Annotated in this window: 63 protein-coding genes (2 of these 63 only partly in view); 19 read left to right on the top strand and 44 right to left on the bottom strand. The window is 64.3% G+C overall.

Features of this window, described 5'->3' with window-relative positions; genetic code table 11:
- Positions 1-399, top strand: partial view of an MFS transporter gene (locus tag AC0NIH_RS05155; protein WP_473460902.1) — the final stretch only. The gene continues 840 nt to the left of window position 1, outside the view; only the last 399 of its 1,239 coding nucleotides appear in the window; the start codon falls outside the window, past its left edge; the stop codon is at positions 397-399.
- A gap of 48 nt (positions 400-447) precedes the next feature.
- Positions 448-756, top strand: a complete 309-nt coding sequence (locus AC0NIH_RS05150) for an NIPSNAP family protein (RefSeq protein WP_023765949.1) — start codon at positions 448-450, stop codon at positions 754-756.
- Between the two features lie 64 nt (positions 757-820).
- On the opposite strand, the gene AC0NIH_RS05145 is transcribed toward AC0NIH_RS05150, so the two are convergent.
- The 6 genes from AC0NIH_RS05145 to hemC form a co-directional block, all read right to left on the bottom strand.
- Positions 821-1,537, bottom strand: a complete 717-nt coding sequence (locus AC0NIH_RS05145) for a glutamine amidotransferase (RefSeq protein WP_023765948.1) — start codon at positions 1,535-1,537, stop codon at positions 821-823.
- An 18-nt stretch (positions 1,538-1,555) separates the two neighbouring features.
- Positions 1,556-2,035, bottom strand: a complete 480-nt coding sequence (locus tag AC0NIH_RS05140) for a tellurite resistance TerB family protein (RefSeq protein ID WP_023765947.1) — start codon at positions 2,033-2,035, stop codon at positions 1,556-1,558.
- 30 nt (positions 2,036-2,065) lie between these two features.
- On the bottom strand, positions 2,066-3,664 hold the full coding sequence (locus AC0NIH_RS05135; RefSeq protein ID WP_224689338.1) for a heme biosynthesis protein HemY: 1,599 nt from the start codon (positions 3,662-3,664) through the stop codon (positions 2,066-2,068).
- A gap of 10 nt (positions 3,665-3,674) precedes the next feature.
- Entirely contained in the window at positions 3,675-5,195 is a 1,521-nt protein-coding gene (locus AC0NIH_RS05130) for a COG4223 family protein (protein ID WP_473460899.1), read from the bottom strand.
- 109 nt (positions 5,196-5,304) lie between these two features.
- Positions 5,305-6,009, bottom strand: a complete 705-nt coding sequence (locus tag AC0NIH_RS05125) for a uroporphyrinogen-III synthase (RefSeq protein ID WP_473460897.1) — start codon at positions 6,007-6,009, stop codon at positions 5,305-5,307.
- 2 nt (positions 6,010-6,011) lie between these two features.
- The gene (gene hemC, locus AC0NIH_RS05120) at positions 6,012-6,938 is read right to left on the bottom strand and encodes a hydroxymethylbilane synthase (protein ID WP_473460895.1); all 927 of its coding nucleotides are present in this window, start codon (positions 6,936-6,938) and stop codon (positions 6,012-6,014) included.
- Between the two features lie 155 nt (positions 6,939-7,093).
- Between hemC and tsaD the strand changes: the two genes are divergently transcribed.
- From tsaD to AC0NIH_RS05085, 7 genes are all read left to right on the top strand, one after another.
- Entirely contained in the window at positions 7,094-8,179 is a 1,086-nt protein-coding gene (gene tsaD / locus AC0NIH_RS05115) for a tRNA (adenosine(37)-N6)-threonylcarbamoyltransferase complex transferase subunit TsaD (RefSeq protein ID WP_473461168.1), read from the top strand.
- An 11-nt stretch (positions 8,180-8,190) separates the two neighbouring features.
- The gene (locus tag AC0NIH_RS05110) at positions 8,191-9,228 is read left to right on the top strand and encodes an NAD(P)H-dependent glycerol-3-phosphate dehydrogenase (protein WP_352714366.1); all 1,038 of its coding nucleotides are present in this window, start codon (positions 8,191-8,193) and stop codon (positions 9,226-9,228) included.
- A gap of 22 nt (positions 9,229-9,250) precedes the next feature.
- Positions 9,251-9,547, top strand: coding sequence for a YciI-like protein (locus tag AC0NIH_RS05105; RefSeq protein WP_473460893.1), 297 nt, complete (start codon positions 9,251-9,253; stop codon positions 9,545-9,547).
- 38 nt (positions 9,548-9,585) lie between these two features.
- Positions 9,586-10,011, top strand: coding sequence for an EVE domain-containing protein (locus AC0NIH_RS05100; protein WP_023765939.1), 426 nt, complete (start codon positions 9,586-9,588; stop codon positions 10,009-10,011).
- Entirely contained in the window at positions 9,966-10,664 is a 699-nt protein-coding gene (locus tag AC0NIH_RS05095; protein ID WP_473460891.1) for a class I SAM-dependent methyltransferase, read from the top strand. The genes AC0NIH_RS05100 and AC0NIH_RS05095 overlap by 46 nt, the downstream gene beginning before the upstream one ends.
- Positions 10,665-10,817: 153 nt before the next feature.
- Positions 10,818-11,234, top strand: coding sequence for a DUF1761 domain-containing protein (locus AC0NIH_RS05090; protein ID WP_023765937.1), 417 nt, complete (start codon positions 10,818-10,820; stop codon positions 11,232-11,234).
- Between the two features lie 15 nt (positions 11,235-11,249).
- On the top strand, positions 11,250-11,993 hold the full coding sequence (locus AC0NIH_RS05085; RefSeq protein WP_023778858.1) for a glycosyltransferase family 25 protein: 744 nt from the start codon (positions 11,250-11,252) through the stop codon (positions 11,991-11,993).
- A 14-nt stretch (positions 11,994-12,007) separates the two neighbouring features.
- Here AC0NIH_RS05085 and gcvA read toward each other — a convergent pair whose 3' ends face one another.
- Complete coding sequence (gene gcvA, locus AC0NIH_RS05080) at positions 12,008-12,940, bottom strand: transcriptional regulator GcvA (RefSeq protein ID WP_473460888.1); 933 nt, start codon at positions 12,938-12,940, stop codon at positions 12,008-12,010.
- Positions 12,941-13,105: 165 nt separating this feature from the next.
- Between gcvA and AC0NIH_RS05075 the strand changes: the two genes are divergently transcribed.
- Complete coding sequence (locus AC0NIH_RS05075; protein WP_473460886.1) at positions 13,106-13,351, top strand: hypothetical protein; 246 nt, start codon at positions 13,106-13,108, stop codon at positions 13,349-13,351.
- A gap of 133 nt (positions 13,352-13,484) precedes the next feature.
- Here AC0NIH_RS05075 and AC0NIH_RS05070 read toward each other — a convergent pair whose 3' ends face one another.
- Positions 13,485-14,021, bottom strand: coding sequence for a L,D-transpeptidase family protein (locus AC0NIH_RS05070; RefSeq protein ID WP_198028439.1), 537 nt, complete (start codon positions 14,019-14,021; stop codon positions 13,485-13,487).
- Positions 14,022-14,165: 144 nt separating this feature from the next.
- Here AC0NIH_RS05070 and AC0NIH_RS05065 point away from each other — a divergent pair, with 144 nt between their 5' ends.
- Both AC0NIH_RS05065 and AC0NIH_RS05060 read left to right on the top strand, forming a co-directional pair.
- Positions 14,166-14,849 carry a response regulator transcription factor gene (locus AC0NIH_RS05065; RefSeq protein WP_023765932.1) on the top strand — a complete coding sequence of 228 codons (684 nt, stop codon included), beginning with the start codon at positions 14,166-14,168 and terminating at the stop codon, positions 14,847-14,849.
- A gap of 122 nt (positions 14,850-14,971) precedes the next feature.
- The gene (locus AC0NIH_RS05060) at positions 14,972-15,427 is read left to right on the top strand and encodes a Crp/Fnr family transcriptional regulator (RefSeq protein ID WP_023765931.1); all 456 of its coding nucleotides are present in this window, start codon (positions 14,972-14,974) and stop codon (positions 15,425-15,427) included.
- 1 nt (position 15,428) lies between these two features.
- Here the strand turns inward: AC0NIH_RS05060 and AC0NIH_RS05055 are convergent, their stop codons facing one another.
- From AC0NIH_RS05055 to tesB, 7 genes are all read right to left on the bottom strand, one after another.
- The gene (locus AC0NIH_RS05055) at positions 15,429-16,235 is read right to left on the bottom strand and encodes an exodeoxyribonuclease III (protein ID WP_352712154.1); all 807 of its coding nucleotides are present in this window, start codon (positions 16,233-16,235) and stop codon (positions 15,429-15,431) included.
- Positions 16,236-16,580: 345 nt separating this feature from the next.
- On the bottom strand, positions 16,581-17,261 hold the full coding sequence (locus tag AC0NIH_RS05050) for an outer-membrane lipoprotein carrier protein LolA (RefSeq protein WP_013892296.1): 681 nt from the start codon (positions 17,259-17,261) through the stop codon (positions 16,581-16,583).
- Positions 17,262-17,395: 134 nt separating this feature from the next.
- Positions 17,396-20,053 (bottom strand): DNA translocase FtsK, encoded by a 2,658-nt coding sequence (locus tag AC0NIH_RS05045; RefSeq protein WP_473460883.1) that lies wholly within the window; start codon positions 20,051-20,053, stop codon positions 17,396-17,398.
- A 211-nt stretch (positions 20,054-20,264) separates the two neighbouring features.
- Complete coding sequence (locus AC0NIH_RS05040; protein ID WP_473460881.1) at positions 20,265-20,543, bottom strand: hypothetical protein; 279 nt, start codon at positions 20,541-20,543, stop codon at positions 20,265-20,267.
- A gap of 328 nt (positions 20,544-20,871) precedes the next feature.
- Complete coding sequence (locus tag AC0NIH_RS05035) at positions 20,872-22,188, bottom strand: ammonium transporter (protein WP_473461165.1); 1,317 nt, start codon at positions 22,186-22,188, stop codon at positions 20,872-20,874.
- 49 nt (positions 22,189-22,237) lie between these two features.
- A complete protein-coding gene (locus AC0NIH_RS05030) occupies positions 22,238-22,576 on the bottom strand; it encodes a P-II family nitrogen regulator (protein WP_023765926.1) in 339 nt (112 codons plus the stop codon).
- A 321-nt stretch (positions 22,577-22,897) separates the two neighbouring features.
- The gene (tesB, locus tag AC0NIH_RS05025) at positions 22,898-23,758 is read right to left on the bottom strand and encodes an acyl-CoA thioesterase II (RefSeq protein ID WP_473460879.1); all 861 of its coding nucleotides are present in this window, start codon (positions 23,756-23,758) and stop codon (positions 22,898-22,900) included.
- A gap of 99 nt (positions 23,759-23,857) precedes the next feature.
- Between tesB and AC0NIH_RS05020 the strand changes: the two genes are divergently transcribed.
- Positions 23,858-25,117: a ubiquinone biosynthesis hydroxylase gene (locus AC0NIH_RS05020; protein WP_287272082.1), complete on the top strand. Its 1,260-nt coding sequence runs from the start codon at positions 23,858-23,860 to the stop codon at positions 25,115-25,117.
- A 39-nt stretch (positions 25,118-25,156) separates the two neighbouring features.
- Here the strand turns inward: AC0NIH_RS05020 and AC0NIH_RS05015 are convergent, their stop codons facing one another.
- The 3 genes from AC0NIH_RS05015 to AC0NIH_RS05005 all read right to left on the bottom strand — a co-directional run bounded on the left by AC0NIH_RS05015 (position 25,157) and on the right by AC0NIH_RS05005 (position 26,385).
- A complete protein-coding gene (locus tag AC0NIH_RS05015) occupies positions 25,157-25,684 on the bottom strand; it encodes a hypothetical protein (protein ID WP_023765923.1) in 528 nt (175 codons plus the stop codon).
- Between the two features lie 120 nt (positions 25,685-25,804).
- On the bottom strand, positions 25,805-26,161 hold the full coding sequence (locus tag AC0NIH_RS05010) for a YciI family protein (RefSeq protein WP_023778868.1): 357 nt from the start codon (positions 26,159-26,161) through the stop codon (positions 25,805-25,807).
- A complete protein-coding gene (locus AC0NIH_RS05005) occupies positions 26,158-26,385 on the bottom strand; it encodes a hypothetical protein (protein ID WP_287272078.1) in 228 nt (75 codons plus the stop codon). Before AC0NIH_RS05005 ends, AC0NIH_RS05010 begins: the two co-directional genes overlap by 4 nt.
- Before the next feature lie 237 nt (positions 26,386-26,622).
- On the opposite strand from AC0NIH_RS05005, the gene AC0NIH_RS05000 reads away from it, so the two are divergent.
- Positions 26,623-27,048, top strand: coding sequence for an OsmC family protein (locus AC0NIH_RS05000; RefSeq protein WP_013892286.1), 426 nt, complete (start codon positions 26,623-26,625; stop codon positions 27,046-27,048).
- A gap of 81 nt (positions 27,049-27,129) precedes the next feature.
- Here AC0NIH_RS05000 and AC0NIH_RS04995 read toward each other — a convergent pair whose 3' ends face one another.
- The 7 genes from AC0NIH_RS04995 to AC0NIH_RS04965 form a co-directional block, all read right to left on the bottom strand.
- Positions 27,130-27,759: a YceH family protein gene (locus tag AC0NIH_RS04995; RefSeq protein WP_023778870.1), complete on the bottom strand. Its 630-nt coding sequence runs from the start codon at positions 27,757-27,759 to the stop codon at positions 27,130-27,132.
- A gap of 238 nt (positions 27,760-27,997) precedes the next feature.
- Complete coding sequence (locus AC0NIH_RS04990) at positions 27,998-28,777, bottom strand: succinate dehydrogenase iron-sulfur subunit (protein WP_023765919.1); 780 nt, start codon at positions 28,775-28,777, stop codon at positions 27,998-28,000.
- Entirely contained in the window at positions 28,778-29,215 is a 438-nt protein-coding gene (locus tag AC0NIH_RS04985; RefSeq protein ID WP_473460875.1) for a DUF3052 family protein, read from the bottom strand.
- Positions 29,216-29,217: 2 nt separating this feature from the next.
- Positions 29,218-31,053: a succinate dehydrogenase flavoprotein subunit gene (gene sdhA, locus AC0NIH_RS04980; RefSeq protein WP_473460873.1), complete on the bottom strand. Its 1,836-nt coding sequence runs from the start codon at positions 31,051-31,053 to the stop codon at positions 29,218-29,220.
- A gap of 1 nt (position 31,054) precedes the next feature.
- Positions 31,055-31,450, bottom strand: a complete 396-nt coding sequence (gene sdhD / locus AC0NIH_RS04975; RefSeq protein WP_473460871.1) for a succinate dehydrogenase, hydrophobic membrane anchor protein — start codon at positions 31,448-31,450, stop codon at positions 31,055-31,057.
- Positions 31,451-31,452: 2 nt separating this feature from the next.
- The gene (gene sdhC / locus AC0NIH_RS04970) at positions 31,453-31,872 is read right to left on the bottom strand and encodes a succinate dehydrogenase, cytochrome b556 subunit (protein WP_352712134.1); all 420 of its coding nucleotides are present in this window, start codon (positions 31,870-31,872) and stop codon (positions 31,453-31,455) included.
- 243 nt (positions 31,873-32,115) lie between these two features.
- Positions 32,116-32,541: a hypothetical protein gene (locus AC0NIH_RS04965; RefSeq protein WP_224689611.1), complete on the bottom strand. Its 426-nt coding sequence runs from the start codon at positions 32,539-32,541 to the stop codon at positions 32,116-32,118.
- A 345-nt stretch (positions 32,542-32,886) separates the two neighbouring features.
- Here AC0NIH_RS04965 and AC0NIH_RS04960 point away from each other — a divergent pair, with 345 nt between their 5' ends.
- Entirely contained in the window at positions 32,887-33,249 is a 363-nt protein-coding gene (locus AC0NIH_RS04960; RefSeq protein ID WP_473460868.1) for a hypothetical protein, read from the top strand.
- Positions 33,250-33,337: 88 nt separating this feature from the next.
- Here AC0NIH_RS04960 and AC0NIH_RS04955 read toward each other — a convergent pair whose 3' ends face one another.
- Complete coding sequence (locus AC0NIH_RS04955; protein WP_473460866.1) at positions 33,338-34,549, bottom strand: GGDEF domain-containing protein; 1,212 nt, start codon at positions 34,547-34,549, stop codon at positions 33,338-33,340.
- Positions 34,550-34,623: 74 nt separating this feature from the next.
- Positions 34,624-35,820 (bottom strand): GGDEF domain-containing protein, encoded by a 1,197-nt coding sequence (locus AC0NIH_RS04950; RefSeq protein WP_473460864.1) that lies wholly within the window; start codon positions 35,818-35,820, stop codon positions 34,624-34,626.
- A gap of 145 nt (positions 35,821-35,965) precedes the next feature.
- On the opposite strand from AC0NIH_RS04950, the gene AC0NIH_RS04945 reads away from it, so the two are divergent.
- Entirely contained in the window at positions 35,966-36,283 is a 318-nt protein-coding gene (locus tag AC0NIH_RS04945) for a hypothetical protein (protein ID WP_023765910.1), read from the top strand.
- A 39-nt stretch (positions 36,284-36,322) separates the two neighbouring features.
- On the opposite strand, the gene leuC is transcribed toward AC0NIH_RS04945, so the two are convergent.
- The 8 genes from leuC to rplS form a co-directional block, all read right to left on the bottom strand.
- A complete protein-coding gene (leuC, locus tag AC0NIH_RS04940; protein ID WP_023778877.1) occupies positions 36,323-37,732 on the bottom strand; it encodes a 3-isopropylmalate dehydratase large subunit in 1,410 nt (469 codons plus the stop codon).
- A gap of 82 nt (positions 37,733-37,814) precedes the next feature.
- Positions 37,815-38,111, bottom strand: a complete 297-nt coding sequence (locus tag AC0NIH_RS04935) for a hypothetical protein (protein WP_473461180.1) — start codon at positions 38,109-38,111, stop codon at positions 37,815-37,817.
- Between the two features lie 75 nt (positions 38,112-38,186).
- Positions 38,187-38,822: a class I SAM-dependent DNA methyltransferase gene (locus AC0NIH_RS04930; protein WP_473460862.1), complete on the bottom strand. Its 636-nt coding sequence runs from the start codon at positions 38,820-38,822 to the stop codon at positions 38,187-38,189.
- 55 nt (positions 38,823-38,877) lie between these two features.
- Complete coding sequence (locus tag AC0NIH_RS04925; protein ID WP_473460860.1) at positions 38,878-39,687, bottom strand: amino acid ABC transporter permease; 810 nt, start codon at positions 39,685-39,687, stop codon at positions 38,878-38,880.
- Positions 39,688-39,972: 285 nt separating this feature from the next.
- The gene (locus AC0NIH_RS04920; protein WP_287272067.1) at positions 39,973-40,770 is read right to left on the bottom strand and encodes a transporter substrate-binding domain-containing protein; all 798 of its coding nucleotides are present in this window, start codon (positions 40,768-40,770) and stop codon (positions 39,973-39,975) included.
- A 178-nt stretch (positions 40,771-40,948) separates the two neighbouring features.
- The gene (locus AC0NIH_RS04915) at positions 40,949-41,503 is read right to left on the bottom strand and encodes a MarR family winged helix-turn-helix transcriptional regulator (RefSeq protein WP_473460858.1); all 555 of its coding nucleotides are present in this window, start codon (positions 41,501-41,503) and stop codon (positions 40,949-40,951) included.
- Entirely contained in the window at positions 41,500-41,913 is a 414-nt protein-coding gene (locus AC0NIH_RS04910; protein WP_023765903.1) for an organic hydroperoxide resistance protein, read from the bottom strand. Before AC0NIH_RS04910 ends, AC0NIH_RS04915 begins: the two co-directional genes overlap by 4 nt.
- Positions 41,914-42,070: 157 nt before the next feature.
- Entirely contained in the window at positions 42,071-42,622 is a 552-nt protein-coding gene (gene rplS, locus AC0NIH_RS04905; protein ID WP_013892267.1) for a 50S ribosomal protein L19, read from the bottom strand.
- 328 nt (positions 42,623-42,950) lie between these two features.
- Between rplS and AC0NIH_RS04900 the strand changes: the two genes are divergently transcribed.
- Positions 42,951-43,703: a sulfite exporter TauE/SafE family protein gene (locus AC0NIH_RS04900; protein WP_473460855.1), complete on the top strand. Its 753-nt coding sequence runs from the start codon at positions 42,951-42,953 to the stop codon at positions 43,701-43,703.
- Here AC0NIH_RS04900 and trmD read toward each other — a convergent pair.
- Positions 43,685-44,383, bottom strand: coding sequence for a tRNA (guanosine(37)-N1)-methyltransferase TrmD (gene trmD, locus AC0NIH_RS04895; protein ID WP_473460854.1), 699 nt, complete (start codon positions 44,381-44,383; stop codon positions 43,685-43,687). The genes AC0NIH_RS04900 and trmD overlap by 19 nt on opposite strands.
- Complete coding sequence (gene rimM, locus AC0NIH_RS04890; RefSeq protein ID WP_473460852.1) at positions 44,380-44,979, bottom strand: ribosome maturation factor RimM; 600 nt, start codon at positions 44,977-44,979, stop codon at positions 44,380-44,382. The genes trmD and rimM overlap by 4 nt, the downstream gene beginning before the upstream one ends.
- 236 nt (positions 44,980-45,215) lie before the next feature.
- Between rimM and AC0NIH_RS04885 the strand changes: the two genes are divergently transcribed.
- Positions 45,216-46,154 carry a tyrosine recombinase XerC gene (locus tag AC0NIH_RS04885; protein ID WP_473461163.1) on the top strand — a complete coding sequence of 313 codons (939 nt, stop codon included), beginning with the start codon at positions 45,216-45,218 and terminating at the stop codon, positions 46,152-46,154.
- Positions 46,155-46,277: 123 nt separating this feature from the next.
- A complete protein-coding gene (locus AC0NIH_RS04880; protein ID WP_473461160.1) occupies positions 46,278-47,348 on the top strand; it encodes a TraB/GumN family protein in 1,071 nt (356 codons plus the stop codon).
- 3 nt (positions 47,349-47,351) lie between these two features.
- Here AC0NIH_RS04880 and AC0NIH_RS04875 read toward each other — a convergent pair whose 3' ends face one another.
- The 7 genes from AC0NIH_RS04875 to AC0NIH_RS04845 form a co-directional block, all read right to left on the bottom strand.
- Positions 47,352-47,828: a DUF2867 domain-containing protein gene (locus AC0NIH_RS04875; RefSeq protein WP_473460850.1), complete on the bottom strand. Its 477-nt coding sequence runs from the start codon at positions 47,826-47,828 to the stop codon at positions 47,352-47,354.
- A gap of 688 nt (positions 47,829-48,516) precedes the next feature.
- The gene (gene lpdA / locus AC0NIH_RS04870) at positions 48,517-49,923 is read right to left on the bottom strand and encodes a dihydrolipoyl dehydrogenase (protein ID WP_473460848.1); all 1,407 of its coding nucleotides are present in this window, start codon (positions 49,921-49,923) and stop codon (positions 48,517-48,519) included.
- Between the two features lie 23 nt (positions 49,924-49,946).
- Positions 49,947-50,702, bottom strand: coding sequence for an SDR family oxidoreductase (locus tag AC0NIH_RS04865; RefSeq protein WP_473460846.1), 756 nt, complete (start codon positions 50,700-50,702; stop codon positions 49,947-49,949).
- Entirely contained in the window at positions 50,699-51,151 is a 453-nt protein-coding gene (locus tag AC0NIH_RS04860) for a hypothetical protein (RefSeq protein ID WP_473461159.1), read from the bottom strand. Before AC0NIH_RS04860 ends, AC0NIH_RS04865 begins: the two co-directional genes overlap by 4 nt.
- Before the next feature lie 65 nt (positions 51,152-51,216).
- A complete protein-coding gene (locus AC0NIH_RS04855; protein ID WP_473460844.1) occupies positions 51,217-51,798 on the bottom strand; it encodes a hypothetical protein in 582 nt (193 codons plus the stop codon).
- 10 nt (positions 51,799-51,808) lie between these two features.
- Positions 51,809-53,086 carry a 2-oxoglutarate dehydrogenase complex dihydrolipoyllysine-residue succinyltransferase gene (gene odhB, locus AC0NIH_RS04850; protein WP_473460842.1) on the bottom strand — a complete coding sequence of 426 codons (1,278 nt, stop codon included), beginning with the start codon at positions 53,084-53,086 and terminating at the stop codon, positions 51,809-51,811.
- Positions 53,087-53,150: 64 nt separating this feature from the next.
- Positions 53,151-53,403, bottom strand: partial view of a 2-oxoglutarate dehydrogenase E1 component gene (locus AC0NIH_RS04845; protein WP_473460840.1) — the 3' end only. 2,735 nt of this gene lie beyond the right edge of the window; 253 of the gene's 2,988 nt are visible here — the last part of the coding sequence; the start codon falls outside the window, past its right edge — the gene reads right to left on this strand; it ends in the stop codon at positions 53,151-53,153.

Genomic DNA, 53,403 nt, shown 5'->3' with positions numbered 1-53,403 from the left:
GGGCACCCGCTTCGCGACAATGCCGGCAAGATCATGCTCGGCTTCGTCGCCGCATTCGGCGCCTGCACCGTGCTATTCGGCCTGTCGACCATCACCTGGCTGTCCATCGTCGCCCTTGTCTTGCTGGGCGCCACCGACATGTTCAGTGTCTACATCAGGGAAACGCTGATCCAGTTGTGGACGCCGGACGAAGTGCGCGGCCGCGTCAACGCCGTCAACCAGGTCTTCGTCGGCGCCTCCAACGAGGTCGGCGAATTCCGTGCGGGCACCATGGCGGCATTGATTGGCACCGTTCCGGCGGTGGTGATCGGCGGCGTCGGCGCCATCGCCGTTGCCGGCCTGTGGGCGTATCTGTTCCCGCAATTGCGCAGGGTTCGCCACCTCAACGGGCGAAACTGACGCGCGCTAACCGTCGGCAAGATTCGTCACCCTGTCACAGGAACTCCCATGATCACTTGTTACCTGAAATATGTCATTGATCCTTACAAGCTTGCCGAGTTTGAAGAATATGGCCGTCGCTGGATCGGTCTGGTCAATCGTCTCGGTGGAAACCATCACGGCTATTTCCTTCCAAGCGAAGGGGCGAGCAATATCGCCTATGCCATGTTCAGCTTTCCGAGCCTTGCCGACTACGAGGACTACCGCAAACGGATGGCTGCCGACCCGGAATGCCAGGAAGTGTTCGAAACGGAAAAACGCAATCGCAGCATTCTCAGCTACGAGCGCAGCTTCATGCGGCCGGTGCTCGAAGCCTAGAAAAGTGGATGCCGGTTTTCGGAAAACGCGAACCCTCCCCGTCCGGAATTGGGAGAAAACCGAGCTACCGTACCGCTGGCCTGCCGAACACCATGCGCAGGAATTCGTCCAGCCAGCGCTTCAGATGTAAATCCCAGATCAGCCGGCCCCCCAAATGATCGCGGCCGGGCTGCGCGCCGGGCAGTTCGAAGCGATGCGCGCCGCGCACCACCCAGCGCTGCATCATCACCCTGGTCAGTTCGCCGTGGAACTGGATGCCCCAGGCATTATCGCCATAGCGGAAGGCCTGGTTGGGATAGGTCTCCGCCGTCGCCAGCAAGATCGCGTCGCTCGGCAGCGAAAAGCCTTCGCGATGGAACTGGTAGACCATTTCGGGCCAGTGCATCAGCTTCTTGCCGGCTTCGGTCGCCTTGAGCGGATACCAGCCGATCTCGACCAGCCCTTCGCCGTGACCCTCGACCTTGCCGCCGAGATGATTGACCAGCATCTGCGCGCCAAGGCAGATGCCGAGCAGCGGCCGGTTTTCCTTGAGCGGAATGTCCAGCCAGCTGGTTTCGCGGCGGACGAACTCGTCCTCGTCATTGGCGCTCATCGGTCCGCCGAACACCACGGCGCCGGCATGGCCATCGAGCGTTTCCGGCAACGCGTCGCCAAGCGGCGGACGGCGGATGTCGAGATCGAAACCCTCTTCGATGAGCATGTGGCCGACGCGTCCGGGGCTCGAATTCTCCTGATGCAGGACAATCAGGATTTTTGGCTTCGGGCTCGTTTGGCGCGGCATCGGCAGGCGGGATCCCGTCTATTCGTCGCTGGAGGTTCCGCGCGCGCCGGGCGCTTGCGCCGCCGCCTTGCGGCGCGCCTCGACCCGGTCGTGGCGCTCGACGCCGATCAGTTCCGCGACGCGCCACACCGTGTTGTCCTCGAGTTCATGCAGCTCGCCATCGGCATAGACGATCTCCCACATCAGGCCGATGAAGGCCTTGCGCCCGTCCGCGTCGAGGTGGCGCTTGAGAACGCTGGTGAAGGCATAGAGGTCGATCGCCTCGTTGTCGGCACGCTCGCCGGCGGCGGCGAGCGCTTCGAGTTCGGCGCCGCTGATCGAGTAGCTCTGCGCCAGCACCGCCTTGAACCGTTCCCATTCGACATCCTGCCGCACGCCGTCGGCATTCATCACATGGTAGAGCAGCGCCGAGGCGGCGACGCGCGGATCGTCCGTGCTGGCATGCGTGCCGGAACTGGCCGGCAAGTCCCTGAGAAACGACAGAACACGTTCGAACATCAATTCATTCCCAACCGCCCGATGGCCAAATCAAAACAGCCGGAAGCGGCGCGGCGACTTCTCTGCCTCGTCGTCCGGATCGACGCCGGGATCGTCCGGCAAGCGCGTCAATTCTTCCGCCGGCTCCACGCCCTCGGCATCGGCCGGCACCGCCGCGAACGCCGCGGCCGTAACCGGCGTGACGTGGTCTTCGCGGCTTTCGGCCGCCTTGTCCGTCGCCTCGCTGCCCGTGGTGGCAGGTTCGATCGCGTCGACCGGCGTTTCGCTGACCGGCTTGGACAGGGCTTCGATGACCGGCACGGTGTCCGGAGCCTCATCACGGCTGTCTATAAGCTGGCCAAGCCGCTCCATCGGCGCACGCCACTCGAAGGCATCGAGCCGGCCGGTTACCGGCGATACCGGCGCCCAGCGTTCTGAAACGACGCCGTCGGCGACCCAGGCCGGATCGCGCGGCGCCCGTACCGCCTTGGAGAGCAGTTGCCTGACCTTACCCTGGTCGCCGGTCTCGGCCTCCTCGATGTCGGCGAGCAGCAGATACGCGCCCTCGCGGCGGTCCATCCGGATCGCCGCCTCGGCCTCGCGGCGGGCGGTCGAGAAATCCTGCGCGTCGAGCGCGGCGCGCGCCACCGTCATCGACGATTCGGCGTGGTTCTTCTTCATCTCCTGCAGCTTCTTCGCCCGGTTGAGGCGGTCGAGCACGGCGTCGCCCGGCCTTGCATGGGTATAGAGCTCGGCGACCTCCGGATGCGGCTCGGCCTTCCATGCCGTCTCCAGGATCTTCGAGCCCTTGCGCACGTCGTTCTGCTTGAACAGCGCCGCGGCGGCGGCTACGGCGGCGGGGGCAAAGTCCGGCCGCAGCTTGTTGGCCTCCAGCGCCGCTGTCCTGGCCGCGTTGGGGTCGCTGTCGGCGAGCGACTGCGCCTTGGCGGTCAGCAGCACGGCACGGCGGCGGTTGGCGGCGTCGCGTTCGATCTGCCGTGTCGACTTCTGCGCATCGACCAACTTCAGGGCGCCGTCCCAGTCGCCGCGCGCGGTCAACTCCTCCAGCGTCGATTCGGCAGCCCAGGCGAGCTGCGGCGCCATCACCGCGGCACGACCGGCATAATGGCGCGCCGCGTTGCGGTCGCCCAGGCGCTCGGCTTCAAGATAGAGGCCGCGCAGGCCAAGCAGCCGCATTTCGGGATCGTCCAGCATGCTCTCGAATTTCTGCCGCGCGCCTTCGTGGTCGCCTTCGAGCAGCGACGCTTGCGCCTCAAGGAGATGGATCAGCGGTTCCTGGTCGGAGCGGATCAGCTTGGCCGCTTCCTTGGTCTTCTTGCGCGCCAGCGCACCGTCGCCGGCGCCGGCGGCGATCATGCCGGTCGACAGCGCCTGATAGCCGCGGTCGCGGCGGCGCACGCGGAAATAGCGCGAGATGGTGTAGGGGCTGTTCCACAGCGACTTGACGAGCCACCACGCGATCATCACCGCGGCCACGACGGCGACGACGGCCACCGCCGCGACCATCAGGCTGACCTGGTACTGGTAGCCGTTGAAGGTGATGACCATGTCGCCCGGCCGGTCGGCCAGCCAGGCAAAGCCCAGCCCCAGCGCGAAGACGACGACGAGGAAGGCGAACAGGCGGATCATTGTGTTGCCCTCATGCCTTCATCGCGCTGGAGATCAGCGCGTCGACCTGGGTTTCGACCTCGACGCGGGCCTTCAGTTTGCCGGCAAAATCAGCGCCGGCGGTCTTCACCGCTGCCGGCAGCGTGTCGTATTCGCTGAGCGCCTTGGCGTAGTCGCCCTGGTTGACCGCCATCTCCATGCGCGCGACCGTTTCCGGCGCGCCGGCCCCTTCCACGGCGCCAATCGGCCGGACCTTGACCAGCGATTCGGCGCTCGACATCAAATTGTCGAGGAAGCCGGCATTCTGATCGACCGGCGTTGCGGCGGCGACCATGGCATTGGCGGCGGCATCCATCTGCGATGCGATCTCGGCTCGGGTCGGGACGCCCTTTTCGGCATAGGGTCGCAAGGTCGCGAGTTCAGGCGCGTTGGGCGAAATCGCGGCCAGCGTATCGAGTTCGGCCGAGAACGGCGCGCCACGGTCGAGCGCCGCCTTCAGCGCCGAAGCGGCGATGGCGAGCGCGATCTTCGGCTGCGAAGCCTGGGCGTCGACCTTGCCGGAGAGCTGCGACACCGACTGTTCGAGCGCGGCGAGCCGTCCGTCCTGGGTCTTCGCCGCTTCGCTTGTCGATTTCACCAGCGCATCGAGATCGGCCAGCTTTTCGTTGAGCGGGCCGAGATCGACCGGCGCCGCGCTGCCGGCCTTGCCGAGAGCCGCGACCGCGGTTTCCATCTGCTTGACCTTGTCGCCGAGCGCGGCGAGCCCGGCATTGTCGCCGGCACCGCCGGATTCAACTGCCGATTTCAGCGCCGCGACATCGGCCTTAACCTGCTCCAGGCCCGAAGAAAGCCCGACCAGCTTGGCCGCTGCATCGTTGTTGCCGCCGGCTTCTTTCAGGCCGGTGATTTCGCTCTTCAGCGAGGCGATGTCGCCGTTGACGCCATCGAGCGAGACGCCGGCGCCGGAACCCGGCGCGCCGAGCAGACCGGCGAATTGCAGGCCGCCGGCGCCGATCAGCGCGATGACACCGCCGATGATGCCGGCGGCGAGGCCGTTGAGGCCGCCACGCTTCGGCTGCGCTGCCATTGGTCCGCTCCTTGCGTCGGGTTTTCCCGCGCCTGCGTTGGTTTCACCAGTCTTGGTTTCACCAGTCTTGGTGGTTGCGTCCTCAAAGTTGTAGTCGGAAGAAGGTTTGGCGCGGTCGGATGGCGTGTCCGAGCCGGGATAAGGCATTTCCGGCTCGGCGGCCTTCGCCCTTGCCGCCGTATCCGCCCCGGACTGTCCCGCGGCGGCATCGGCATGCTCCCAGGGTTCGAGATCGACCTGGTCGGCATGCACCGGCTCTTCGGGCGCCTCCGGCTGCGAGGCGTTCGCGGCTTCCTCCGCCTTCGCCTCGTCGGTCTGGGCCGCATTCCGGGCTGCTGTCTCTCCCGCTGCTGCGTCCTTGCCGGCATCCTCGTCGACGATGCGCGAGACGGCACCCGGCTCGAGATCGATGGTCACCGGATCGCGGCGTCCTTTCGAGTGTCGCATCTTCGGCGTCTTGACCATGCCTGGGCTCCGCAAATTCGCTTCGTCTCAACGCCTGGCGGCGCGTGATGGTTCAGAAAGGGTCTAGCACATCACCAAGCGGTGAAAAGGGGCGGTGTGATGACGCGGGTCAGCGGGGCGCCCGCAAAAGTGCCAGCAGCGCGTCTTCGTCGGGCGTCGCGGCAATCTCGGCGCCATAGTCAAGAGCAGCGGCGATGCGCTGGGAAAGTGCCAAAAACCGTGTTTTTTCAAACAGTAGTTTCAAGGCGGGCCTTGCGGCCAAAACCTGCATCGCGGCAGCCGCCTTGGCCGAATAGAGCAGCACCGCATCGACGGGTTGGCCTGACGTCAGCTCAAGGACGTCCTTGTCGGAACAACGCACCGCTGAAGTGTCGTAGGTCTCGACGGGGTGGACCTGGACGCCAGCGCCTTCCAGCCGCTGTTCGAATACCGGGAACCGCACGCGTCCGCAGAGATAGACGATCGTCTTGCCGGAAAAGGTATCGCCCATGTTTTCGGCCAGCGCCTCGGCATCGCCCGGACCCTCGCGCACCGACAGGAACCCTGCGTCGCGCGCGGCTTCGGCTGTCCGCCTTCCAACGGCATGGCAAGGCAAGGCCGCGAACGCCGCGATGATTTCTTCCGAAGCATGGCGCACGGCGTTGGCGCTGGTGACGGCAACGGCGAGAGCATCGGCCGGAACCTGACCGGCATCGGCAGGCAAAGCCGCCGTTTCGGTCAAAGGCAGGAGAATCGGCTGGAAACCCGCCTCCAGGACCCGCCGCGCCGTACGCGAAGCCCCCGGTTCCGGCCTGGTCACCAGGACGCCAGCCATTTTCACAGCCAGCCGTCGAAGAACTTTTCACCGGCCTTGGCCCGCACCCTCCCGGCGGCTTCCGTGCCGATGCGGGCGGCATCCTGCGCTGGCCCCTGCAGCTCGATCGTGTGCGACTGCGTGCCGTCGGGCGAGATGATCAGGCCGGCGAAAGAGAGCTTCCCACCCTCGATCGCCGCGTAGCCGGCGATCGGCGTGCGGCAGGAGCCGTCGAGCGCCGCCAGGAAGGCGCGCTCGCAGGCGAGCGCCTGTCCGGTCGGCACGTCATGGATCGCCACCAGCATCTTTTCGACAGCGCGATCGCCGATGCGGGTCTCGATGCCGATCGCGCCCTGGCCCGGCGCCGGCGGAAAGACGTCGAGCGGGATCAGGTCGGTGACGACATGGTCGAGCCCGAGCCGCTTCAGCCCGGCATAGGCAAGGATGGTGCCGGCGGCGACACCTTCGTCCAGCTTGTGCAGCCGCGTCTGCACATTGCCGCGGAACATCACCACGTCGAGATCCGGCCGCATGCGGCGGATCAGCGCCTGCCGCCTGAGCGACGACGAGCCGACCTTTGCGCCGCGCGGCAGGTCGGCGATCGTCTTCGCCGCCTTGCCGACATAGGCGTCGCGCGCGTCCTCGCGCGGCAGGAAGGCCGAGAGTTCAAGGCCGTCGGGCAGTTGCGTCGGCATGTCCTTCGACGAATGCACGGCGATGTCGATGGCGCCCGCCAGCAGCGCCTCCTCGATCTCCTTGGTGAACAGGCCCTTGCCGCCGGCCTCCGATAGCGGCCGGTCCTGGATGCGGTCGCCGCTGGTCGAGATGACAACCACCTCGAACGCTTCCGCCGGCAAGCCATGCGCGGCCATCAGCCGCGCCTGCGTTTCATGGGCCTGGGCCAGCGCCAGCGGGCTGCCGCGTGTTCCGATTTTCAAGGTTGTTTGCATGGCGCGCGGTCCGTGATAACCCCCGGCCAGAGCATTTTGCAGCCAAGTGGAGCCACTTGGCATCGCGGAAATGCAGTTGGAATAACCGAGGCCTTTCGGCTTTCTCCTAACGGGGAAAGCTTCACGATACAATCTTAGGAGACAGCGACGAATTGATCCGCGTTCTGGGCATTGAGACGAGTTGCGATGAGACCGCCGCCAGCGTCGTGGCGCTTGAAGGCTATGACGCGCCGAAAATCCTGTCCAACATCGTGCTCAGCCAGATCGAGGAGCATGCCGCCTTCGGCGGTGTCGTGCCCGAGATCGCCGCGCGCGCCCATGTCGAGGCGCTGGACGGCATCGTCGAGGCCGCCCTTGCCGATTCGGGTGTGGCGCTGGCCGATATCGACGCCATCGCCGCCACCGCCGGTCCCGGTCTCGTCGGCGGCCTGATCGTCGGCTTGATGACGGCCAAGGCGATCGCTGCGGCGGCGGGCAAGCCGCTGATCGCCGTAAACCACCTCGAAGGCCATGCCTTGACGGCGCGGCTGACCGACGGGCTCGATTTTCCCTATCTGCTGCTGCTGGTTTCCGGCGGACATACGCAGATCGTGGCCGTGCGCGGCGTTGGCGATTATCAGCGTTGGGCGACCACCATCGACGATGCGCTCGGCGAAGCCTTTGACAAGACCGCCAAGATGCTCGGCCTGCCCTATCCCGGTGGTCCGAACGTCGAGAAGGTGGCACAGGCCGGCAACGCGGCCCGCTTTGCCTTTCCCCGTCCGATGAAGGGGTCGGCGCAGCCCGATTTCTCCTTCTCCGGCCTCAAGACCGCCGTGCGCCAGGCGGCGACCGCCATCGAGCCGCTGAGCGACCGGGACGTGGCCGACATCTGCGCCTCGTTCCAGGCCGCGGTTGCCGATGCGCTCGCCGACCGCGTTTCGCGCGCGCTGGCACGGTTCAGCGAGACATTTCCGGGCACGAACACGCCCGCGCTGGTGGTCGCCGGCGGCGTCGCCGCCAACCGCACCATCAAGGCGACGCTGGAACAGCTGTGCTCTCAGGCCGGTTTCACCTTCGTCGCGCCGCCGCTGAAGCTTTGCACCGACAATGCGGCGATGATCGCCTGGGCCGGTATCGAGCGGCTGCGCGAAGGCATGGCACAGGAGAACGGCTTCGATTTCGTGCCCCGTTCGCGCTGGCCGCTGGACAGCATCTCGGCGCCGATGGTCGGCTCCGGCCGGCGGGGAGCCAAAGCATGATCAAGGAGGGCATGACCAAGAGGGCCATGACCGAAGAGAGCATAGGCGGCGGCGACCCTGTGCCAAGTGGCTGGCGCGTTGCCGTGCTCGGCGGCGGGGCCTGGGGTACGGCATTGGCGCTGGCCATGCTGCGCGCCGGCCATTTCGTCCGCCTCTATGCACGCGACCCGGAGACCGTCGCCGCGATCGATCGCGGCGAAAATCCACGCTATCTGCCGGGTATCGCACTCCAGGCCGGCATCGTGGCGACGAGCAACATCCAAGCGGCACTCGACGGTGCCGATTGCGTGCTGGCGGTGACGCCAGCGCAATCGCTTCGTGCCATGCTGACCGCCGCCAGGCCACATATGCCGGCTGGCATTCCGCTTGTCCTCTGCGCCAAGGGCATCGAACGCGATACGGGCGCCTTGCTGTCGGCGATTGTCGAAGAAATCCTCCCTGGAAACCCCGTCGCGGCTCTGTCGGGCCCGAGCTTCGCCACCGACGTTGCCCGCGGCCTGCCGACAGCGGTGGTGGTGGCGGCCCGCGACGAAGCGCTGGCAGCCGACCTTGCCGCCCGCTTCTCGGCCGAGAACCTGCGCTGCTATTCGAACGATGACCTGATCGGCGTCGAGATCGGCGGCGCCTTGAAGAACGTCTTCGCCATTGCCGCGGGTGCCGTCACCGGCGCCGGGCTCGGCGCCAGCGCCCAGGCTGCCATGGTGACGCGCGGCTTTGTCGAACTGCGCCGCATCGGTGCCGCCTTCGGCGCCCGGCCGGAGACCTTGATGGGGCTTTCCGGTCTTGGCGACCTGCTGCTCACCTGCGCGTCCGCCCAGTCGCGCAACTTCGCCTATGGGCTGGCGCTTGGGCAAGGCAAGGAACTTTCCGGACTGCCGCTGGCCGAGGGCGTACCGACGGCGGCGATCGCCGCGCGCATCGCCTCCGAGCGCAACATCGATGCGCCGATTATCGCCGCCGTCGCCGCCATACTGGACGGCACCATCACCGTGCGGCAGGCCGTGACGGCGCTGATGACCCGGCCCCTGAAGACCGAAACCAACGATTGATCTGACGACAGAGGAGAAGACCATGCTGTTTGCTTTTGTTTGCAAGGACAGACCGGGAAGCCTGCAGGTGCGCCTCGACACGCGGCCCGAGCATGTCGCCTTTCTCGAAGGGCTAAACGGCGAGAAGAAGCTGGCCTTTGCCGGTCCGTTCCTCGATGCCGACGGCAAGCCCAACGGCAGCCTGGTCGTCGTCGAAGCGCCCGACCTGGCCGCCGCGCAGGCCTTGTCGGCCGCCGATCCCTACGCCAAGGCCGGGCTGTTCGAAAGCGTCGAAATCCGCCAGTGGAACTGGACGTTCAACAAGCCGGCGGTTAGTTAATCCTGCTCGCTGGTGGTGCGCAAGGAGGGAGCAAAAGAATGAACTACTGGCTGTTCAAATCCGAACCCTCGGTTTTCTCCTTCGAGGCCTTGAAGGCCAAGGGCAAGGCCGGCACGCAATGGGACGGCGTGCGCAACTACGCCGCGCGCAACAACATGAAGGCCATGCAGATCGGCGACCTCGGCTTCTTCTACCACTCCAATGAGGGGTTGAACGTGGTCGGCATCGCCGAGGTCTGCGCGCTCGCCCATCCCGACAGCACCACCGACGACCCGCGCTGGGAGTGCGTCGACATCCGCGCCTTCAAGGAGGTGCCCAACCCGCCGACGCTGGGGGAGATCAAGGCCAATCCCAAACTTGCCGACATGGCGCTGGTGCGGCTCGGACGGCTTTCCGTGCAGCCGGTGACCCCAGCCGAATGGAAGGAAGTCTGCCGCATGGGCGGCCTGACGCCTGCTCCGTGACGGTACTCACGCCAAACAGCGCGCAAAAATTCATCCTCGACAACACGGCACTGATGGCGCCGCCGCATGTGCCGGAGGTTCTTCTGCACCTCGCCGACGAGGCGCACGACCTCTGGCAACGGACCGAGGACGAACTGGTCGAGATCGGCCTGCCGCCGCCCTTCTGGGCATTTGCCTGGGCCGGCGGCCAGGGCCTCGCCCGCCATGTCATCGACAATCCCGGTACCGTGCGGGGCAAGCGCGTGCTCGACTTTGCCTCGGGCTCCGGCCTCGTCGCCATCGCCGCCACCAAAGCGGGCGCCGCCGAGGTGATGGCCGCCGACATCGATCCGTTCTGCGCCACGGCGATCCGTCTCAACAGCGAGGCCAATGATGCCCAGGTCCAATTCCTCGGCATGGATTGCGTCGGCACCGATGCGGGCTGGGACGTGGTCCTGGCCGGCGATGTCTTCTACGACAAGCCTTTCGCTGACCGGCTGATGCCTTGGTTCTCGGCTCTCAAACGGCGCGGCGCCGATATCCTGATCGGCGATCCCGGCCGCTCCTACCTGCCGCGATCGGGGCTGGAGCCGCTTGGCGTCTACGAAGTGCCGGTGACGCGGGCGCTCGAGGATGCCGAGGTAAAGCGCACGACTGTCTGGCGACTTGCTTGACGCCGTCGCCGAACAGGCGTTTCCATAAATTTGTATCTGGAGCAATTCCAGGAAAAGTGTGAGCGGTTTTCCGTCTGGAATTGCGTCAAAATAAAGAGTTGGAGCGGTTCGCCGTTTCCATGAAACGGTGAAACGCTCTGGAGGGGGAAGCTGATGGATTTTTCGGCAGTGAACTGGCTGGCGGTGATCGTCGCCGCCATCGTCGCCTGGTTGTTCGGCGCGGCCTGGTACATGACGTTGAGCAAGCCGTGGCTCAAAGCCGCCAAGCTCGATCCGGCGACGATTAAGAAATCGCCGCTGCCCTTCGTCGTCAGCTTCATCGCCGAACTGGTCATGGCCACCATCATGGCGCTGGTCGTCGGCGCGATGACCGGTGGTGAGCCGACATGGCTTGCCGGCCTTGTCTTCGGCTTCGTGCTTTGGCTGGGGTTCGTGGCGACGACACTCTCGGTCAACCATCGCTACGAGAATTTCGGCTGGGACCTGACCCTCATCGACGGCGGCCATTGGCTGGGTGTCTTGCTGATCATCGGGGCGGTGATCGGCTGGTTCGGCGCCGTGGCAAGCTGAGACGGCGGGTTGACGATGGCGGATGAGTCCGGATTTCCGCGGGACCTGGTGTTCACCCGCGTCTGTCACGTCAAGCAAGGCTATGACGACCGGCGCCGGCACATCGTGCGCGAGTTCGAGCGGCGCGGCGTGCCGGTCTACTTCTACACCGAATGGGACCGCCCGGACGTCACCCCGGAAATCCGCGCCGAATTGGTCGCTCCCGGCTTTGTCCACCCGCCTGCCGTCTCGCTGGCGCTGAAGCATGTCGGTATCTGGCGCGATTTCCTCGAGACCGACCTGCCCTATTGCTTGGTGTTCGAGGACGACGTTTTCCTCGCTCGCGACTTTGTGGCCAAGTTCCGCCAGGGACTGGCCGAACTCGGCAGCCCCGACCGCAAGGCCGTCATCTATCTCGGCAATGGCAGCAACTACTACACACCGAGCTGGAACCTGCGGAAGGGCCGAAGGCTCTACCCCGCGCTGCATGCCAGATGCACCGATTCCTATCTCATCACCCGCCCGGTCGCCGAAGCCCGCTGTGCCTGGATCAACCAAAACAAGATATCCACGTCGATCGATCACCAGGTCGAACGGATGGATGACCAACTCGGCATTGAAATGCTGTGGTTCGAACGGCCGATTGTCGAACAAGGCAGCGAGAACGGAGCTTTTCAGACGTCCATTTCGGGGAAAAACTATCCGCGCCTGTACAAAAGCGTGAAATGGAAGTGGAAGAAATACACCCGCATGATCTTTGGCCACAACGCCCGGTCGTGAGCGGAGTTGACGGTCTATACCCTGTCCGTCGTGCGCGTCCTGGCCACTTCCTCCAGGATCCAGTCGCGAAAGGCGACGATGCGCGGATCGTCGGCCATGGCCTGGGGATAGACCAGGAAATAGGCGAATTCGGGCGCGACCTTGATGCCGAGCTCGAAAGGCCGCACCAGCCGGCCCTCGGACAGATCGTTGGCCACCATGGCGAAATCGGCGAGCGCGACGGCGTTGCCGTCGATCGCCGCCTGGATGGCATCCGAGGAATTGACGAAGACGATTGTCCGGCTGTTGTCGAAATCGTCGACACCGGCCGCCGCCATCCACATGCGCCAGTTCGGCCATGTCACGCCCTGGCGCGCCCACTCGATATGGGCAAGCGTGTGGTGGAAGAGATCGCGCGGCTCGCGCAAGGGCGGCCCGGACGCCAGAAGGCCCGGGCTGCACACCGGAACGATGACGTTGTCGAACAGGCGGTGCGCGCACAGACCCGGATATTTGCCGGCGCCGAAACGGATGCCGACATCGACATCGTCGAGATCGAAATCGCGCAGCCCGTAGGCGATGTCGAACCGAAGCTCGATGCCCGGCCGCTGCTTGCGAAAATCCTCGACCCGCCGCATCAGCCATTTTGTCGCGAACTGGGCGTCCAGCGTCACCTTCAGAAATTCCGTCCCGCGCGCTATCTTGCGCGCCCGCATGGCGGCCCGGCCAAGCAGGTCGAGCGCATCGGTCGCAGCCTCGAACAGCACCGTGCCCGCCTCCGTCAGCCGGATCGTGCGGCTGGTGCGCGTGAAAAGCACGATGCCGAGCTGATCCTCGATTTCCTTGATCTGGTGGCTGACCGCGGCCGGCGTCAGGCCAAGCTCGTCGGCGGCACGGGTGAAATTGAGGTGCCTGGCCGCCGCCTCCAGCGTCCTCAGCGCCCGCGTTCCCGGCAGCAGGGTCGCCATCAGCGTGGGATCTCGGCGAAGCGGTCCATGGCGCTCTCAATCCTCAAACAAAACTTGATGATCGAGAAAAAACTACTCGTTTCTTCCCACGATTTCAATCGGGCATGATGTGAAGATCGAAACACCATCAAACCGGATTTGATGTCCGGACGAACGGATGCCATCATGTCTCACACCGCTTTTCATCCTGCATATACCGCCCGCCCGGCCCGGCTGGCGGCGATCCGTGCCTGGCTGCGTCAAGCCAGGGTCGCGATCAATCTTCCGCACCAGAACGTCGAGGACCTGTCCGATCGCCAACTGCGCGATATCGGCGCCGGCCGCAAGGACATCGCCCGGGCAATGGACCGCGAGATGGGCCGGCTAGGCCTTCTCGACATCGGCTGGCAACAGCCCAAGCGAAAGGAGTAGGGAGTAGGGAGTAGGGAGTAGGGAGTAGGGAGTAGGGAGTAGGGAGTAGGGAAATTAGACGGCATCGACGCGTAACCCTACTGCCTACTGCCTACTGCCTACTGCCTACTGCCTACTGCCTACTGCCTACTGCCTACCTCACCACCCTGACCACCGTCCTGTCCGACAGCAGTGGCAAAAGCCGCGCCATGGTCCGCGCCGTCACCGCGACGCAGCCTTGCGTCGGCGTGAAGCCTGGCCGCGCCAGGTGGAAGAAGATGGCGCTGCCGCGCCCGCGGCGGCGCGGCGCGATGTTCCAGTCGAGCACCAGGCAGGCGTCATACAGCCGGTCGTCGCGCCGCATGCGTTCATGGCTGGCGCCATAGGGAATCTTGACCGGACGGTTGTAGTTGCGGTCATCAGGCACCTCGCACCAGCCGAGATCGGGCCCGATCGGCGTCATCGCCAGCCGGGTCCGGCGCGCGCCGGCAAACTGATCCCCCCGGAAATAGCCTGACAGCACCCGCATCGAGCCGAGCGGCGTGGCGCCATCGCCCTCACGCTTGTCGGCCGAGATGCCGCTACGCCCCAGCGCGCAGGCAAATACCGTGTTTCCGGCCTGCAGCAGGCCCTGGGTTGGGTGCCCGGGCCTCGCCCGCACGGTCAGCACACGCAGCCGTTTTACCAAAATTGCGCCGGCTGCATTGCGATCGCGTTTTTTCTTGTATGATCGTGCCACGGAACAAATCACTGTGATCGGCTGTTGTGCCGGCCAGCTTCCGCATAAATACGCAGCGGTCAACTGAATTCACTTTTCAAAACAACGGATTGATCCATGACTTCACGCACCATCCTGATCGTCGACGACGATGACGACCTGCGCGGCACACTGGTCGAGCAATTGTCCCTCTACGAGGAATTCGACGTGCTGCAGGAAGCGACTGCGGCAAAAGGCGTCAACACGGCGCGCGGCGGCCTCATCGATCTGCTCATCATGGATGTCGGCCTCCCCGACATGGATGGCCGCGAGGCGGTGAAGATCCTGCGCAAGGGCGGCTACAAGGCGCCCATCATCATGCTGACCGGCCACGACACCGATTCGGACACGATTCTCGGTCTCGAGGCCGGCGCCAACGACTATGTGACGAAGCCGTTCCGCTTCGCGGTGCTTCTGGCACGCATCCGCGCGCAGCTGCGCCAACATGAGCAGAGCGAGGACGCCACCTTCTCGGTCGGCCCCTACACCTTCAAACCCAGCCAGAAGCTGCTTATCGACCCGCGCGGCGCCAAGGTGCGGCTGACGGAAAAGGAAGCCTCGATCATCAAATATCTCTATCGCGCCGACCAGAAGGTGGTGACGCGCGACGTGCTGCTCGAGGAGGTCTGGGGCTACAATTCCGGCGTCACCACGCACACGCTGGAAACCCATGTCTACCGGTTGCGCCAGAAGATCGAGCGCGATCCTTCCAATGCGGAAATTCTTGTGACAGAAAGCGGTGGCTACAAGCTGGTTCCTTAAACATTTCATTATCCAATGAGCGGTCTGGGCGGGACCGCTTTCGGGTGCGATCCTGTCGGAGGGGATTCAGGGTCTGCTCGTGAAGGAGGGATTGGACTGACCGTTCGGGGACGCAGCTAGAGATGGCGTTGGATGACGACATCCGCATCCTGTCCGCCGTGAGGCTCTTCGAGGGCTTCACGCAGGAACAATTGCGCCTGCTCGCCTTCGGCGCCGAGAACACCGTGCTGCAAGCCAACCACAAGCTTTACCGCGAGGACGACGAGGCCGATTCAGCCTATATCGTGGTCAGCGGGCGCATCGTGCTCTACCGCGAGCAGAATGGCGCGCGCATCCCGATCGGTACGGCCGGCCCCGGCACCATCCTGAGCGAACTGGCATTGATCGCCGACACCAACCGGCTGACCAGCGCGTCGGCCGAGATCGACTCGGAAGTGATCCGGCTCAGCCGCAAGATGTTCCGCCGCATCCTGGAGGAATATCCGGAAGTCGCGGTGAAGTTGCATGAGCGCATATCCGAGGAATTCCAGGCGATGATCCGCCGCATCGAGAAACTGGCGCCACGCTTTTCGGAGTGAGCTACTCCAGGTCGAACCGCGCAATCACCGGCACGTGGTCCGATGGGCGTTCCCAACCGCGCGCCAGGCGCAGGATTTCGTAGCCGGTGAAACTTGGCACCAGGTTCGGCGACGACCAGACATGGTCGAGCCGCCGGCCCCGGTTCGACGCTTCCCAGTCCTGCGCGCGATAGCTCCACCAGGTGTAGAGCTTCTGTTCTGATGGTACGTTAAGCCGCATCAGGTCGACCCAATTGCCGGCCAGCCGCATCGCTTCGAAGTTCTCGGTCTCGACCGGTGTGTGGCTGACCACGTTGAGCAATTGCTTGTGCGACCAGACATCATGTTCGAGCGGCGCGATGTTGAGGTCGCCGACCAGGACCGAAGCCGACACCTCGTCATGCTCGGCGCGGATGGCGTTCATTTCGGCAACGAAATCGAGCTTGTGCTTGAATTTCTTGTTGATCTCGGGGTTTGGTTCGTCGCCGCCCGCCGGAACGTAGAAATTGTGCACCAGGATCGTCTTGCCGCCGGCCCGCACCGTCACCGAAAGGTGCCGGCTGTCCTCGATCTCGCAAAAACGGCGCTTCTCGACCACCGCGATCGGCCGCCGCGCCACCGTCGCCACGCCGTGGTAGCCCTTCTGGCCGTGGAAGGCGATGTGCTCGTAGCCGAGCTTGCGGAACGCCTTTTCGGGAAACAGCTCGTCGGGAACCTTGGTTTCCTGCAGGCACAGCACATCCGGTGCCTGCTCGACCAGCAAGCGCTCGACGATCGGCATGCGCAGGCGCACGGAGTTGATGTTCCAGGTGGCGATGGAAAAGGGCATGCGCGGGAATCCAGTCCGGGGCAGAGCAAGCCCCGCCAGCTCTAGGACGGCCGGACAGGACATTGTGCCCTATGAAGTTGGTTCCCGAACTACTGCCAGCCGCGCGATATAAAAACAAGCGGGTGCTAACCGCCAATCTCAGCGCCGCCCCTCATTGCCCTGCCGGGCATTTCTCCCCGTAAACGGGGAGAAAGAAGCTGGCCGGGCCGCGGCGCCTTCTTTCAACGCTTGCAATTGGCGAAATCGGCGATGACAGCGTCCTTCTCCCCGTTCACGGGGAGAAGATGGCGGCAGCCAGATGAGGGGCAGCGCCAACGCCCAAAAACCTTGCCGCAGCGACGGAAGCTACCTTGTCTTCGTATTCAGCTCGCGGTTCGCCGTATAGTCGATGGCAAAGGTATCCGGGGCGAAGCTGACGCCTTCCTTGGTGTTGAAGATCATCACCGTGGTGTCCTTGCCCTGCGCATCGGTGATCGTCCACTGGCGCAAATCATAGGTTTTTGGATCGAACATCATGGTGATGCGCGCATTGCCGAACACCGACTTGTCGGAAAGCTGGATGGTGGTGAGATCATCCTCTTGCTTGACGCTTTTGACGCGGTCGCCGGAGAGATCGATGCGGTCGTCGAGCAAAAGTTTCAGCGGCGTTTTCGACAGCGGATAGAGATCGGACGTGTTCATTTTCTTGTTGAGGATGACCACCGACTTGCCGTCGGAGATCACCTTGAAGTTCGACGAGCCGTCATAGTTGAAGCGGATCTTGCCCGGCCGTTCCAGGAAGAACTTGCCGCCGGTCTGCTCGCCCTTGGGGCCGAACTGGACGAATTCGCCACTCATTGATTTGACCGCGGAAAAATGGTCGGCGATCTTCTGCGCGGCCGCCGGCACGGCCGCCTGCGCCGAGGCCAGCAGCTGGAACCCGGGCACCAAATTGATGGCCGCCGCACCCGCGAAGGCAAGGCCAAGGCCGAGCAGCTGGCGGCGTGTCGGGGCAAGATCGCTGAGCACTGAAAGATCGTTTTTCATATCGGTCACTCTCGTCTGATTCCTGATTTGGTGGCTGTGGTGGACCCCCAGTTGGGCTTAAGTTTGACCGGGCGAACGCTGCTTCGTGCCATGAACGCGCCAGAAAGTTCAAAGTTGCCGCGAACGCCCCTTTGTCAGAATTTGTCGTCTTCGGTCGGCACCAGGATTTCGCGTTTTCCCGCATGGTTGGCCGGTCCGACAATGCCTTCCTTTTCCATCTTCTCGATGATCGAGGCGGCGCGGTTGTAGCCGATGCCGAGACGGCGCTGGATATAGCTGGTCGACGCCTTGCCGTCGCGCAGCACCACGGCGACCGCCTGGTCGTAGGGGTCGTCGGAATCCTCGAAATTGCCGCCGCCACCACCGCCCGATCCGCCCTTGCCGGACGGTTCGTCATCATCCTCGTCGTCATCTTCGGTGATGGCGTCGAGATATTCCGGCACGCCCTGCAGCTTCAGATGCGCAACGATCTTCTCCACCTCTTCGTCGGCGACGAAGGGGCCGTGCACGCGCTGGATGCGGCCGCCGCCGGCCATGTAGAGCATGTCGCCCATGCCGAGCAGCTGTTCGGCGCCCTGCTCGCCCAGGATGGTGCGGCTGTCGATCTTCGACGTCACCTGGAAGGAGATGCGGGTCGGGAAGTTGGCCTTGATGGTGCCGGTGATGACGTCGACCGACGGACGCTGCGTCGCCATGATGACGTGGATGCCGGCGGCACGCGCCATCTGCGCCAGGCGCTGCACCGCACCTTCGATGTCCTTGCCGGCGACCATCATCAGGTCGGCCATTTCGTCGATGATGACGACGATGTAGGGCATCGGCTCGAGATCGAGATTCTCGGTCTCGTAGATCGCCTCGCCCGTCTGGCGGTCGAAGCCGGTCTGCACCGTGCGCGAAATCTTCTCGCCCTTCTTCTCGGCCTGTTGGACGCGTGCGTTGAAACCGTCGATGTTGCGCACGCCGACCTTGGACATCTTGCGGTAGCGGTCCTCCATCTCGCGCACGGTCCATTTCAGCGCCACGACGGCCTTCTTCGGATCGGTGACGACGGGCGTCAGCAGATGCGGGATGCCGTCATAGACGGAGAGTTCCAGCATCTTCGGGTCGATCATGATCAGCCGGCATTCCTGCGGCGTCAGCCGGTAGAGCAGCGACAGGATCATGGTGTTGATGGCGACCGACTTGCCTGAGCCGGTGGTGCCGGCGACCAGCACGTGCGGCATCTTGGCGATGTCGACGATGACCGCCTCGCCATTGATGGTCTTGCCCAGCGCCAGCGCCAGCTTGGCCTTGGTGGTCTCGAAGTCGCGGCTGGCCATGATCTCACGCAGATACACCGTCTCGCGCTTGGCGTTCGGCAGCTCAATGCCGATGGCGTTGCGCCCCGGCACCACCGCGACGCGGCAGGCGATCGCGCTCATCGAGCGGGCGATGTCGTCGGCAAGGCCGATGACGCGTGACGATTTGATGCCCGGCGCCGGTTCGAGCTCGTAGAGCGTCACGACGGGACCCGGGCGGACGGCGATGATCTCGCCCTTGACGCCGAAATCTTCCAGAACGCCTTCGAGCAGGCGCGCATTCTGTTCCAGCGCGTCCTTGGAGAGGCTTGGGTCTCGTGCGACGTTCTTCGGTTCGGACAGGAAATGCAGCGACGGCATTTCGAACGTGTCCGAGCCGATCATCGATGTCTGCGCCTCGCGCTGGACGCGGGCACCCGGGGCCGGGCGCGGCGCCGGCGCCTCGACGCGGGTGGCGGCATCGGAACGGAACTGCTGTACCTTGGCCGTGGGGGCACGGCGCGGGGTGACGGGCTCCTCGTCGAAATCCATGTCCCGGTCGTCGCGATCGAAGATGTCGTCATCGTCGGGATCGACGGAAACGCTGCGGTCATTGACCATGGCGGCGAAGAATTCCGGCTCGACGCGGGCGCGGCCGTCCTGGCTCATGCGTGATTCGGCGAACTCGGCCGATTCGACCCGTTCGGCGGCACGGCGCCAGGCGCTGGCGCGCGGCTCCATCTCCGGCTCGTACTCGTCCCGCTCGCGCTGGCGGCGCACGGCGCGGCGGTGCATCCATGCACGCAACGAGAGCCACCAATGGGTAATCGCACCGAGCGCCAATATGCCCTCGTCGCCCTCATCCTCGTCATTGTCGAACAAAAGCTCGTCCTCGCGTGGGTCAGCGGCGGCCGGCTCTTCCATGACGGCGAAGCCGTTCTTGCGTCCGGTCAGCGCCGCGCCGTAGGCGAACAGCCAGAGCGCCGGCGCGGCCAAAAGCACGGCAAGCACGCTGGCGATCAGCCCGGTCGGATAGCCGCCGATGAGGACACCGGGAATCTTGAGCACCATGTCGCCGAACACGCCGCCGAGGCCGGTCGGCAGCGGCCAGGTCTTGGGCGGGACGATGCAGCCGGCGATCGCGGCGCAGAGCAGCGCGAAACCGAACCAGTACAGGCCGCGCTTGGGCAGCCTGTCGACGCCGCGCGCCGAAAACAGGAGGTAGCCCCAGATCACCGCCGGAACCAGCGCGGCAACCGCGGCGAGGCCGAAAAACTGCATGGCAAGGTCGGAGAACACCGCGCCGGCATAGCCCATGGCGTTGGTGACGATGTTGTTCGTCGCGTGCGAGAAGCTTGGATCGGCAACGTTCCAGGTGGCGAGGCTGGCGATCCCGAAGGCAACAGTCAGGAACAGGCCGACGCCGACAAGCCGGCCGACCTGGCGTCGCGCGAAAGCCTGGATGCCGTGCCCCGTATCGGCCATCGCGAGCGGTGCTGAAGCCCCTGAACGCATGCTCTTCCCCGTCAGTGATTGCCTAGCCCGAGCGCATGACGCACTCCGGCAGATTCGGAGGCCAGACTAGCCGTGGGAAGGTTAAGGCTGCATTAACTATAAGACCGGTGGAGCCACTCCCATTGCATGAAAATCTTCCGGCCAACCCAGCCGCATGAAAATGGCGGGCGCGTTGGCCCGCCATCCATTTGTTTTGGGATCGGGCAGCGCGTTACTTGTTGGCCCCGCCGAGCGCCTTCACATTGGCGCAGAACTCGGCATGAGGCTTGCTCATCGCCGCGTCCTGGCATTCCTTCATCATGGCGTCCTGCTTCTCCTTCGGCATGGCCATGAAGGCGGCCTTGAATTCTTCCATCGGCTTCATGGTTTTCATGCTGGAATCGGTGAAGAACGGCGCCATGTTGTCCGGTTCGTCGAGAGCACCGGCAACTGCCACGCCACTGACCATGCAAAGCGCGAGTGCCCCGAGGCAGATATTCTTGAAGTTCATGAGAAAATTCCTTCCCTGTGTTTAAAAAGCGATCGTCGGAACGGCGATTCGTCCCCACAGTTCGAGGCCTGGGCGGTCGATGTTTCCTCGAAAAACTTGTTCACGCGAACGTGATTGCGTGAATCCCGGCAGCGGCAGAATGCCTGCACCAAAAAAAGAGGCCCGGATGCGATCCGGGCCTCAAGGCGTGAACTCCTTTCGGGAGTGTCACGACGGGATCTTCTTCGAGGCAATTGCAGGGTGCAAGTGCATTGCCGCCCGCGATTGCGTGGAACAGGCAGGGGACCGGCGGGAGGAGGATCCGCCGGTCCCGTTGGCCAAGCCGGCCTTACGGCACGACTTCGCCATGCTGGGAGATGTCGAGACCCTCGACCTCTTCCTGGGTCGTCGGGCGCAGCCCAACCAGTGCCTTGACGACGTAGAGGATCACGAAGGTGGCGACGGCCGTCCACACGATGGTGACCGCGACGCCGTAGATCTGCTTGCCGAGCGAAGCGCCCGACGACAGGCTATTGATCGCGGGATCGGCCAGCACGCCGGTGAGCAGGGCGCCGACCACGCCGCCGACGCCGTGCACGCCAAAGGCGTCCAGCGAGTCGTCATAGCCGAACATGTGCTTCACCTTGACCGCCGAGATGTAGCAGATGACGCCGGCAAGGATGCCGACGATGAAGGCGCCGGTCGGGTTGACGAAGCCGGAAGCCGGCGTCACCGCGACGAGGCCGGCGACGGCACCCGAGATGATGCCGAGCACCGAAGGCTTCTTGGCGACGATCCATTCGGCGAACATCCAGGCCAGCGCCGCCGCGGCGGTGGCAACCTGGGTGTTGAGCATGGCCGCACCGGCAAGGCCGTCAGCCGCCAGTTCCGAACCGGCGTTGAAGCCGAACCAGCCAACCCACAGCAGTGAGGCGCCGATCACCGAATAGACCAGGTTGTGCGGCGCCATGTTGGTGGTGCCGTAGCCTTCGCGCTTGCCCAGGACCAGTGCGCAGACCAGGCCCGCGACACCGGCATTGATGTGGACGACCGTGCCGCCGGCGAAGTCGAGCACGCCGGCTGAGCCGAGGAAGCCGCCGCCCCAGACCCAATGCGCGATCGGCACGTAGACGATGAGCAGCCAGAGCGCCATGAAGATCAGCAGTGCCGAGAATTTGAATCGTTCGGCGAAGGCGCCGGCAATCAGCGCCGGGGTGATGATGGCAAAGGTCATCTGGAACATCGAGAAGACGAACTCGGGTATGTTCGCGACCCCCGGCAGCCACAACGACGAGGTCGTGATGCCGTGGTGGAAGAATTTCGAGGCGCCGCCAATATAGCTGTTCATGCCGCCGCCGTCGGAGAAGGCCAGCGAATAGCCGAACATGAACCACAGCACCGTCACCAGGCAGGTGATGGCAAAGCTCTGCATGATGGTGGCAAGCACGTTCTTCTTGCGCACCATGCCGCCGTAGAACAGCGCCAGGCCGGGGATGGTCATCATCAGCACCAGCGCCGTCGAGGTCAGCATCCAGGCGGTGTTGCCGGTGTCGAGCACTGGCGTTGGCGCGGCGGCCGGAGCCGCTTCCTGCGCGAAGGCGGCGACGCTGCCCAACGCTGCGAGAGCGAGCGAGCCCAAAAGGGCGGCGCGTCCCGTCGTCTTCAAGGTAGAAGAAATATTCATTGAACTCTCCATTGGAATACGTGTTCGCGGCTCAGAGCGCGTCGGTGTCTGTTTCGCCGGTGCGGATGCGCACCGCCTGATCGATGCCGAAAACGAAGATCTTGCCGTCGCCGATCTGGCCGGTCTTGGCCGCCGCCGTGATGGCTTCGACGGCCTTGTCGACCATGTCGCCACTGACTGCGACCTCGATCTTGATCTTCGGCAGGAAACTGACCGCGTATTCCGCACCGCGATAGATTTCCGTATGCCCCTTCTGACGCCCGTAGCCTTTGACTTCGGTGACGGTCAGGCCCTGGATGCCGACGGCGGTCAGCGCTTCGCGTACCTCGTCGAGCTTGAACGGCTTGATGATTGCCATCACGATTTTCATAAGGTTTCACCCTTTGCTGTTGCGGTGACCCGCGTTTGCACGACTTCACCGATCCCAAAGAGCCGGAGAGTGCCAACTAGGATTCAAGCTTCATGCCAATTGCGGAGGCAGAACATTAACCCGTTGTAAACAAAAGGATTGAGAGGCTGTCGGCCGCCTCGTGCACGCAGGCACGCCAAAGCGTATGCACAAAAAATGTGCAATTTTTCGAAATTGCCTATTTCGCCGGCTTTGTGCATGGGACCGAAACACGGAGCCGGTTTTCGCGGACAAACGGTTTTCGTTTGTCCAGAGATCCTGCTCAAACAAGACTCGCATTGCTCAACGCTTGAGCCGGATCAAGCCTTCCTGGGCCATCGAGGCGATCAGCGTGCCGTCGCGTGCATAGAGCGTACCGCGGCTGAAGCCGCGCGATCCCGAGCTCGACGGGCTGTCCTGCGCATAGAGCAGCCAGCCGTCGAGCGCGTGCGGCCGGTGGAACCACATGGAATGGTCGAGGCTCGCCGCCTGGATATCGGGATCGAACAGGCCGCGCCCATGCGCGAAGGTCGAGGTGTCGAGCAGCGTCATGTCGGAGAGATAGGCGAGCAGCACCGACTGCAGCGCCCGGTCGTCGGGAACCGGCCCGGCAAGGCGGATCCAGACATTCTGGCGGGGCGGCAGCTTGTCGCGGCTTTCATAGTGCTGGAGATTGACCGGCCTGAGCTCCAGCGGCCGCTCGCGCGCCCAGAAGCGGCGCACCGCGTCCGGCACGCGCTCGGCTTTTTCGAGCAGCTGACGCTGCGTCTGCAGACCTTCCGGCGGCGGCACGTCGTCGGGCAGCGCGAATTGGTGTTCGAGCCCCTTCTCGTCGACCTGGAACGAGGCTTCCAGCGAAAAGATCGCATGTCCGTGCTGAATCGCCAGCACGCGGCGGGTGGTGAAGGAGCCGCCGTCGCGAATGCGGTCGACCTCGTAGATGATCGGCACCTTGATGTCGCCAGGCCGCATGAAATAGCCGTGCAGCGAATGCACGAAGCGGTCAGGCTCCACCGTACGCTGCGCCGCCACCAGGGCCTGGGCGATGGTCTGGCCGCCGAACACGCGCTGCCACTCCACCTGGGGGCTGCGACCACGATACAGATTGTGTTCCAGCCTCTCGAGGTCGAGAATGCCGAGAAGCTCGTCCATGGCCGCCGTCATGTTTTGTGACCTCGCCTCAAAATTGCTATGGCGGTTTCCGACAGGAAGAACGAGCCGTCAAGGGCGCAAGCCCCGGTCGACGCGCAAGGAGCCAAGACTATGGAACGCAAGGCGGACGCCAAGACCAGATCCGGACTCGATGTCCTCGTCGCCGGCGCCGGCTATGTCGGCCTGGCCACCGCCGTCTCGCTGAAGCAGGCCCGCCCGGGCCTTGCCGTGGCGCTGGTCGATGCCGCGCCTACCGGCGCCTGGCAAAGGGATGGCCGCGCCTCGGCGATCGCCGCGGCCGCCTGCCGCATGCTCGACCAGCTCGGCGTCTGGGCCGAGATCGCGCCGCGGGCGCAGGCGATCACCGAGATGATCATCACCGATTCGCGCAGCGCCGACCCGGTGCGCCCGGTCTTCCTGACCTTCGGCGGCGAAGTGGCGCCGGGCGAGCCCTTCGCGCATATGGTGGCCAACCGGGCGCTGAACGGCGCCTTGCGGGTCAGGGCCGAAAAGCTCGGCATCGACATCATCGAAGGCGTTGCCGTCCAAGGCTTCGAAACCAATAGTGCCGGCATCACGGTGCATCTGGCCGACGGTGCCGCACTGACGGCGCGGCTTTTGGTTGCCGCCGACGGTGTCAATTCGAAGCTGCGCGACATGGCCGGCATCAAGACCGTGAAGTGGGACTATGGCCAGTCGGGCATCGTCTGCACCGTGGCGCATGAACGCCCGCACAATGGCCGCGCCGAAGAGCACTTTTTGCCGGCCGGCCCCTTCGCCACCTTGCCGCTGAAACCCGACGAGGACGGCACCAACCGCTCGTCGATCGTCTGGGTCGAACGCGCGGAAGATGCCAAGGCGCTCGTGGAAGGCGACGATCTCGTCTTCGAGCACGAACTCGAACTGCGCTTCGGCCTGAAGCTCGGCGAAATCCGCGTCGCCGACAAACCGCGCGCCTGGCCGCTCGGCCTGACCATCGCGCGTGCCTTCGTCGCCCCGCGCATCGCGCTCGCCGGCGACGCCGCCCATGGCATCCACCCGATCGCCGGACAGGGCCTCAATCTCGGCTTCAAGGATGTGGCCGCCCTTGCCGAGGTGATCGTCGAGGCGGACCGGCTCGGCCAGGACATCGGCGCGCTCGACGTGCTCGAGCGCTACCAGCAATGGCGCCGCTTCGACACGGTGCAGATGGGCGTCACGACGGATGTGCTGAACCGGCTGTTTTCCAACGACATCGCCCCGCTGCGCACCGTCCGCGACATCGGCCTCGGCCTCGTCGAACGCATGCCGCGCCTGAAGGATTTCTTCATCCGCCAGGCGTCGGGACTGTCCGCCGGCACGCCGCGCCTGTTGAAGGGCGAAGCGATCTGACCGTCTCACGGGCGGACACACCAGGGTGTGCGGTCAAGCCTAATTGACCTCGAAACCGAGCTTCTGCCGCAGCCGCAAAATGCGTTGGTCGGCGATCTCGAGGCGCTTCTCGCCGCCCTGGGCGGCGCGGTTGACCATCTGCAGGAGATCGTTGCGTTCCGACACGTCAAGACGCTCGCGCAGGAACGGCGCCAGTTTGTCGATGACGATCGTCGTGTCGTCGATCTGCGAGACCGCCCATTTGGCGTAGATCACCGCCTCGTCGGTCTTCTTCTTGTCGGCGATTTCCGAGATCACCGACCGGATGACGGCCTCGCGCTGCGGCAGCACCGGCCCGTCCTCGGAGACGATCGCGGTGATGAGCGTTGCCGCCGCCACCACCGGGTCGTCGATCGCCGTCAGCGGCGACAGGGCCGCCTGCTTGCGCAGTTTCTTGCGACGCACGGAGCCCTGGACCCGGCCGATCACATCGGCAACGTCACGCGCGGCCTCGTTCATGGCCTTCATCCGGTACCACCAGAGCGCCGCCGCTCCGAGCACGCCAAGAACAGCAATCAGGAAAGGCATGTCGGATTCCCCCAAGATCCCGGCGACGATAGGAGAACTCTCGGCTTGCTTCAACGGCGAAGAAATCTCGGCCGCTCAGCCAGGCACCTATTCCGTTGGGCCGCAGGCAAACAATCCTGCCTATGATCCCGGCACATTGTAGATCGCTCGCACCTCGATGGTGCCCAGTTCAGCCAGCGGAATGTCGCCGGCGATGTCCAGCGCCTGCTCGAGACTGTCGGCTTCGATCATCACGAAACCGAGCAGTTGCTCCTTGGTTTCGGCGAAAGGGCCGTCGGTGATCAGGCGCTTGCCCTCGCGCCGTCGCACCGACTTCGACGTCCTCACCGATTGCAGCGCCTGCGCGATGATCAGCTTGCCCGCTTGATCCAGGGACCTGTCATAGGCCAGCGAATCGGCATCGAGCTTGGCCATCCCCTCCGGGGTCAGCGCGTAGAGGTCTTTCTCCTCACCATAGACCAGGCAGACATATTTCATTTCGAACTCCCGTGCCGGGATGAATCATAGGATGCCGCGACGAGCGTGTCAGCCTTGCCGTCGACCGCCGCCGCATGCTCGAGAAAGCACGCCGCGACCGCGATGATGGCGACAGCCGCCAGCAGCCTGCCGAAACCGGACGCCGGCGGATCCAGCCAGAAGTCTTGCCGTCGCTGAGCCTTGTGGCCCGGGTTGTTCCACAGCGCGAAAAACAGATTATCCATGTGAACCTCCATCCGGCCACAACCCCGTGGCCGCCCGCAGGACGGTCGGGCCGGATGGAAGTCGACATTTTTGCACGCACTTTTTTTCAAAAAGTTCTAAACCGTCGCAGCCCAACACCGCACAATGTCCAAAGAGCACAGTGGCCTTCGTGTCCGCGCGCGCTATAGTTGGCCTGACGCCGGGCTCACCCAGGCAACCAGCCAAGACAACCGGCCACCGCAACCAAGGAGGACTTCATGGACCGCACTGCAAACGCCGTCTGGAAAGGCAATCTGAAAGAGGGCCAGGGCACGCTCGACACGCAGAGCGGGACGCTCAAGGGCACGCCCTATTCGTTCAAGGCGCGCTTCGAGGACGAGAGCGGTAAATCCGGCACCAATCCGGAAGAGCTGATCGCGGCGGCTCACGCCGGCTGCTACGCCATGCAGCTTTCGCACTTCCTGGCCGAGAATGGCACGCCCGCCGCCGAACTCGATGCCAAGGCCGTGGTGACGCTGGTCCCCGGCACCGGCATCACCGGCAGCGCCATCACGCTGGTCGGCAAGGTGCCGGGCATCGACGCGGCGAAATTTGGGGAATTGGCCGAGAAAGCCAAGGCCGAGTGCCCGGTCTCGAAGGCGCTCGGCGCCATCAACGTATCGCTCGACGCCCGGCTCGGCTGAGCAGGCCGACCTGAAGTGACGAACGCCGGCCTGAGAGCCGGCGTTTTCGTTATGGGCGCCGGGCGCCCTGAGCGGCAACCCTCAACCGCCCAGCGCGTCAAGCCGGGCGCGTAGTGCGGCGACTTCCTGCTCCAGCGCCTCCAATCTCGCCTCCAGGTCGGAGGCAGGCATGGCTGGCGCGCTCCGCTGCGCCGAAAGGGCGGCAATGTCCACCGGGCCGGCGAGAAGATGCACGTAGCGGTCCTCGCGTTGGCCTGGCCCGCGCGGGATTTCCTGGATCAGCGGGGGGCGACGGCCGATCAGCATATCGAGTTCACCCCGCAGCGCCTCGATCGACGAAAACCGCGCCATGCGCTCGGCGCGCGCCAAGAGTTCATGCGCCGTCTGCGGCCCGCGCAACAGGAGCAGGCCGAGCAAGGCGGTCTGCGGCGTGGTCAGCGAGAAGCGCTGCGCCATCTGATGCTCATAGCGCTCCACGCGCGAGCCGAACATCTGCCGCACCAGCCCCTTCTGCTCGAGCAGCTTCAGTGCCCGGTGCACCTCTGTCTGCTCCAGCGCCATCACAGGTTCGCGCGCCGTCTTCTGGTTGGCTGCGGCAAGTGCGGCATTGAGCGTCAGCGGATAGACATCCGGCGTCAGCTCCTTCTTCTCGATCAGGCAGCCAAGCACGCGGGCTTCGACGGGGGAAAGGATGGGAAGGTCTTCGCTCATTGGATGAGTATCCTTTTTGAGGTCGAGGGACAGCACCCCCCTCTGTCCTGCCGGACATCTCCCCCGCAAGGGGGGAGATCAACAGCTTCAGCGCTGTCCATCCACTCTTGCAACGGTGGAAAGTAGCGAAAGTCGAGATGACGGCCAATCTCCCCCCTTGCGGGGGAGATGTCCGGCAGGACAGAGGGGGGTGTGACGGATCGCTACAGACGACAATTTCGTCGAGACTAACCTCCGCCTAAACCCGTCTCTCCACCATCATCTTCTTGATCTCGGCGATTGCCTTGGCCGGGTTCAGCCCCTTGGGACAGGTCTGGGCGCAGTTCATGATGGTATGGCAGCGATAGAGCCGGAACGGGTCCTCGAGATTGTCGAGGCGCTCGCCCTTGGCTTCGTCGCGGCTGTCGATCAGCCAGCGATAGGCCTGCAGCAGGGTTGCCGGGCCGAGATAGCGGTCGCCGTTCCACCAGTAGCTCGGGCACGAGGTCGAGCAGCAGGCGCACAGGATGCACTCGTAGAGCCCGTCGAGCTTCTCGCGGTCCTCATGGCTCTGCAGCCATTCCTTGGCCGGCTCCGGCGACACCGTCTTCAGCCACGGCTCGATGGAGGCGTGCTGGGCGTAGAAATTGGTGAGGTCGGGCACCAGATCCTTCACCACCTGCATGTGCGGCAGCGGGTAGACTTTCACGGCGCCGGAAATGTCGTCGCAGCCCTTGGTGCAGGCCAGCGTGTTGGAGCCGTCGATGTTCATGGCGCAGGAGCCGCAAATGCCTTCGCGGCAGGAGCGACGCAAGGCCAGCGTCGGGTCGATCTTGTTCTTGATCCACAGCAGCGCGTCGAGCACCATCGGCCCGCAATCGTCCATGTCGACGAAATAGGTGTCGATGCGCGGATTCTCATCATCGTCGGGCGACCAGCGGTAGATGCGGTATTCCCGCAGATTGGTGGCGCCCTCCGGCTTCGGCCAGGTCTTGCCCTGCTGGATCTTCGAGTTCTTGGGGAGCGTCAGTTCGACCATTTACCTCAGGTCCTTTCGGATGACGAGCTTCAGCCCGGACCAGATTTCATTGACGGCGGCGACCTTCACATCGACAAGATCGAGCTTCAGCGCTTCAGTGCGGACAACGCCTTCGGTGACGTCGGTCGGCACCTTCGACGCCTTTTTCGGCCAGGACACCCAGACCATACCGTCGCGCTTGATCGCCGCCTCGACATCGCCCAGGCGATCCTCGATCTCGGCGCGCTGCCGGGTGAAGGCATGGACGGCGTCGTATCTTTGATGGCTGCCCGAAATGTCGGACCATTGGGCAAGCCGGTCGACCTCGGCAAAATCGACGGCGCCGGCCAATGCATCGAGTTCCGCAGGCAGCGCGATGAAGGCGGCGGTCATACCGTCCTTCAGGCCGAGCTTGGCCGGAAGAGGCGTGCCGGAATATCCCGCTGCCGCCAGCGCCATGGTCAATACACCCTGGCCTTGGGCGCGATCTTGGCCGGGTTGATACCGCCGTCGGCTTCCTTGCGCTGCAATTCGGTGTGCACCGGCCGATAGCTGAGCGTCACCTCGCCGGCTTCGTTGAGCCGCGCCAGCGTATGCTTGCGCCAGGTCACGTCGTCGCGCGCCGAAAAATCCTCGCGGGCGTGTGCGCCACGGCTCTCCTTGCGCGCCGCGGCGCCATAGACCGTGGTGATGGCATTGGCCATCAGATTTTCCAGCTCAAGCGTCTCGACCAGGTCGGAGTTCCAGATCATCGAGCGGTCGGACACTTTTATGTCCTTGAGCTCGCCCCAGATCTGCGAGACGCGCTTGCAGCCATTGTCCAGCGATTCCTGGGTGCGGAACACCGCCGCGTCCTCCTGCATCGCCTTCTGCATCTTCTCCCGCAGCGCCGCCGTCGGCGTCGAGCCATTGGCGTGGCGCAGCCGGTCGAAGCGGTCCATGATCTTTTCGACAGAGGCTTCGTTGGGCGAAGGGATAGCTGAATTGCGGTCGATGACCTGGCCGGCCCGGATCGCCGCCGCGCGGCCGAACACGACCAGATCGATCAGCGAGTTCGAACCCAGCCGGTTGGCGCCGTGCACCGAGGCGCAGCCCGCCTCGCCGACAGCCATCAGCCCGGGCGACACCCGGTCCGGGTTCTCCGCCGTCGGGCTCAGCACTTCGCCCCAATAGTTGGTCGGCACGCCACCCATATTGTAGTGCACCGTCGGCAGCACGGGGATCGGCTCCTTGGTCAGATCGACGCCGGCGAAGATCTTGGCCGATTCCGAAATGCCGGGCAGCCGCTCATGCAGGACGGCCGGGTCGAGATGGTCGAGATGCAGGAAGATGTGGTCCTTCTTCGGGCCGACGCCGCGGCCCTCGCGGATTTCCAGCGTCATGCAGCGCGACACCACGTCGCGCGAGGCAAGGTCCTTGGCCGACGGCGCGTAGCGCTCCATGAAGCGTTCGCCTTCGGAATTGACGAGGTAGCCGCCCTCGCCGCGTGCGCCTTCGGTGATCAGGCAGCCGGCACCGTAGATTCCGGTCGGGTGGAACTGCACGAACTCCATATCCTGCAGCGGGAAGCCGGCCCTGGCTGCCATGCCGCCGCCGTCGCCGGTGCATGTGTGTGCCGACGTCGCCGAGAAATAGGCGCGGCCGTAGCCGCCGGTCGCCAGCACCACCATCTTGGCCGAGAACCGGTGGATGGTGCCGTCGTCGAGATTCCAGGCGACGACGCCGGTGCAGGTGCCGTCCGGCTCCATGATCAGGTCGAGCGCGAAATACTCGATGAAGAACTGCGCGTTGTGCTTCAGCGACTGGCCATAGAGCGTGTGCAGCATGGCATGGCCGGTTCGGTCGGCGGCGGCACAGGTGCGCTGCACGGGCGGGCCCTCGCCGAAATTCATCATCATGCCGCCGAACGGCCGCTGATAGATCTTGCCCTCTTCGGTGCGCGAGAACGGCACACCGTAATGCTCGAGTTCGTAGACGGCGGCGGGCGCCTGCTGGACCATGTACTCCTGCGCGTCGATGTCGCCCAGCCAGTCCGACCCCTTGACGGTATCGAAGAGATGCCATTGCCAGTTGTCCGGGCCCATATTGGCGAGCGAAGCGGCAATGCCGCCTTGCGCCGCCACCGTGTGCGAGCGGGTCGGGAACACCTTGGTGATGCACGCCGTGCGTAGGCCCTGTTCGGCCATGCCGAGCGTGGCGCGCAGGCCAGCCCCTCCGGCGCCGACGACCACCACATCGAATTTGTGGTCGACGAAAGTGTAGCCTGCCGTATTGGCCGATTTTGCGTCCTTGGCCAAATCAGCCTCCGAATGCCAGCTTGAGCAGGGCGAAGATCGAGGCGACGCCGACCACTACCGTGAAAAAAGTATTGAGCGCGATGAGCGCCAGCTTCATGCCTTCGCCATGCACGTAATCCTCGATGATCACCTGCATGCCGATACGCATGTGATAAAGGGGAGAAATGAGCACCAGTGCCATCACCAGGGCCACCAGTGGATTGGCGAGCGCTGCGCGCACCTCAGCATAGCTGGCGCCGTTGAGCGCAATCAGGAAGCCGGTGAAAAACAGGATCAGCGGAATGTTGGCGATCGCCGTCAGCCGCTGGCGCCAGAAATGCCCGGTGCCTTCGCGGGCGGAACCCAGGCCGCGGACCCTGGCCAGCGGCGTGCGCATGTCGGTCTTGCCAGTGCTCATGATCAGGCTCCCCGCGCCATGTAGCCGGCGACCCAGATCAGTAATGTGAGCAGGATCGAGCCGACCAGCGTCGCCCAGGCGATCTTCGACGCCGTGTGCTTTTCGAGACCGGCGCCGGTGTCCCAGACAAGGTGGCGCACACCGCCCAGCATGTGGTGCATCAGCGCCCAGGTGTAGCCGAACAGGATGAGCCGGCCGAGCCAGGTGCCGAAGGCCCAGTTGACCCAGTCGAAGGCGCCTTGCGAGCTTGCCGCCGCCATCAGCCAGATCGCGACCAGCAGCGTGCCGAAATAGAGCGCACCGCCGGTGATGCGATGGATGATCGACATCATCATGGTGATCGGCGGCCGGTAGACCGTCAGATGCGGCGACAGCGGCCGTTCACGTCTGGCATTGGCGCGGGTGGCTGGTGATCTGCTCATGGCTCCCCCAGTTCGACGTCCGGAGCCGCGATGGAAAGCGGCATTTGCCGCCCTTATGTATGACTTCGGACAGCGGGTTTCTAATGCTCTTTTTGCACCGCGTCAAAGCCAGAAAATCGTTTTGGAAACGTCATTTAGTCTGACAAAAAGGCAGGCTCGGGCTTCAATCGATTAGGGGCTGGTGGCCTGCGGCCTGCTCGATATCGCTGCAGTGCAGCATACGCAACTCATTAGCTGTGCGGCCTATCGCCTGCAGGTCCGCGGCGTCGAGCCCCTCTTCATCACCAGCGCCTCGCGCCCGTCGATCACGATTGCGTTATGCGTGGCGGCTTCCTGATAGCGGCTGGACTGGTTGGCGGGCGACGCCACGAATTCTTCGGTCGCGCCGTCCGGCCCGATCACACGCAACGACGAGCCGAGATTCTGAATGGTGATCGCGCTGCCATTGCCGCATCCATAGGTTACCGTACCCACTGCGGATCGCGGCGCGGTAAGGTCGGTGGTGATCTTGGTTGGCGATGTCGGAGGCGCCACGGCTGCCATGGATTGCTGAGCCGGCGCGGGCGAGACGGTGTTGGCCGCCTTCGGCGCATTGTCCTGCGGCACACAGGCGGCAACGATGGCGAGCAACGGGAGAAAGGACACCCAAACCGACCGGCGCAACGCCATATGCTGTCCTCCCCTGCGGCAAGCTAGCCGCTATGCTTTGCCAAGATCAAGATCGACCCGATGGCTGGCGGCGATGGTGCGGCCAAGCATGGCCGAATGATGGCCACGGGGTTTTCCCTCAAGTCGGAAATTAACCATGTTTGACGAGACATCGCCGGCAAATGCGCCGGCCTCTTAACAAAGGTTAAGAAAAGGTTAATTTCTGATTCGAGGAGCCAATGCATGTCGTCCAAGAACGCGTCAGCGGTTTTGGGACAACGGCATGCATCCAAACAAGGATTAAGGCGCGTCGCGACGCGCTTTGGCCTCTACCCATCAGGGGCCTCTAACCATCAGGAGGACGTCATGCGTTCCAACTCTGGCAGATCGCGCCTCGCGGCGCTCATCGTGGCCGCCTCGGTCGCCGGCCTGGCGACACCCGCACTTGCGGGGGCTCGCCACCAGGATCGCGTCTACGCCGATTCCCTCGGCAATCTCGTCATCGACAGCTCAGCCGGCTACAAGCGCATCATCGTTGGCGAAGGCAAGCTCGCCAAGCGACTGTCCGACTACACCAGCGCCGGCCAGCCCAAGGTGATCTACCAGGACGAAGCCGATGAGATATCGGGCGGCAGCGATTGCTACCGGCCGCCGGTCTTCGTCAAGGGCAGAAGCTACATGTACGGACTTTCCGAAGGCGAGATGCCCGAACTCAGCCCCTGCCGCTAGAGCATGATTCCGAAAAGTGGGAACCGGTTTTCGGAAGAGATCATGCTCCAAGAAAAGAGTTGGATCAGGATGACGGTCCAACCAAACGTCACCCTGATCTGGAACTCACGACCATTGCATTAGCCGGCCACTCGCCTCCCGGCCCGGCTGAGACACGCACGCAGTCGCGCCCGGCATTCTTCGCCAGATAAAGCGCCTCGTCGGCGCGCCGCATGAGATCGGCAATGGTTTCGCCCGGATGAAGTTCGGCAACGCCGAAGCTCGCCGTGCAGCGATTGTCGGCCGGCAGCCCGTCGATGGGCAGTGTGCCGAACGCGCTGCGCGTGCCCTCGGCGAACAGCCGGGCGCCGGCAAGGTTGGTTCCCGTCAGGATGATGGCGAACTCCTCGCCACCGATCCGGCCCGCGGCGTGGTGGCCGGAGGCGGCCTCGCGCAGGAGGCCGGCGAAGGTCTCGATCACCCGGTCGCCGGACGCATGGCCGAAACCGTCGTTTATGCTCTTGAAATGATCGAGATCGGCAATCACCAAGGCGACCGGCACGCCTTGCCGCACGGCGCCGAGCACCGCCAGCTCGGCTTGGCGCGTGAAGCCCCCGCGATTGAGCAAGCCCGACAGCATATCCATCTCCGACTTCGAGATCACTTCGGCCAGCACATCGCGAGCGAGTATCGCCAGCGTCAGCAGTGCCAGCGCCAGCGCGAAGACGGTGCCGAGCGACTGCGACACCAGCGCGTAGTTGCTTTGCAGATAGGCCTGCGGATTGGCCCCCCAGCCGCCCAGCGCATGGGCGATGAACGGTTTGGAGGCGAACTGCAGGCCACTGGCCGCGAGCACCGCCATCAATATGAGATCGAGCCGGCCACGCCTTTGTCTTGACGACCAGACGATGGCCAGCCCGACGAACTGCATGACGGCATAGGGAAGCTGGTAGGCCATCATGCGGACCAGCGACTGGCGCGGCAGGTCCTGCACGAAATAGACGGCGATGGTGGCGGCGAACAGGAAGAACAGCATCGGCGACCATGGCGGCGCCACGCCGTATTTGCGGGCCAGCCCCGCATTGAAGGCGATGGTGGCGGCAAGGAAGACTGCGAAGGCGGCGACCACCGGGAGCCGCGCATCGCTGAAGGCGGGAATGCTGAATTCGATGGCCGAATAGACCATGCCCAGCAGGTAGCCGAAGGCAAACCAGCGCGCCGGCGCGCGGCCGGCATCATGCAATGCGACCGCCATGAAGGCTGCCGCCAGCAGGCCGGCAACCGACAGGTTGATCAACAGGATGAAGTTGGCGCCGCTCATCTTCTTTAAACCCCGAGCCCCACCTAAGCATCGACGGGCGAAAAAGACGTTAACGCGAGGCCGGGCGCGCGTGATCAGCTCGCCTTGAGCGGCTCCGCCACGAACACCGTTTCCGGTCGCTCGTAGGACAGGCGCACACTGTCGCGGCCGTTCTTCTTGGCCTTGTAGAGCGCCTCGTCCGCGCGGCGCATCAGGGGCTCCAGCGCCTCGCCGCCGCTGCGCGCCGCCACGCCGAAACTGGCGGTGACCTTGGTGCCCGGAGGAAGCCCGTCGACGCTGCCGGCCGAATAAAGCGTGCGCACGGCCTCGGCGAACAATCGCGCCGACGCGAGATCGCTGAGCGGCAGGAGTACGGCGAACTCCTCGCCGCCGATGCGCCCCGCGGCACCCCTCGTCCCGGCCGCCGCCCGAAGCTTGGCGGCGAAGTCGGCGATCACGCGGTCGCCCGCCGCATGGCCATGCACATCGTTGAGCGCCTTGAAGTGGTCGAGGTCGGCCAGCACCAGGGCCACCGGGAATTTTGCCCTGGCGCAAGTCTCCAGCAGCATCGCGGCGCGCTCCTCGAAACCGCGGCGGTTGAGCAGGCCCGACAGCGGATCGGTAAACGTCTCGGTCTTCAGCGCCTTCATCACGTCGAGTGCGGCGGCGGTGAACAGGCAGAGCGCGATCAGCAGCGACAAAAGCGCGTGCGACAGCAGCGCGGTCGTCCAGTAGGACGAACCATAGAACCCGTCATAGCTGGCAAACGGGCCGTGCGCGATGACCACGACGAGGGTGCGGACGAAGAAATTGAGGCCTGACAGCAGCGACAACACGAACAGGATTTTTTCCGTCGGGCCGTGGTTGCGCACCGGCCTGAGTTCGGCGGCGACCAGCAGACTGATGCCTCCGAAGGCGAAATTCATCGCCAGGATACGCCAGGTGAGATCCGGCGCCACGAACAGGAACCAACAGAAGGACACCAGCCCGCCAAGCGCCAGAACTCCGATCCCGACATAAGGCACCTTGCGGCCGTAGCGGGCGACAATGGCGCTGGACAGGCAGCAGCCGGCAATGGCGAAGCAGATGTTGGACACCAGCTTGGTCAGCGCCATGCCGATGGGCAAGGTGAAATACTGGAACAGAAAGCCCGGCGCCGAGACGCAGTAACTGAGCGCCAGCACCGCCAGATAGGGACGATGGCGCTGATAGGCCCATAGCACGAGGAACGCCGCGCCGAGGGCTAGCGCGATCGTCGGATTGAGCAGCGCTATCAACAGACCGGTGTCCAAAAGACGGTGACTTCCCCTCGCTGACGTCGGGGAAGAGCTTAGAGCGCAAGCCCAAACAAGCGGTTAAGCCGAGCCATGTCTCGACATATTGTCAGGGAACCCCAACCCGCGGCCAGCGTTCTGAGGTCACAATCGGGAGCAGCCCATGGCCGACATGATTACACTGACCGACCACGAAGCAATCCGCTCGTGGGCTGCCGGACGAGCCGGTTTTCCCGCGATCGTCGACATATCGCCCGAAGCGGGAACACAGCCCATGTTGAGGCTGGTCTTTGGCCAGCATGCCTACCAGGATCAAGACCAGCCGGAACGGCCGATCAATGCCGGAGGCTATGAACTCGTCGAATGGGACGAATGGTTCAGGCTCTTCGAAGAGCAGCAGTTGGCGCTTGTGGTCGCTGCCGACCAGCCGGGACGCCGGGAGGAGTTCCACGAGCTCGTCCGCCGCGACGGAAAGCCTTGAACCCGAGCCCATTTGGCTCGGGTTCTGTTGAAGTTGGGATTATTTCCAGTCGCGGATGTCGACGAAGTGGCCGGCGATCGCCGCCGCCGCCGCCATCGCCGGCGAGACTAGGTGGGTGCGGCCCTTGAAGCCCTGCCGGCCCTCGAAATTGCGGTTCGAGGTCGAGGCGCAGCGCTCATGCGGCTTCAGCCGGTCGTCGTTCATGGCCAGGCACATCGAGCAGCCCGGCTCGCGCCAGTCGAAGCCGGCGGCGAGGAAGATCTTGTCGAGACCCTCGGCTTCCGCCTGTTCCTTGACCAGGCCGGAGCCCGGCACGATCATCGCATCGACATGCGCACTGACCGTTTTGCCTTCGACCACCTTGGCGACGGCGCGCAGATCCTCGATACGGCCATTGGTGCAGGAGCCGATGAAGACGCGGTCGAGCGCGATGTCGGTGATCTTCGTCCCCGGCGTCAGGCCCATATAGTCGAGCGCGCGCTGCTTGGAGGTGCGCTTGTTCTCATCGGTGATGTCGGCCGGGTTCGGCACGATACCTTGCACCGAGACGACATCCTCGGGCGACGAACCCCAGGAGACGATCGGCGGCAGCTTGGCCGCGTCGAGCACGATCACCTTGTCGAAATGCGCGCCTTCGTCGGACTGCAGCGTCTTCCAGTATCCGAGTGCCGCATCCCAGGCCGCGCCCTTCGGCGCGCGGGGCTTGTCCTTGACATAGGCGAAGGTCGTCTCGTCGGCGGCGATCAGGCCGGCGCGCGCGCCGCCTTCGATCGACATGTTGCAGATCGTCATGCGGCCTTCCATCGACAGCGAGCGGATCGCCTCGCCAGCATATTCGATGACATAGCCGGTGCCGCCGGCGGTGCCGATCTCGCCGATGATGGCCAGGATGATGTCCTTGGCGGTGACGCCTTCCGGCAGCACGCCGTCGACCCGCACCAGCATGTTCTTGGCCTTGCGCTGGATCAGCGTCTGCGTCGCCAGCACATGCTCGACCTCGGAGGTGCCGATGCCGTGCGCCAATGCGCCAAAAGCACCGTGCGTCGAGGTGTGGCTGTCGCCGCAGACGATGGTCATGCCGGGCAAGGTAAAGCCCTGCTCGGGACCGATGATGTGGACGATGCCCTGGCGGATATCGTTCTCGGAATAATATTCGACGCCGAAATCCCTGGCGTTCTTGGCCAGCGCCTCGACCTGGATGCGGCTTTCCTCGTTCTTGATGCCGAACTTGCGCTCGGGCGAGGTCGAGACATTGTGATCGACCACGGCCAGCGTCTTTTCCGGATGCCGGACTTTTCGGCCGCTCAGGCGCAGGCCTTCGAAAGCCTGCGGGCTGGTCACTTCGTGGACGAGGTGGCGATCGATGTAGAGCAGGCAGGTGCCGTCGTCCTGGCGGTCGACCACATGGTCGTCGAATATCTTGTCGTAGAGGGTGCGCGGTGCGCTCATGTGCGTAAATCCGTCGATATGAGAATGGAAAGGAGCAGATGCCGGCAGGTCGGGTCCGGCGCAACGACCTGGGCAGGTCGGCCTAGCTAAGTCGGCTGGTCAGCGCGCCGCTGACGCGCGCGGAAAAGCGCGACGGCAGGCGTTTTCTGTCCTGCAGCACGAACCCCTTGTAGGCCGGATCGCCAAAAAGCTCTTCCATGGCGTGGCTCATATCAATGTTTTGGCTTTTCGGCAATTGCGGCGTGGTGCGGCGCGGCTTTCCCTTCTCCCCTTGTGGGGCCCGAAGGGCGGGCGAGGCCCGTGACTCGCCCCGGGCGGTGGATCGGCGCGCAGCGCCGAGACGGTTGAGGGGTGCGCGAAGGATCTCCGTCTTTGCCAAGCTGGAACACCCCTCATCCGACCTCGCTTCGCGAGGCCACCTTCCCCCACAAGGGGGGGAAGGAAGAAGCCGCCGCTACAGCACCTCGAACACAAACGTCTTCACCAATGCCTCCGGCTCGGCGATTGCATAGCAGCGAAACCACGGGCTTTGCTCCACAAGCCGCCATTTCCTCGCCCCCTCCAACTCGTCGAACACCGCCTGAAAGCCGCCGTTTTCGAACACCTGGTCGCGTACGGTGAAGATGGCGTGGCCGCCCTTTTTGGTGATCCGGACCAGCTCGTGCAGGCCCGAGGCCGGCGCGTGGCTGATCGTGAACACGCCGGTCGAGAAGAAGGCGCGGAAATGGCCATCCGGCCATGGCAGCAGACCGCCCAGCATCGCCTGCTTCAGCTCGCCATAGGCATTGCGGCTGCCGGCGATCTTCAGCATGTCGTCCGACAAATCCAGCCCGGCAATGTCGCCGTAACCCAACGCCTTCAGCGACGGCCCCGACAGGCCGGTGCCGCAGCCGGCGTCGAGCAGCGGCCCTTCATCCGCCGGGACGTGCCGCGCCACCCAGGCGGTGATCAGGAACGGCAGCAGGTAGCCGAGCGAGGCGGTTTCGCTGTCATACGTCGCGGCCCATGCGGCGTAGGCCTCTTCAAGCGCTTCCGGCGTGTCGGCGCCATAGACGGAATCCAGCGCGGCATTGGCCTTGTCGACGATCATGAAACCTCCCAACCAGATATGTCGGGATGATCGTAACGCCGTCCTTGCCCAAAAACTATTCCTCGTGCTGGCGGCGTAGCCGCCGCTCCAGCGCCCTGAGCGCCAGCGACAGGCCGACGGTCAGGAGGAGATAGATGTAGGCTGTTATCGAATAGGTCTCGAAGAAGCGAAAGGAGCCGGCGGCATAGACCTTGCCCATCTGGGTGATGTCGGCGACGCCGAGCACCGAGACCAGTGAGGAATCCTTGACCAGGGCGACGAAATCATTGCCGAGTGGCGGCAGGATGGTGCGGATCGCCTGCGGGAACACGATCAGCCGGAAGCGTTGCGCGCGGCTCAGCCCGAGCGCCTTCGCCGCCTCGATCTGGCCTTTCTCGACGGCCTGGATGCCGGCTCGGAAAACCTCCGAGATGAAAGCCGAGTAGCCGATGGTCAGCGCCATGACTGCGCGCCACAAAAGCGACACGTCGCGCACCAGGAGCTCGCCGAACAGGCCGGCATTCTGCAGCGGCGCGGTCAGCGCGTTCCAGGCCGCGACGAAGGCCGGCGCGCCGGCGAAGGCGATCCAGAACAAAAGCACCAGGATCGGCACGCCGCGGATGATCTCGACGTAGAAGCGGGCGATCTGGCGTAGCCAGCGCGAGCCCGACAATCCCATCAGCGCAATGCCGAGACCAATGGCGGACGCCAGCGCGAAGGCGACCACGGTGACGAAGATGGTGACGCCGATGCCCTTGGCGACCGTGGCGAAGACCTGGGCATAGAGGTTGTTGGTGGCGATGAACAAGGCGGCCGCCAGGGCCAGGACGGCGGCAACGGCAAGCCACCAGGGGAAGTCGGGTTTGGAGGAGGACAGAGATCCCATCAGGCGATGCTGACAAGGCAGATATCGCGAAGGTCAGGCGCCAAGGCGCCCCCCTCTGTCCTGCCGGACATCTCCCCCTCAAGGGGGGAGATTGGCAGCCTCGTCGGCGGCACTCTTCTTACAACATTGCTGATTGGCGGAATCGGAAAAGACATCCGATCTCCCCCCTTGCGGGGGTTGAGGAAGTGGTCCGCGGAGCGGACGGAAAGCCAATTGCTTGGCTTTCCGAACGACGAACGTCCGGCAGGGCAGAGGGGGGCGTTCAAGCGCAAAGTCAGCGGGAAATCACTGCCCCATCTTGTAATCAAGGAACCACTTCTTGTTGAGCGCATCGAACGTGCCATCCGCCTTCAGCGCCGCGATCGCCGCGTTGACCGGCTTCACCAGGTCGGACCCCTTCGGGAAGATGAAGCCGAAATCCTCGGTGCCGAGCGGGCCGCCGATCAGCTTCAGCTTGCCCTCGGAAGCATCGACATAGCCCTTGCCGGCGGTGCCGTCGGTCAGCACCACGTCGACGTCGCCGGACTTCAACGCCTGCACCGTGGCGCCGAAGGTCTCGAACAACTTGATGCGCGGGTTCTGCTCATTGCCATCAAGCACGCTGTAGACGGCGGTGTAGAACGGCGTAGTGCCGGCCTGCGCGCCGATCAGCCCGTCCTTGAAGGCGCCGAAGGTCTTGGCGTCGGTGAAACGGCTTTCATCGCCACGCACCAGCATGAACTGCTCCGAGCGCATGTAGGGGTCGGAGAAATCGACCTTCTGCTTGCGGTCGTCCTTGATGGTGATGCCGGTCATGCCGATGTTGTACTGGTTGTCGGAAACCGCCTGGATCATCGCGTCCCAGGAGGTGTTCTGGTATTCGACCTTGAAATTGAGCCGCTTGGCGATTTCGTCCATCGCGTCATATTCCCAGCCGATCTGCTTGCCGGTCTTGGCATCGATGAACTGCAGCGGCGGATAGGCGTTCTCGGTCACCACCACTACCTTCTTGCCGCCGAGATCGGGCAGCGCCTGCGCGAAAGCGGCAACGGGTGTCAGGATCAGGGCAAGCAGGCCGGCCAGCAGCAGTTTCGATTTGGTCATGACACACTCCCGAAAATTGAAAGCGCCCGGACATCGGCCGGGCTTGCAGGAAAATTCGCGCCGACTTTAGCTTGCCGCAAGCGCCATGCAAGACGATCCGCTGCGTCAGTGCAGGCGAAAAGGGATTCCGATGCCCTCAATCGATGAATTTCGGGCCAGGAATTTCGGGATGATCCGGTTACACCGGGACAGGGATCAGCGCTTCCGCTTCCGCTTCCGCTTTCGCGTCCGCCGGCCGGTCATCCGCCATGGCGCTGCGCATGCCTGAAACGAGGCGAGTGAGTGTCGCGTGCAGGGCTTTCACTTCACCCGGCTCCAGCGGCACGGCGCAGGCCAGCCCGGCGGATACATCTTTCATGCGTGCACGCAGTGCCTCACCCTTGGCCGTCGGTTCCACCAGCACGCGTCGCTCGTCGGCGGCATCGCGCCGGCGGGTGACGAGACCGCCTGCTTCCATCCGTTTGATCAGCGGCGTCAGCGTGGCGGAATCCAGGCCCAGCGCCACGCCCAGCTCGCCAACCGTGCTTGGCGTGTGCTCCCACAGCGCCAGCATCACCAGATATTGCGGATAGGTGAGACCGAGCGGCTCGAGCAGCGGCCGATAGACCTTGGTCATCAGCCCACTCGCCGAATAGAGCGCGAAGCAGAGCTGCTGGTCGAGCCGTGGAACGGGAAACGTCCCGACTGCCTCCGCCGGGACGTCGCTCGCGCTCTTTGTGGTCTTTCCCGTCATGCCGCCCTTACCGAAAGCGCTACGTCGATGTTGCCCCTGATGGCATTCGAATAGGGGCAAACATTATGCGCCTCCGATACAAGCGCTTCCGCCGCCGCCTGATCAAGGCCTTTCGTCTCCACCGCGAGCGCGACGCCGAGCTTGAAGCCTTCGCCATTGGGAAGAAGGCTGACGGTAGAGGTTATCGCGGCATCCTCGAGCGGCAGCTTCTGCTTGCGCGCAATGAAGCGGACGGCGCTTTCGAAGCAGGCGGCGTAGCCGACGGCGAAAAGCTGTTCGGGATTGGTGGCGCCTCCGGGCCCGCCGAGCTCCTTGGGCATTGCCAGATCGACCTTGAGCAGGCCGTCGCTGGTCTCGCCATGGCCGGCGCGGCCGCCGGTGACGTGAGCCTGTGTCGTATAGAGTGCCATATCAAATCTCCAATTATCTTGTGCACGATTGTTTAGTACACAAGGCAATATGCCGTCAACGCCCCGCATCCGATTTCCGGGGCCGAAAGCGTTCACGGTCTGGTGAAACGAAAAAAGGCGGCCGAAGCCGCCTTTTCGAATGTACTTTCCGAAACCCTTATTCGGCGGGGGTCGCTTCCGCGGCGGCCTTGGCTGCTGCTTCGGCCTCGGCGGCTGCCTTCTTCTCGGCGGCTTCCTTGGCGGCCGTCTCGGCGGCCAGCGCCTGGGCAGCGGCGACCTTTTCGGCCTCGATGCGGGCCTTCTCGGCGTTCAGCGCATCGCGCTCCTCATCGTTGAGCTTGCGGGCGCGCACGCCGGTGTTTTCCGAAATACGGGCCGACTTGCCGCGACGGTCGCGCAGGTAATAGAGCTTGGCGCGACGCACCTTGCCGCGACGCACGATCTCGACGCCTTCGACCATCGGCGAGTAGACCGGGAATACGCGCTCGACGCCTTCGCCGTAGGAGATCTTGCGGACGGTGAAATTTTCCTGGAAGCCGGAACCCGCGCGGGCGATGACGACGCCCTCATAGGCCTGGACGCGGGTGCGGGTACCTTCGGTCACGCGGACCTGGACGCGCACGGTGTCGCCGGGCTGGAATTCGGGAAGCTTGCGCTTGGCTTCGATCTTGGCGGCCTGTTCGGCCTCGAGCTGACGGATGAGATCCATCTCAATAATCCACTTCTTGTTCTTCCGACAGTCAGAGCGTCCGACACTCGCCTTGCAGTTCCAATGACCGCTCGGCTATGTCCTTTGTCGAGAAGACATCCATCTTCAGACATCGGACAGGGGCGACTACACCGTCATTGTTGACGGGCCCGGCAGATTTTTCTTGCCGGTACGGGCGGGCACATACAGCTATTTCAGCACTTTGTCACGCCCGCGCCAGAGACTTTTTTGCCGGCATGGCCCCATTGTAATACCGGCCGTGCCGGGTTGCGCTGGTCACCGGGGCTTTCTAAGCCTGACATAACACAGTTTTCCACGGCGGCATTCCATGTCTGTTCTCGACGCCACCCTGCTTTTCCTGGCGGGCTTCCTGTCAGGCGCCGCCAACGCGGTCGCCGGCGGCGGCACCTTCATCACCTTCGGCGCCATGACATTGGTCGGCGTGCCGCCGATCGTCGCCAACGCGACCTCCTCGGTCACGCAATTTCCGGGCTACATCACTTCGACGCTCGCCTATTGGACCGACATCAAGCATTTCTGGCGCGGCGCCCTGCTGCTGTGCCTGATCTCGGCGGCCGGCGCACTGGCCGGGGCCTTCATCCTCCTGGCGCTGTCCAACCCGTCCTTCCGCGCCATGGTGCCGTGGCTGCTGCTGGCGGCGACGGCGCTTTTCGCCGCCGGACCCTGGCTGAAGCCGGCGCCGAAACCAGGGCATGAGGCGTCCGTGGGGTCACTTGCCGGTTCGCTGGCGCAGTTCGCCACCGCCATTTATGGCGGCTTCTTCGGCGCCGGCATGGGCGTCATGATGCTGGCGACGCTCGGCCTGACCCAGGCCGGCGACTACCACCGGCTGAACGCGCTGAAGAACATGCTGGCCGTGGTCATCGCCGCGGTCGCCATCATCGTCTTCGTCTCGGGTGGCGTCGTCGCCTGGCCGCAGGCGATCGTCATGATCCCCGGTGGTGCGCTCGGCGGCTATGCCGGCGTCTGGATCGCCAAGCGCGTGCCGCAGAACGTGGTGCGCGGCTTCGTCATCGCCGTCGGCCTGTTCCTCGCCTTCTACTATTTCAGCAAAGGCTGATCGCCGAGCAGATCCGGCCGGCGCTCTTTCGTCAGTTTCTCGGACTCCGCCCGCCGCCAGGCGGCGATCTTCTTGTGATTGCCCGAAATCAGCACTTCGGGGATCTCTCGCCCCTCGAATTCCTGGGGCCGCGTGTAATGCGGGTGTTCGAGCAGGCCGTTCTCAAAACTCTCTTCTTCGCCCGACACCGCATTGCCCATGACCCCGGGCAACAGCCGCACCACCGCGTCGAGCAGCACCAACGCCGCCGGCTCGCCGCCTGAGAGGATGAAATCGCCGATCGAGACTTCCTCCAGTTCCCGCGCGTCGATCACCCGCTGGTCGACGCCCTCGAAGCGGCCGCACAGGATGACCGCACCTGGCCCGGCGGCGAGTTCGCGCACGCGCGCCTGCGTCAGCGGTTTGCCGCGTGGGCTCATCAGCAGTCGTGGCCGCAAATCGCCTTCAGGAGAGGCGTGGTCGATCGCTTTGGCCAGGACATCGGCGCGCATGACCATGCCGGCGCCACCGCCGGCCGGCGTGTCGTCGACGGTGCGGTGCCTGTCGGTGGCGAAGTCGCGGATCTGGATCGCTTCCAGCGACCAGGTGCCAGCCTCGAGCGCCCGCCCGGCCAGCGACAGGCCGAGCGCGCCCGGAAACATCTCGGGATAGAGCGTCAGTACCGAAGCCTTGAACGTCACCGGTTGCCCCCGGCATCGCGCGGCCCGCGCGGCCTGCCCTTCGGGTCGAAATCCTCCTCGCGCGGCGCTTCGCCATCCTCATCCTCGACAAGCCCGGCCGCGGCCGGGTCGATGCGGACAAAACCCTCGGCGATCGACACCTGCGGCACGGCGGCCTGCGTGAACGGGATCAGCACGCCCTTGCGCCCGCCCAGCGTCACATCGAGAATGTCGCCGCCGCCGAAATTGTGCACCGCGACCACCTTGCCGAGCGCGGCACCCGTATCGTCGCGGACCTCCAGCCCGATCAGGTCAGCATGGTAGAATTCGTCCTCCTCGCCGTCGTCGGGCAGCATCGAGCGGTCGACGAACAGTTCGGTGCCCGCAAGCGCCTCGGCGGCGTTGCGGTCGGTGACACCCTTGAAACGCACCACGACGACCGTGTTGGCGGGCCTGATGTCGATGATCTGGAAGGCGCGGCCATCCCTGGCATAGAGCGGCCCATAGTCGGCCAGCGCCATCGGCTCGCCGGTGAAGGTCTTCACCCTGAGCTCGCCCTTGATGCCATGGGCGGCGCCGATCACGGCCATCTGGACGGGGTTCTGGGGCTTGCTCATGGCGCTTTTACCTTCGTCATCCACGGGCGGAGCAGGCGCGAAGCGACTGCGCAGACCCGAGGATCCATTCCGTTACGGTGACCAGTACGCAAGGCGGTTCAGGAGCCAATCACCATGGTTTGGATTTGCCACCGATCGACTGTCTCCTAGCCCCACAGGGCTGCGATTTCAATGACAGCCTCTTCACCGCTTACTAACCCGGGTGCCCGAAAATGGCAGCGAACCGGAACGACACCATGCAGGAATTCCTCATCCCGGCAAAACCCGATCTGCAGGCGGCGCGCGAAAGCTGGCTGAAGATGCTGGCACGAGAACGTCGACTGTCACCCGAGACGGTGGAAGCCTATGAGCGCGACACCCGCCAATTCCTGCATTTCCTCACCGGCCATTGCGGCGGCTCGCCCGGCATTTCCGACATCGCCAATCTGCGCCCGGCCGACCTGCGCGGCTTTCTCGCTGCCCGCCGCAACGCCGGTGCCGGCGCCCGCACGCTTGGCCGGGGTCTCGCCGGCATCCGCTCGCTGCTGCGCTTCCTCGAACGGGGTGGCCTCGCCAATGCCGCCGGGGCAGCAGCCTTGCGTGCGCCGCGCCAGCCCAAATCCCTGCCCAAGCCGCTGACGGCAAGCGATGCCAAACATGTGGTGTCGGTGGAAGGCCAACTGGCCGAAGAACCCTGGATCGCCGCCCGCAACGCCGCCGTGCTGACGCTGCTCTATGGCTCCGGCCTGCGCATTTCGGAAGCGCTTGGCCTCGCCGGCGCCGATCTGGCGTCGGAAGCCGACACCGTGCTGCGCGTCACCGGCAAGGGCGGCAAGACACGGCTGGTGCCGGTGCTGCCGGTGGCGCTCAGGGCAATCGCCGAATACCGCCGGCTCTGCCCCCATCATCTCGACCCGAAGGGGCTGTTGTTTCGCGGTGCGCGCGGCGGCCCGCTCAACCCGGCCATCATCCAGCGCGACATGGCCAAGTTGCGCTCGGCGCTCAACCTGCCGGACACCGCGACGCCGCACGCGCTGCGCCATTCCTTCGCCACGCATCTGCTCGGCCGCGGCGGCGACTTGCGCACCATCCAGGAACTGCTCGGCCACGCCAGCCTGTCGACGACGCAGATATACACCGGCGTCGACACGACGAGGCTGCTGGAGATCTACGAATCCGCCCATCCCAGGGCGTGAACCCTTCAATTTTGCAGTGCCGGTTAACCGTTTTGCCGCTATTTGCGCTTACGACTGACCATGATCCCGAAAAGTGGCACCCGGTTTTCGGACAAGATCATGGATCAAGCAGAAGACAGTGTCATGAAACGCGTCATTGCCATCGCCGACCGCGCAGCGCACGTCTCGCTGAAACTGCTCGTCGCGCTCAACATCCTGTTTTTCCTGTCGTTCCTCGCCGTCCTGTTGTTCGCGGCCGGCGGGGCGCATGCCGAGATCCCGACCTGCACCGGCGTCGACATGGTGTCGGCCCTGCAGAAGACCGACCCGGCCGCCTACCAGAAGATCGAGGCCGAAGCCGCAGCCACGCCAAACGGCAAGGGCCTGCTGTGGAAGCTCGAAAAGCCGGGCGAACAGCCATCCTTCCTGTTCGGCACCATGCACATGACCGATCCACGCGTCACCACGCTGCCGCCGGCCGCGCAGAAGGCTTTTGACGCCGCCGGCACCATCATCATCGAAACCACCGACGTGCTCGACAAGCAGAAGATGATGACGGCGATGCTGAAGGAGCCGGACCTGATGATGTTCACGGACTCCACGACGCTGTCGTCCCTGCTGAAGCCGGACGAAGCGGCCGCCATGAACGCCGCGCTCGACGCACGCGGCATCCCGCCGGCCACCGTCGCCAAGATGAAGCCGTGGATGCTGTCGGCCATGATGGCGCTTCCGGCTTGCGAACTCGCCCGCCAGTCCGGCGGGGCACCGGTGCTCGACGTCAAGCTGGCCGAAGGCGCCAAGGCTGCCGGCAAGCCGGTGGAGGGACTGGAAACGGCCGAGAGCCAATTGCGCGCCATGGCATCCTTGCCGCTCGCCTTTCACATGAAAGGCCTGGTCGACACGCTGAAGCTGGGCGACAAGGTCAATGACATCAACGAAACCATGATCGTGCTCTATCAGCGTGGCGACACCGGCATGTTCTGGCCGCTGTTCCGCGCCGCCATGCCTGAGGAGCAGAACGACGCCTCAGGCTATGCCGCCTTCGAGGAAACCATGATCACCAGCCGCAACAAGGTGATGGTCGACCACGCCGGCCCGATCCTCGCCAAGGGCAATGCCTTCATGGCGGTCGGCGCCCTGCATCTCCCCGGTCCGCAGGGACTGGTCGAGGATTTCCGCAAAGCTGGCTATACCGTCACTGCCGTGGGGCTTTAAGCCCTATTTGATCAAGACCTGAGCCAGCATCGCCGGAACGATGATGCGGTGGAACGGCATGATGATGGCGAGATACGTCCGCCCAAACAGATTGTGCGTCTTCACGATCGTCGACGCCGCCACCTCCTGCCGGCCAGCGCCGAGGTCGTTCACCTCCACCAGGATGCGGAAATCGAGATGCCGGTCGTCCAGGCCAAGGACGACCTTGCCATGTGCCTGGCTGATGAGCGGAAATATGCCGATCCTGGTTTCCGGCGGTGCGTCGGGTGCTGCCCCCGTTTTCAGCCCAAATGGCCTGACGGCGAGGTTGCGTAGCCGCGTAAGCCGGTCGACCCATCGCGGTGTCCGCCCCAGGACGCGTTCGGCCGCGCCAATGGCGGTCAGGGCAAGACCATCGGCTGTCAGCACGTATCGGTCGGCGAACTGAGCGCCGGCAAGAGCGCGTTCGGGATCGGGAACAGTCTGTGCAGTGATCGTCATACCGGCAATCCCCAACAACCAACGATAGCATCCGTTGGCTTGGCTCGCTGCGTGGCGAAACGCCGCCGTCCGGCGAGGCACCAGTGCTCGAAATAAAGCTGGCGGGAGGCGCCACCTTCCAGTCCTGAGCGACTGGTCGAGGATTTCCGCAAAGCCGGCTATACTGTCACCGCTGTCAATTGAGTCGGACGGCAGCGGAGGGTCACAGGCGCCGCGTTTCCGGCGGTTTCCTCCGTTAGCGTGAAACCCATTCAACGGTTGCGCGTTGATGGCTGTTGATTGATCATTTTCATCCACGGAGGACACTTTTATGGCGAATCCATCAAACGACACTCCCAGGCCGAGTGGCGGCGGCGGTGGCAGTCCCTGGCTGATTGCGCTGGTCGTGGTTATCCTGGCGATTGTCGCTTATTATGTTTTCGGAAGAAGTGGCGAACACCCGGCACCCGCCGAACCGCCAGCGGCCAGCACACCGGCCCCGGCGCCCGCGCCGGCTGAACCGATGAAGCCAGCCGAACCAGCGCCTGCGCCCGCTCCGGCCCCAGCGCCAGCGCCAGCCCCGGCGCCTGCTCCGGCTCCGGCGCCCGCCCCTGCGCCAGCACCGGCTCAGTAATCGGCTCGAAATCGAATACAAACGGCCCGCCGAAAGGCGGGCCGTTTTGTTTTGGCGGTAGCGGCCGAAAGACCTTTAAATATGGATCGGCTTGAAGAACGTCGCCAGCGCCGCTTCCTTCACCGCTTCCGACATCGTCGGATGCGCGTGGCAGGTGCGGGCGAGGTCTTCCGACGAGCCGCCGAACTCCATAAGCACCGCTGCCTCGTGGATCATCTCACCGGCGCCGAAGCCGACAATGTGGACGCCGAGCACGCGATCGCTGGTCTTGTCGGCAAGGATCTTCACGAAACCGTCGGTGTGCAGCATGGCGCGTGCCCGGCCGTTGGCGGTGAACGGGAATTTGCCGGCCTTGTAGTCGATGCCGGCCTTCTTCAGCTCCTCCTCGGTCTTGCCGACCGAGGCGATTTCCGGGCTGGTGTAGACGACGCTCGGAATGACGTCATAGTTCACATGGCCGGCCTGCCCGGCAATGGTTTCGGCCACCGCCACGCCCTCGTCCTCGGCCTTGTGCGCCAGCATCGGCCCGGCGATGACGTCGCCGATGGCGTAGATGCCGGGCACGTTGGTCCGCAAATGAACGTCGGTCTTGACCCGGCCGCGCTCGTCGACCTCGACACCCGCTTCCTTCAGACCGAGCGTGTCGGAATAGGCGCGGCGGCCGGTGGCGATCAGCACCACGTCGGCATCGATCGTCTCGGCATTGCCGCCCTTGACCGGCTCGAAGGTGACGCTGACGCCCTTCTTTGCCTTGGCGACGCCGGTGACCTTGGCGCCGAGCTTGAACTCGAAACCTTGCTTGGAGAGCAGGCGCTGGAACTGCTTGGAGACCTCGCCGTCCATGCCGCCGAGGATGGTGTCGAGGAACTCGACCACGGTGACCTTGGCGCCGAGCCGCGCCCAGACCGAGCCGAGCTCGAGCCCGATGACGCCGCCGCCGACCACCACCAGATGGTCGGGAACCTTCGCCAGCGACAGCGCGCCGGTCGACGACACGATGATCTTCTCGTCGAAATCGACCTTGACGCCGGGAATGCCGGCGACGTCCGAACCGGTGGCGATGACGATGTTCGCCGTCTCGATCTCCTCGACCTTGCCGTTCTCGCCGGTTACCGAGACCTTGCCGGCCGCGACCACCTTGCCGGTGCCGCGGAAACTATCGATCTTGTTCTTCTTGAACAGGAAGGCGACGCCGTTGACGTTGGACGTCACCGTCGTGTCCTTGTGCGCCATCATCTTCTTCAGGTTGAGCTTCGGCGCCGGTATCTCGACGCCCAGCGTATCGAAGGAATGGCCGGCCTCGGCGAACATCTCGGAGGCATGGAGCAGCGCCTTGGACGGGATGCAGCCGATATTGAGGCAGGTGCCGCCGAAGGTCGCGTTCTTCTCGACCACCGCGACCTTCAGCCCAAGCTGCGCCGCCTTGATGGCGCAGACATAGCCGCCCGGTCCCGATCCGATGATTACGACGTCATAAGCCATGTTAATTTCCCTTTGCTTGGCGCTCAACGGCCGCCGCTGACATTCAGGATCGCGCCCGTCGTATAGGACGCGGCGTCGGACAAGAGATAGAGAACGGCATACGCGACTTCATCCGCCGTGCCGGCCCGTTTCATCGGCAGCATGTCGCGGAACCGCTCGACCCGGTCCGGCTGGCCGCCCGAGGCGTGGATCTCGGTGTCGATGATGCCTGGCCGTATCGCATTGACGCGCACGCCTTCGGTCGCGACTTCGCGCGCCAGCCCAAGCGTAAAAGTGTCGATCGCGGCCTTGGAGGCGGCGTAATCAACGTATTCGCCCGGCGAACCGTGTATCGACGCCGCCGACGAAATGTTGACGATGGCGCCGCCCTGGCCGCCATGCTTGCTCGACATGCGCCTGACCGCTTCGCGCGCGCACAGGACCGAGCCGATGACATTGATGCGCATCATGCGCTCCAGCCGCGCCAGGCTCATATCGTCGACACGCGCCTTGACGTCGACGACACCGGCATTGTTGACGAGTGCGTCCAGCCGGCCATAGGCGCGATCGACGGCTTTGAACATGGCGACGATGTCGACCTCAACGCCGACATCGCCCTTGACCGCTATCGCTTCGCCGCCCGCCGCCTCTATTTCGGCGACCAGCGCCTTGGCGGCGGCCTCATTCGAGGCATAGTTGACCCCGACGCGGTAGCCCGCTTTCGCCGCAAGCCGGCAGGTGGCCGCGCCGATGCCGCGGCTGCCGCCGGTGACCAGAAGCACTTTCTTGGCCGCGCTCATTCCTGGCAACCTTTCAGCAGAAACACATCCCACGGCAGTTTCGAGAAACCATTGGCGCCGAAGGCCGACGACATCTGCAGCGACGGACCGAGATCGGGGAAGATCAGACTCCGCGGCGCATCCGTGCCTTCCGCCGCCAACAGCGCAATGTTGCCCTTGTCGTCGGCGCTGTAGACCACGCCCTGCCACACCGTACAGGCGGCAAGCTCGTCACCGGTGACGTCGCCGGTCGGACATTTGTACATCAGCGATCCATGCGGCCGCGAAACACCTGAGGTCCACATGACGATGCCGTCGAGCACGACGCCCTTGTCGAGCACCATCCTGAAGGAGTTGGTGACGGTGACCGCATCCGTCGTCGGCCGGAAATCTATGCCGGCATCGCTCTCTGCATCGCCATAGACAGCGAGCGCCAGCGGGCAGGCGGCGTGGGCGGCAGCCGGGATCATTGCCATGCTGACCGCTTTCGATGCGGTCGACAGGCTTTCGGACAAGAGAGAACGGATCGTCACTGCTATCCACCTTGAACAGCTTGATCGAGGATGAAAACGGTCGAAAGAAAATAGTCTATCTCGAATGCAACGTTTTCATTTCTGTCGACCGGAATCGCATTCGCCTCGTATTTGAGGGTCAAGATGCGAGAACTCTCCGCCAGCTCAATATAAACGTCGCGCTCGCGACCGCCGCCGATTGCCCATTTGAGTTCGCTTTCGTTGAGGAACTGCAACGCCTTGGGCAAGGTACAAATGGCTATCGGTTTGACGCCTGAAAAAGTCACGGGATGCCGACCAACATCGACATCCAGATGACCATGCCAAGTCGCCATCATTCCACCCGGTTGCAATCTTCCAAAGACGGGTTCGATGCTGATTGACCGCAAGCGAAAATCGGGGCTGAAGAAGAATTCGCAATTCGTGCCGTATATGCACCAAGCGGATTCAGTGTCCCCGTGGCGAAAATGATTGTCAGCTCGCACATCCTCCGCGTCGATCAGTTCTCGAACCGTCTCACGGCTGGTTTTGCCGAGTTCGAGAGGACCCGCACGGCCTGTCGTCAGAAGCTCGAACAGATCGATCGGCTGGGCGGGCTCGGCCATCCCGGATCACTCAGAGATCGAGCACCAGCCGTTCCGGATCCTCCAGGCTGTCCTTGACGCGAACCAGGAAGGTCACGGCTTCCTTGCCGTCGACGATGCGGTGATCGTAGCTCAGCGCCAGATACATCATCGGCCGGATCACGATCTGGCCGCCGACCACGACGGGTCGGTCCTGGATCTTGTGCATGCCGAGAATGCCGGACTGCGGCGCATTGAGGATCGGCGTCGACATCAGCGAGCCGTAGACCCCGCCATTGGAGATCGTGAACGTGCCGCCCTGCATGTCGGCGACCGACAGCTTGCCGTCACGCGCGGCAATGCCCAGCCGGCCGATATCCTTCTCGATCTCGGCGATCGACATCTGGTCGGCATCGCGCACCACCGGCACGACGAGGCCCTTTTCGGTGCCGACGGCGACGCCGATATGGGCATAGTTCTTGAAGATGATGTCGGTGCCGTCGATCTCGGCATTGACCGAGGGGATTTCCTTCAAGGCGTGGGTGACCGCCTTGGTGAAGAAGCCCATGAAGCCGAGCTTCACGCCGTGCTTCTTCTCGAACACGTCCTTGTACTTGGTCCTCAGCGCCATCACCGCCGACATGTCGACCTCGTTGAAGGTGGTCAGCATGGCGGCGGTCGACTGTGCTTCCTTGAGCCGGCGCGCGATGGTCTGGCGCAATTTGGTCATGCGCACGCGCTCTTCGCGCGAGGCGTCGTCGCCGGAGGATGGCGCACGTACGGCAACCGGTGCCGGTGCCGCCTTCGGCGTCTCGGCCGGCTGCGACGGCGCACCCTTGGAGATGGCGTCGAGCACGTCGCCCTTCAGCACCTGGCCGCGCTTGCCCGAGCCGGAAAGCTGGTCGACCGACAGATTGTTCTCGGCGATCAGTTTGGCGGCGGCTGGCGCCGGCGGCATGGTGCGCGGCTCGACGGGGCCGGCATCGCCGGCAACCTTTGCGGTTTCGGCCGCGGCCTGCTTGGTGGTCCGCGCCGCGTCGGGGCTCGAGGCCTGTGCCACGGCCTGCGGCTTGGTGGCCGGGGCAGCGGCGCCACCGGCCGCGATCGAGCCCAGCAGCGCGCCGACGCCGACCGTCTCGCCTTCCTTGGCGGTGATCTCACCCAGCGTGCCTGCGGCGGCGGCCGGAACCTCCACCGTCACCTTGTCGGTTTCGAGCTCGACCAGAGGCTCGTCGACGGCAATGGCATCGCCGACCTTCTTGAACCATTTGCCGATGGTCGCCTCGGTGACGGATTCGCCGAGAGTGGGAACGCGGATTTCGGTAGCCATTGTGCCTGTCCGTTCTTTCGGTTCTGTTGTTCGCCCAGATCTTCTCTATTCGCCCAGATCTTCTCTATTCACCGAGCGCGTCTTCGAGCAACGCGGCGAGCTGGGCAAGGTGCTTGGACATCAGCCCGGTCGCCGGCGACGCGGACGCCGGCCGGCCGGTGTAGCGCACCCGCTGATGCTTGGCGTCGATATGTGCCAGCACCCATTCCAGATAGGGGTCGATGAACGACCAGGCGCCCATGTTCTTGGGCTCCTCCTGGCACCACACCATCTCGGCGTTGCGGAAACGCGACAATTCGGTGATCAGCGCCTTGGCC

Source organism: Mesorhizobium sp. WSM1386, assembly GCF_055901595.1.
Note: the sequence above shows the minus strand (reverse complement) of the source record. Positions and strands in the feature narration are given on the sequence as shown.

What these genes read in the sequence shown, in the direction of transcription:
- AC0NIH_RS05150 (WP_023765949.1), top strand. Translation starts at nt 448, where the DNA reads ATGATCACTTGTTACCTGAAATATGTCATTGATCCTTACAAGCTTGCC.
- AC0NIH_RS05145 (WP_023765948.1), bottom strand. Translation starts at nt 1,537, where the DNA reads ATGCCGCGCCAAACGAGCCCGAAGCCAAAAATCCTGATTGTCCTGCAT.
- AC0NIH_RS05140 (WP_023765947.1), bottom strand. Translation starts at nt 2,035, where the DNA reads ATGTTCGAACGTGTTCTGTCGTTTCTCAGGGACTTGCCGGCCAGTTCC.
- AC0NIH_RS05135 (WP_224689338.1), bottom strand. Translation starts at nt 3,664, where the DNA reads ATGATCCGCCTGTTCGCCTTCCTCGTCGTCGTCTTCGCGCTGGGGCTG.
- AC0NIH_RS05130 (WP_473460899.1), bottom strand. Translation starts at nt 5,195, where the DNA reads ATGGTCAAGACGCCGAAGATGCGACACTCGAAAGGACGCCGCGATCCG.
- AC0NIH_RS05125 (WP_473460897.1), bottom strand. Translation starts at nt 6,009, where the DNA reads ATGGCTGGCGTCCTGGTGACCAGGCCGGAACCGGGGGCTTCGCGTACG.
- hemC (WP_473460895.1), bottom strand. Translation starts at nt 6,938, where the DNA reads ATGCAAACAACCTTGAAAATCGGAACACGCGGCAGCCCGCTGGCGCTG.
- AC0NIH_RS05110 (WP_352714366.1), top strand. Translation starts at nt 8,191, where the DNA reads ATGACCAAGAGGGCCATGACCGAAGAGAGCATAGGCGGCGGCGACCCT.
- AC0NIH_RS05105 (WP_473460893.1), top strand. Translation starts at nt 9,251, where the DNA reads ATGCTGTTTGCTTTTGTTTGCAAGGACAGACCGGGAAGCCTGCAGGTG.
- AC0NIH_RS05100 (WP_023765939.1), top strand. Translation starts at nt 9,586, where the DNA reads ATGAACTACTGGCTGTTCAAATCCGAACCCTCGGTTTTCTCCTTCGAG.
- AC0NIH_RS05095 (WP_473460891.1), top strand. Translation starts at nt 9,966, where the DNA reads ATGGAAGGAAGTCTGCCGCATGGGCGGCCTGACGCCTGCTCCGTGACG.
- AC0NIH_RS05090 (WP_023765937.1), top strand. Translation starts at nt 10,818, where the DNA reads ATGGATTTTTCGGCAGTGAACTGGCTGGCGGTGATCGTCGCCGCCATC.
- AC0NIH_RS05085 (WP_023778858.1), top strand. Translation starts at nt 11,250, where the DNA reads ATGGCGGATGAGTCCGGATTTCCGCGGGACCTGGTGTTCACCCGCGTC.
- gcvA (WP_473460888.1), bottom strand. Translation starts at nt 12,940, where the DNA reads ATGGCGACCCTGCTGCCGGGAACGCGGGCGCTGAGGACGCTGGAGGCG.
- AC0NIH_RS05075 (WP_473460886.1), top strand. Translation starts at nt 13,106, where the DNA reads ATGTCTCACACCGCTTTTCATCCTGCATATACCGCCCGCCCGGCCCGG.
- AC0NIH_RS05065 (WP_023765932.1), top strand. Translation starts at nt 14,166, where the DNA reads ATGACTTCACGCACCATCCTGATCGTCGACGACGATGACGACCTGCGC.
- AC0NIH_RS05060 (WP_023765931.1), top strand. Translation starts at nt 14,972, where the DNA reads ATGGCGTTGGATGACGACATCCGCATCCTGTCCGCCGTGAGGCTCTTC.
- AC0NIH_RS05055 (WP_352712154.1), bottom strand. Translation starts at nt 16,235, where the DNA reads ATGCCCTTTTCCATCGCCACCTGGAACATCAACTCCGTGCGCCTGCGC.
- AC0NIH_RS05050 (WP_013892296.1), bottom strand. Translation starts at nt 17,261, where the DNA reads ATGAAAAACGATCTTTCAGTGCTCAGCGATCTTGCCCCGACACGCCGC.
- AC0NIH_RS05045 (WP_473460883.1), bottom strand. Translation starts at nt 20,053, where the DNA reads ATGCGTTCAGGGGCTTCAGCACCGCTCGCGATGGCCGATACGGGGCAC.
- AC0NIH_RS05040 (WP_473460881.1), bottom strand. Translation starts at nt 20,543, where the DNA reads ATGAACTTCAAGAATATCTGCCTCGGGGCACTCGCGCTTTGCATGGTC.
- AC0NIH_RS05030 (WP_023765926.1), bottom strand. Translation starts at nt 22,576, where the DNA reads ATGAAAATCGTGATGGCAATCATCAAGCCGTTCAAGCTCGACGAGGTA.
- tesB (WP_473460879.1), bottom strand. Translation starts at nt 23,758, where the DNA reads ATGACGGCGGCCATGGACGAGCTTCTCGGCATTCTCGACCTCGAGAGG.
- AC0NIH_RS05020 (WP_287272082.1), top strand. Translation starts at nt 23,858, where the DNA reads ATGGAACGCAAGGCGGACGCCAAGACCAGATCCGGACTCGATGTCCTC.
- AC0NIH_RS05015 (WP_023765923.1), bottom strand. Translation starts at nt 25,684, where the DNA reads ATGCCTTTCCTGATTGCTGTTCTTGGCGTGCTCGGAGCGGCGGCGCTC.
- AC0NIH_RS05010 (WP_023778868.1), bottom strand. Translation starts at nt 26,161, where the DNA reads ATGAAATATGTCTGCCTGGTCTATGGTGAGGAGAAAGACCTCTACGCG.
- AC0NIH_RS05005 (WP_287272078.1), bottom strand. Translation starts at nt 26,385, where the DNA reads ATGGATAATCTGTTTTTCGCGCTGTGGAACAACCCGGGCCACAAGGCT.
- AC0NIH_RS05000 (WP_013892286.1), top strand. Translation starts at nt 26,623, where the DNA reads ATGGACCGCACTGCAAACGCCGTCTGGAAAGGCAATCTGAAAGAGGGC.
- AC0NIH_RS04995 (WP_023778870.1), bottom strand. Translation starts at nt 27,759, where the DNA reads ATGAGCGAAGACCTTCCCATCCTTTCCCCCGTCGAAGCCCGCGTGCTT.
- AC0NIH_RS04990 (WP_023765919.1), bottom strand. Translation starts at nt 28,777, where the DNA reads ATGGTCGAACTGACGCTCCCCAAGAACTCGAAGATCCAGCAGGGCAAG.
- AC0NIH_RS04985 (WP_473460875.1), bottom strand. Translation starts at nt 29,215, where the DNA reads ATGGCGCTGGCGGCAGCGGGATATTCCGGCACGCCTCTTCCGGCCAAG.
- sdhD (WP_473460871.1), bottom strand. Translation starts at nt 31,450, where the DNA reads ATGAGCACTGGCAAGACCGACATGCGCACGCCGCTGGCCAGGGTCCGC.
- sdhC (WP_352712134.1), bottom strand. Translation starts at nt 31,872, where the DNA reads ATGAGCAGATCACCAGCCACCCGCGCCAATGCCAGACGTGAACGGCCG.
- AC0NIH_RS04965 (WP_224689611.1), bottom strand. Translation starts at nt 32,541, where the DNA reads ATGGCGTTGCGCCGGTCGGTTTGGGTGTCCTTTCTCCCGTTGCTCGCC.
- AC0NIH_RS04960 (WP_473460868.1), top strand. Translation starts at nt 32,887, where the DNA reads ATGCGTTCCAACTCTGGCAGATCGCGCCTCGCGGCGCTCATCGTGGCC.
- AC0NIH_RS04955 (WP_473460866.1), bottom strand. Translation starts at nt 34,549, where the DNA reads ATGAGCGGCGCCAACTTCATCCTGTTGATCAACCTGTCGGTTGCCGGC.
- AC0NIH_RS04945 (WP_023765910.1), top strand. Translation starts at nt 35,966, where the DNA reads ATGGCCGACATGATTACACTGACCGACCACGAAGCAATCCGCTCGTGG.
- leuC (WP_023778877.1), bottom strand. Translation starts at nt 37,732, where the DNA reads ATGAGCGCACCGCGCACCCTCTACGACAAGATATTCGACGACCATGTG.
- AC0NIH_RS04930 (WP_473460862.1), bottom strand. Translation starts at nt 38,822, where the DNA reads ATGATCGTCGACAAGGCCAATGCCGCGCTGGATTCCGTCTATGGCGCC.
- AC0NIH_RS04925 (WP_473460860.1), bottom strand. Translation starts at nt 39,687, where the DNA reads ATGGGATCTCTGTCCTCCTCCAAACCCGACTTCCCCTGGTGGCTTGCC.
- AC0NIH_RS04920 (WP_287272067.1), bottom strand. Translation starts at nt 40,770, where the DNA reads ATGACCAAATCGAAACTGCTGCTGGCCGGCCTGCTTGCCCTGATCCTG.
- AC0NIH_RS04915 (WP_473460858.1), bottom strand. Translation starts at nt 41,503, where the DNA reads ATGACGGGAAAGACCACAAAGAGCGCGAGCGACGTCCCGGCGGAGGCA.
- AC0NIH_RS04910 (WP_023765903.1), bottom strand. Translation starts at nt 41,913, where the DNA reads ATGGCACTCTATACGACACAGGCTCACGTCACCGGCGGCCGCGCCGGC.
- rplS (WP_013892267.1), bottom strand. Translation starts at nt 42,622, where the DNA reads ATGGATCTCATCCGTCAGCTCGAGGCCGAACAGGCCGCCAAGATCGAA.
- AC0NIH_RS04900 (WP_473460855.1), top strand. Translation starts at nt 42,951, where the DNA reads ATGTCTGTTCTCGACGCCACCCTGCTTTTCCTGGCGGGCTTCCTGTCA.
- rimM (WP_473460852.1), bottom strand. Translation starts at nt 44,979, where the DNA reads ATGAGCAAGCCCCAGAACCCCGTCCAGATGGCCGTGATCGGCGCCGCC.
- AC0NIH_RS04885 (WP_473461163.1), top strand. Translation starts at nt 45,216, where the DNA reads ATGCAGGAATTCCTCATCCCGGCAAAACCCGATCTGCAGGCGGCGCGC.
- AC0NIH_RS04880 (WP_473461160.1), top strand. Translation starts at nt 46,278, where the DNA reads ATGAAACGCGTCATTGCCATCGCCGACCGCGCAGCGCACGTCTCGCTG.
- AC0NIH_RS04875 (WP_473460850.1), bottom strand. Translation starts at nt 47,828, where the DNA reads ATGACGATCACTGCACAGACTGTTCCCGATCCCGAACGCGCTCTTGCC.
- lpdA (WP_473460848.1), bottom strand. Translation starts at nt 49,923, where the DNA reads ATGGCTTATGACGTCGTAATCATCGGATCGGGACCGGGCGGCTATGTC.
- AC0NIH_RS04865 (WP_473460846.1), bottom strand. Translation starts at nt 50,702, where the DNA reads ATGAGCGCGGCCAAGAAAGTGCTTCTGGTCACCGGCGGCAGCCGCGGC.
- AC0NIH_RS04860 (WP_473461159.1), bottom strand. Translation starts at nt 51,151, where the DNA reads ATGATCCCGGCTGCCGCCCACGCCGCCTGCCCGCTGGCGCTCGCTGTC.
- AC0NIH_RS04855 (WP_473460844.1), bottom strand. Translation starts at nt 51,798, where the DNA reads ATGGCCGAGCCCGCCCAGCCGATCGATCTGTTCGAGCTTCTGACGACA.
- odhB (WP_473460842.1), bottom strand. Translation starts at nt 53,086, where the DNA reads ATGGCTACCGAAATCCGCGTTCCCACTCTCGGCGAATCCGTCACCGAG.